Annotated in this window: 54 protein-coding genes, 2 tRNA genes and 1 other RNA gene (2 of these 57 cut by a window edge); 37 read left to right on the forward strand and 20 right to left on the reverse strand. The window is 59.0% G+C overall.

Annotation, left to right across the window (positions count from 1 at the left end; all coding sequences use genetic code 11):
• On the reverse strand, positions 1-66 hold the beginning of the coding sequence (locus KQI12_RS07805; RefSeq protein WP_216572414.1) for a carbon starvation protein A. It extends 1407 nt beyond the left edge of the window; the window shows 66 of its 1473 coding nt (coding positions 1-66); its start codon is at positions 64-66; its stop codon lies beyond the left edge, outside the window.
• 614 nt (positions 67-680) lie between these two features.
• Here KQI12_RS07805 and KQI12_RS07810 point away from each other — a divergent pair.
• The 3 genes from KQI12_RS07810 (at position 681) to nrdR (ending at position 3360) form a co-directional block, all read left to right on the forward strand.
• On the forward strand, positions 681-1628 hold the full coding sequence (locus KQI12_RS07810) for an NYN domain-containing protein (protein WP_216572415.1): 948 nt from the start codon (positions 681-683) through the stop codon (positions 1626-1628).
• Positions 1629-1831: 203 nt separating this feature from the next.
• Positions 1832-2728 carry a 3-hydroxyacyl-CoA dehydrogenase family protein gene (locus tag KQI12_RS07815; protein ID WP_216572416.1) on the forward strand — a complete coding sequence of 299 codons (897 nt, stop codon included), beginning with the start codon at positions 1832-1834 and terminating at the stop codon, positions 2726-2728.
• Between the two features lie 161 nt (positions 2729-2889).
• A complete protein-coding gene (gene nrdR / locus KQI12_RS07820; protein WP_216572417.1) occupies positions 2890-3360 on the forward strand; it encodes a transcriptional regulator NrdR in 471 nt (156 codons plus the stop codon).
• A 125-nt stretch (positions 3361-3485) separates the two neighbouring features.
• Here nrdR and KQI12_RS07825 read toward each other — a convergent pair whose 3' ends face one another.
• Together KQI12_RS07825 and KQI12_RS07830 are read right to left on the reverse strand one after the other, a co-directional pair.
• Complete coding sequence (locus KQI12_RS07825) at positions 3486-4457, reverse strand: glycosyltransferase family 2 protein (RefSeq protein ID WP_216572418.1); 972 nt, start codon at positions 4455-4457, stop codon at positions 3486-3488.
• A gap of 80 nt (positions 4458-4537) precedes the next feature.
• Positions 4538-4611, reverse strand: a tRNA-Gln gene (locus KQI12_RS07830).
• Between the two features lie 286 nt (positions 4612-4897).
• Here KQI12_RS07830 and KQI12_RS07835 point away from each other — a divergent pair.
• On the forward strand, positions 4898-6709 hold the full coding sequence (locus KQI12_RS07835) for an LTA synthase family protein (RefSeq protein WP_371817989.1): 1812 nt from the start codon (positions 4898-4900) through the stop codon (positions 6707-6709).
• 21 nt (positions 6710-6730) lie between these two features.
• Positions 6731-7498, forward strand: a complete 768-nt coding sequence (locus KQI12_RS07840) for a glycoside hydrolase family 25 protein (RefSeq protein WP_216572419.1) — start codon at positions 6731-6733, stop codon at positions 7496-7498.
• 116 nt (positions 7499-7614) lie between these two features.
• On the opposite strand, the gene KQI12_RS07845 is transcribed toward KQI12_RS07840, so the two are convergent.
• Positions 7615-8556 carry a hypothetical protein gene (locus KQI12_RS07845; RefSeq protein ID WP_216572420.1) on the reverse strand — a complete coding sequence of 314 codons (942 nt, stop codon included), beginning with the start codon at positions 8554-8556 and terminating at the stop codon, positions 7615-7617.
• Between the two features lie 311 nt (positions 8557-8867).
• Here KQI12_RS07845 and KQI12_RS07850 point away from each other — a divergent pair, with 311 nt between their 5' ends.
• Entirely contained in the window at positions 8868-11819 is a 2952-nt protein-coding gene (locus tag KQI12_RS07850) for an acyl-CoA dehydratase activase (protein ID WP_216572421.1), read from the forward strand.
• An 18-nt stretch (positions 11820-11837) separates the two neighbouring features.
• Positions 11838-13187 (forward strand): 2-hydroxyacyl-CoA dehydratase, encoded by a 1350-nt coding sequence (locus KQI12_RS07855; protein WP_216572422.1) that lies wholly within the window; start codon positions 11838-11840, stop codon positions 13185-13187.
• 63 nt (positions 13188-13250) lie between these two features.
• Here the strand turns inward: KQI12_RS07855 and KQI12_RS07860 are convergent, their stop codons facing one another.
• The 4 genes from KQI12_RS07860 to KQI12_RS07875 form a co-directional block, all read right to left on the reverse strand.
• A complete protein-coding gene (locus KQI12_RS07860; protein WP_216572423.1) occupies positions 13251-14108 on the reverse strand; it encodes a GNAT family N-acetyltransferase in 858 nt (285 codons plus the stop codon).
• Positions 14109-14121: 13 nt separating this feature from the next.
• Positions 14122-14346, reverse strand: coding sequence for a hypothetical protein (locus KQI12_RS07865; RefSeq protein ID WP_216572424.1), 225 nt, complete (start codon positions 14344-14346; stop codon positions 14122-14124).
• Positions 14336-16162, reverse strand: a complete 1827-nt coding sequence (locus KQI12_RS07870) for a hypothetical protein (protein WP_216572425.1) — start codon at positions 16160-16162, stop codon at positions 14336-14338. The genes KQI12_RS07865 and KQI12_RS07870 overlap by 11 nt, the downstream gene beginning before the upstream one ends.
• 414 nt (positions 16163-16576) lie before the next feature.
• Positions 16577-17470, reverse strand: coding sequence for a LysR family transcriptional regulator (locus KQI12_RS07875; protein WP_216572426.1), 894 nt, complete (start codon positions 17468-17470; stop codon positions 16577-16579).
• Positions 17471-17605: 135 nt separating this feature from the next.
• Here KQI12_RS07875 and KQI12_RS07880 point away from each other — a divergent pair, with 135 nt between their 5' ends.
• Positions 17606-18940, forward strand: a complete 1335-nt coding sequence (locus tag KQI12_RS07880) for a sodium-dependent transporter (protein ID WP_216572427.1) — start codon at positions 17606-17608, stop codon at positions 18938-18940.
• Positions 18941-19074: 134 nt separating this feature from the next.
• Here KQI12_RS07880 and KQI12_RS07885 read toward each other — a convergent pair.
• Positions 19075-19151, reverse strand: a tRNA-Pro gene (locus KQI12_RS07885).
• 234 nt (positions 19152-19385) lie between these two features.
• Here KQI12_RS07885 and KQI12_RS07890 point away from each other — a divergent pair.
• Both KQI12_RS07890 and KQI12_RS07895 read left to right on the forward strand, forming a co-directional pair.
• Positions 19386-20201 carry a protein-ADP-ribose hydrolase gene (locus KQI12_RS07890; protein ID WP_216572428.1) on the forward strand — a complete coding sequence of 272 codons (816 nt, stop codon included), beginning with the start codon at positions 19386-19388 and terminating at the stop codon, positions 20199-20201.
• A 53-nt stretch (positions 20202-20254) separates the two neighbouring features.
• Positions 20255-20635, forward strand: a complete 381-nt coding sequence (locus KQI12_RS07895; RefSeq protein WP_216572429.1) for a hypothetical protein — start codon at positions 20255-20257, stop codon at positions 20633-20635.
• 2 nt (positions 20636-20637) lie between these two features.
• Here the strand turns inward: KQI12_RS07895 and KQI12_RS07900 are convergent, their stop codons facing one another.
• The 5 genes from KQI12_RS07900 to KQI12_RS07920 form a co-directional block, all read right to left on the reverse strand.
• Complete coding sequence (locus KQI12_RS07900; protein WP_216572430.1) at positions 20638-21408, reverse strand: polysaccharide deacetylase family protein; 771 nt, start codon at positions 21406-21408, stop codon at positions 20638-20640.
• A 139-nt stretch (positions 21409-21547) separates the two neighbouring features.
• Positions 21548-21949 carry a DUF1284 domain-containing protein gene (locus KQI12_RS07905; protein WP_371817991.1) on the reverse strand — a complete coding sequence of 134 codons (402 nt, stop codon included), beginning with the start codon at positions 21947-21949 and terminating at the stop codon, positions 21548-21550.
• On the reverse strand, positions 21946-22515 hold the full coding sequence (locus tag KQI12_RS07910; RefSeq protein WP_216572431.1) for a biotin transporter BioY: 570 nt from the start codon (positions 22513-22515) through the stop codon (positions 21946-21948). The genes KQI12_RS07905 and KQI12_RS07910 overlap by 4 nt, the downstream gene beginning before the upstream one ends.
• Before the next feature lie 131 nt (positions 22516-22646).
• Positions 22647-23933, reverse strand: coding sequence for a sensor histidine kinase (locus KQI12_RS07915; protein ID WP_216572432.1), 1287 nt, complete (start codon positions 23931-23933; stop codon positions 22647-22649).
• Positions 23930-24658, reverse strand: a complete 729-nt coding sequence (locus KQI12_RS07920; RefSeq protein ID WP_216572433.1) for a LytTR family DNA-binding domain-containing protein — start codon at positions 24656-24658, stop codon at positions 23930-23932. Before KQI12_RS07920 ends, KQI12_RS07915 begins: the two co-directional genes overlap by 4 nt.
• Positions 24659-24877: 219 nt before the next feature.
• Here KQI12_RS07920 and KQI12_RS07925 point away from each other — a divergent pair, with 219 nt between their 5' ends.
• The 6 genes from KQI12_RS07925 to KQI12_RS07950 all read left to right on the forward strand — a co-directional run bounded on the left by KQI12_RS07925 (position 24878) and on the right by KQI12_RS07950 (position 35198).
• Positions 24878-25189 (forward strand): hypothetical protein, encoded by a 312-nt coding sequence (locus KQI12_RS07925; protein ID WP_216572434.1) that lies wholly within the window; start codon positions 24878-24880, stop codon positions 25187-25189.
• Entirely contained in the window at positions 25186-29613 is a 4428-nt protein-coding gene (locus KQI12_RS07930) for an S-layer homology domain-containing protein (RefSeq protein WP_216572435.1), read from the forward strand. Before KQI12_RS07925 ends, KQI12_RS07930 begins: the two co-directional genes overlap by 4 nt.
• A gap of 440 nt (positions 29614-30053) precedes the next feature.
• Complete coding sequence (locus tag KQI12_RS12485) at positions 30054-31112, forward strand: SHOCT domain-containing protein (protein WP_253290908.1); 1059 nt, start codon at positions 30054-30056, stop codon at positions 31110-31112.
• Between the two features lie 16 nt (positions 31113-31128).
• Positions 31129-33078 (forward strand): clostripain-related cysteine peptidase, encoded by a 1950-nt coding sequence (locus tag KQI12_RS07940; protein ID WP_216572436.1) that lies wholly within the window; start codon positions 31129-31131, stop codon positions 33076-33078.
• 44 nt (positions 33079-33122) lie between these two features.
• Positions 33123-33698: an isomerase gene (locus tag KQI12_RS07945; RefSeq protein ID WP_216572437.1), complete on the forward strand. Its 576-nt coding sequence runs from the start codon at positions 33123-33125 to the stop codon at positions 33696-33698.
• A 159-nt stretch (positions 33699-33857) separates the two neighbouring features.
• Positions 33858-35198, forward strand: coding sequence for a diguanylate cyclase (locus KQI12_RS07950; protein ID WP_216572438.1), 1341 nt, complete (start codon positions 33858-33860; stop codon positions 35196-35198).
• Positions 35199-35297: 99 nt separating this feature from the next.
• On the opposite strand, the gene KQI12_RS07955 is transcribed toward KQI12_RS07950, so the two are convergent.
• Together KQI12_RS07955 and KQI12_RS07960 are read right to left on the reverse strand one after the other, a co-directional pair.
• Complete coding sequence (locus KQI12_RS07955; protein WP_216572439.1) at positions 35298-36098, reverse strand: SDR family NAD(P)-dependent oxidoreductase; 801 nt, start codon at positions 36096-36098, stop codon at positions 35298-35300.
• Positions 36099-36650: 552 nt separating this feature from the next.
• On the reverse strand, positions 36651-36899 hold the full coding sequence (locus tag KQI12_RS07960) for a helix-turn-helix domain-containing protein (RefSeq protein WP_216572440.1): 249 nt from the start codon (positions 36897-36899) through the stop codon (positions 36651-36653).
• Between the two features lie 141 nt (positions 36900-37040).
• Here KQI12_RS07960 and KQI12_RS07965 point away from each other — a divergent pair, with 141 nt between their 5' ends.
• The gene (locus KQI12_RS07965; RefSeq protein WP_216572441.1) at positions 37041-37274 is read left to right on the forward strand and encodes a hypothetical protein; all 234 of its coding nucleotides are present in this window, start codon (positions 37041-37043) and stop codon (positions 37272-37274) included.
• A 42-nt stretch (positions 37275-37316) separates the two neighbouring features.
• Here the strand turns inward: KQI12_RS07965 and KQI12_RS07970 are convergent, their stop codons facing one another.
• Positions 37317-38720, reverse strand: coding sequence for a GGDEF domain-containing protein (locus tag KQI12_RS07970; RefSeq protein WP_253290909.1), 1404 nt, complete (start codon positions 38718-38720; stop codon positions 37317-37319).
• Positions 38721-39067: 347 nt separating this feature from the next.
• On the opposite strand from KQI12_RS07970, the gene KQI12_RS07975 reads away from it, so the two are divergent.
• On the forward strand, positions 39068-43231 hold the full coding sequence (locus KQI12_RS07975; protein WP_216572442.1) for a hemoblobin-interacting domain-containing protein: 4164 nt from the start codon (positions 39068-39070) through the stop codon (positions 43229-43231).
• A gap of 220 nt (positions 43232-43451) precedes the next feature.
• Here KQI12_RS07975 and KQI12_RS07980 read toward each other — a convergent pair whose 3' ends face one another.
• The 3 genes from KQI12_RS07980 to KQI12_RS07990 form a co-directional block, all read right to left on the reverse strand.
• Positions 43452-44399 (reverse strand): tyrosine-type recombinase/integrase, encoded by a 948-nt coding sequence (locus KQI12_RS07980; protein ID WP_371817992.1) that lies wholly within the window; start codon positions 44397-44399, stop codon positions 43452-43454.
• A gap of 382 nt (positions 44400-44781) precedes the next feature.
• Positions 44782-45363 carry a hypothetical protein gene (locus tag KQI12_RS07985; RefSeq protein ID WP_216572444.1) on the reverse strand — a complete coding sequence of 194 codons (582 nt, stop codon included), beginning with the start codon at positions 45361-45363 and terminating at the stop codon, positions 44782-44784.
• 11 nt (positions 45364-45374) lie between these two features.
• Positions 45375-46004 carry a S24 family peptidase gene (locus KQI12_RS07990; RefSeq protein ID WP_216572445.1) on the reverse strand — a complete coding sequence of 210 codons (630 nt, stop codon included), beginning with the start codon at positions 46002-46004 and terminating at the stop codon, positions 45375-45377.
• Positions 46005-46198: 194 nt separating this feature from the next.
• On the opposite strand from KQI12_RS07990, the gene KQI12_RS07995 reads away from it, so the two are divergent.
• The 19 genes from KQI12_RS07995 to KQI12_RS08085 all read left to right on the forward strand — a co-directional run.
• Entirely contained in the window at positions 46199-46525 is a 327-nt protein-coding gene (locus KQI12_RS07995; protein WP_216572446.1) for a hypothetical protein, read from the forward strand.
• Positions 46526-46592: hammerhead ribozyme type II (locus KQI12_RS08000), an RNA gene on the forward strand.
• A 130-nt stretch (positions 46593-46722) separates the two neighbouring features.
• The gene (locus KQI12_RS08005) at positions 46723-46929 is read left to right on the forward strand and encodes a helix-turn-helix domain-containing protein (protein ID WP_097791491.1); all 207 of its coding nucleotides are present in this window, start codon (positions 46723-46725) and stop codon (positions 46927-46929) included.
• A 24-nt stretch (positions 46930-46953) separates the two neighbouring features.
• On the forward strand, positions 46954-47670 hold the full coding sequence (locus KQI12_RS08010; RefSeq protein WP_253290910.1) for a SprT-like domain-containing protein: 717 nt from the start codon (positions 46954-46956) through the stop codon (positions 47668-47670).
• Between the two features lie 7 nt (positions 47671-47677).
• Complete coding sequence (locus KQI12_RS08015; protein ID WP_253290911.1) at positions 47678-47890, forward strand: hypothetical protein; 213 nt, start codon at positions 47678-47680, stop codon at positions 47888-47890.
• 21 nt (positions 47891-47911) lie between these two features.
• Positions 47912-48343: a helix-turn-helix domain-containing protein gene (locus tag KQI12_RS08020; RefSeq protein ID WP_216572448.1), complete on the forward strand. Its 432-nt coding sequence runs from the start codon at positions 47912-47914 to the stop codon at positions 48341-48343.
• Between the two features lie 22 nt (positions 48344-48365).
• On the forward strand, positions 48366-48734 hold the full coding sequence (locus KQI12_RS08025; protein ID WP_216572449.1) for a hypothetical protein: 369 nt from the start codon (positions 48366-48368) through the stop codon (positions 48732-48734).
• On the forward strand, positions 48731-50089 hold the full coding sequence (locus tag KQI12_RS08030; RefSeq protein ID WP_216572450.1) for a DEAD/DEAH box helicase: 1359 nt from the start codon (positions 48731-48733) through the stop codon (positions 50087-50089). The genes KQI12_RS08025 and KQI12_RS08030 overlap by 4 nt, the downstream gene beginning before the upstream one ends.
• Positions 50055-50618 carry a 3D domain-containing protein gene (locus tag KQI12_RS08035; RefSeq protein ID WP_216572451.1) on the forward strand — a complete coding sequence of 188 codons (564 nt, stop codon included), beginning with the start codon at positions 50055-50057 and terminating at the stop codon, positions 50616-50618. The genes KQI12_RS08030 and KQI12_RS08035 overlap by 35 nt, the downstream gene beginning before the upstream one ends.
• Positions 50615-51061: a siphovirus Gp157 family protein gene (locus KQI12_RS08040; RefSeq protein ID WP_216572452.1), complete on the forward strand. Its 447-nt coding sequence runs from the start codon at positions 50615-50617 to the stop codon at positions 51059-51061. The genes KQI12_RS08035 and KQI12_RS08040 overlap by 4 nt, the downstream gene beginning before the upstream one ends.
• Complete coding sequence (locus tag KQI12_RS08045) at positions 51061-51279, forward strand: hypothetical protein (protein WP_216572453.1); 219 nt, start codon at positions 51061-51063, stop codon at positions 51277-51279. Before KQI12_RS08040 ends, KQI12_RS08045 begins: the two co-directional genes overlap by 1 nt.
• A gap of 23 nt (positions 51280-51302) precedes the next feature.
• Positions 51303-51698 (forward strand): hypothetical protein, encoded by a 396-nt coding sequence (locus tag KQI12_RS08050; RefSeq protein WP_253290912.1) that lies wholly within the window; start codon positions 51303-51305, stop codon positions 51696-51698.
• Positions 51699-51701: 3 nt separating this feature from the next.
• On the forward strand, positions 51702-52118 hold the full coding sequence (locus KQI12_RS08055; protein WP_253290913.1) for a VRR-NUC domain-containing protein: 417 nt from the start codon (positions 51702-51704) through the stop codon (positions 52116-52118).
• A complete protein-coding gene (locus tag KQI12_RS08060) occupies positions 52097-54016 on the forward strand; it encodes an AAA family ATPase (RefSeq protein ID WP_253290914.1) in 1920 nt (639 codons plus the stop codon). The genes KQI12_RS08055 and KQI12_RS08060 overlap by 22 nt, the downstream gene beginning before the upstream one ends.
• Positions 54016-54351 (forward strand): hypothetical protein, encoded by a 336-nt coding sequence (locus KQI12_RS08065; protein ID WP_216572454.1) that lies wholly within the window; start codon positions 54016-54018, stop codon positions 54349-54351. Before KQI12_RS08060 ends, KQI12_RS08065 begins: the two co-directional genes overlap by 1 nt.
• Before the next feature lie 208 nt (positions 54352-54559).
• On the forward strand, positions 54560-54739 hold the full coding sequence (locus KQI12_RS08070; protein WP_216572455.1) for a hypothetical protein: 180 nt from the start codon (positions 54560-54562) through the stop codon (positions 54737-54739).
• Positions 54740-54767: 28 nt separating this feature from the next.
• On the forward strand, positions 54768-55238 hold the full coding sequence (locus KQI12_RS08075) for a DUF669 domain-containing protein (RefSeq protein ID WP_216572456.1): 471 nt from the start codon (positions 54768-54770) through the stop codon (positions 55236-55238).
• 183 nt (positions 55239-55421) lie between these two features.
• Positions 55422-57224, forward strand: coding sequence for a hypothetical protein (locus tag KQI12_RS08080; protein WP_216572457.1), 1803 nt, complete (start codon positions 55422-55424; stop codon positions 57222-57224).
• Positions 57225-57259: 35 nt separating this feature from the next.
• Positions 57260-57671, forward strand: the start of a protein-coding gene (locus KQI12_RS08085; RefSeq protein WP_216572458.1) for a phage/plasmid primase, P4 family. Its footprint extends 1481 nt past the window's final position; the window shows 412 of its 1893 coding nt (coding positions 1-412); its start codon is at positions 57260-57262; its stop codon lies beyond the right edge, outside the window.

A 57671-nucleotide genomic window follows, 5' to 3' on the forward strand; every position in this document is an offset into this window, starting at 1 on the left:
GATCAGTTTGCTGTAGGTGAAGAAGCCTATGATCAGGATGAGCAGTGCCACAAAGAATGTGACCATATACGATCCCTCCTTTGAATCGTAGGCGGGGGAGATGACACACGAAAATTTCTCCCGGCCTGGACTTCAGGGCGGCGGGCCGGAGGCTCCTCTTCCCCGGCTCCATCCCTTTGGACGCCCCTATGATAGCACAGAAAGAACGGGATCGAAAGGAATGAAATACACATAAATATAGGAAAAAGTTCGACGAAACGACGAGACGGAAGAGTTCAAAAAGAAGGCGGAGAGGCCAGAAACAGACTGAGACGATAGGAAAATAGAAAATAGGACAAAAGTTCCGTGTAGTCTTATAATGATGGCGGATCGATCAGATATGAGGATAAAAAGATGCCTGCGATGGGATGGGGAGGATGAACTGCGTCATGGCAGGAGCGGATGGACGGATCCGTCCGGATATAGTCGATGTCTGGGTGAATGAAATATCCATATTTTCGATCAAAATGACAGGAGAGCGGAAGACCGTTCGGATCATAGTGGAAATATGCCACGAGTTGGGGTAAAATAAACCTGTAATAAAACGCAACAGATAAAGGAGCGGTCACGATGAGAGACATCGTTCGATATGAGATCATGGGACGGCCGGAGCGGACCGTGCTGGAAGGGGGGCGGCGCTGATGGAGCAGACAGAACTGCGCCTGGCCGTCCTCATCGACGCGGACAACGCCCCCCGCACGGCCATCAAGGACGTGATGGCCGAGGTAGCGGTCTACGGGACCCCCACCATCAAGCGGATCTACGGGGACTGGACCTCCCCCAATATGTCCACCTGGAAGCCCCTCCTGCTGGAGAACGCCATCGCCCCCGTCCAGCAGTACGCCTATACCACCGGAAAGAACGCCACAGACTCCGCGATGATCATCGACGCGATGGATATCCTCTACTCCGGGCGGGTGGACGGCTTCGTGCTGGTGTCCAGCGACAGTGACTTCACCCGGCTGGCTACCCGGCTCCGGGAGGCGGGGATGAAGGTCTATGGCATGGGGGAGCGCAAGACACCGGGGCCCTTCATCGTGGCCTGCGACAAGTTCGTGTATATCGAGGTCATCCGGGCGGCAGGAGACCGGGCCCGGGCGGCGGCGAAGGCGGAGGCCCGGGCCGCGGAGCAGAAGCGGGCGGAACAGGCCCGACAGGAGAAGGAGCGGAAGGAGAAGGAAGAGCGGGAGCGTGCCGCCAAGGCCGCGGAACAGGCCAAGGCCGAGACCGGCAAGAGCGGCGGTCGCCGGAAGAAGAAGGCGGCCGAGGCCCCCAAGGCCGACCCAGAACCTGCCCGTCCCGCCCCGGCCCAGGAGGAGAACGCCGGATCCGAGCGCCTCATCCCACTGGAAGTAGAGGCCCTGCTGGCTGATTCCGTGGAGGACATCGCCGACGAGGACGGCTACGCCTTCATGGGCGATCTGGGCAACCTGCTTGTGAAGAAGCAGCCCGACTTCGACCCCCGGAACTTCGGCTTCTCCAAGCTGACCAAGCTGGTGAAGGCGCTGGACCGGTTCGAGATCGATGTGCGCTCTACCAACCTGCCCCATGTGAAGCACATCTTCGTCCGGGACAAGGAACGCAAGTGAGGCACGATCCCATCGGGGCGGCCCGCTCTGCTGCAAAAAAACAGCACGGGCCGCCCATTTTCCGGTATCTTTGGACTGGACAGTCGAAATACGGTGTGCTATAATACCGCCAGTCGATAAGGCATTTTTATTTTGCGGCATGGACGGAATCTGGTTCCATATCGCGGAAGAACATATTCTTATGGAGAAATGGGGAGATCACAATGGAGATTAAGAAAATCTTTGTGGTGGGCGCCGGCTTCATGGGCAGCGGCATCGCCCAGGTCGCCATCCAGAGCGGCTTCGACGTCACCATCAATGACCAGCGCGAGGCTGCGCTGGAGGGCGCGAAGGTCAACATCGAGAAGCGTCTGACCCGTCTGGTCACTAAGGGCAAGATCACCGAGGAGGACAAGGCCATCGCCATGAGCCATCTGTCCACCTCCAGCAGCGTCCATTCCGCTACGGACGCCGACCTGGTCATCGAGGCCATCTTCGAGAACCTGGACGCCAAGCGCGCTGTGTTCGAGCAGCTGGACAAGATCTGCGGCCGCAACACCATCTTCGCGTCCAACACCTCTTCCATCTCCCTGACCAGTCTGGCCGCGGCCACCAGCCGTGCGGACCGGGTAGTGGGCATGCACTTCTTCTCCCCGGTGCCCGCTATGCGTCTGGTGGAGGTCGTTTACGGCCTGCGCACCTCTCAGGAGACCATCGATACCATCATGTCCATCGGCGACAAGATGAACAAGAAGATGATCCTGGCCAAGGATAAGCCCGGCTTCATCGTCAACCGTATGCTCCTTCCCATGCTGAATGAGGCCGTCCAGATCCTGGACGAGGACATCGGCAGCGTCGAGGACACCGACGAGGGCATGAAGCTCGGCTGTAACCACCCCATGGGCCCCCTGGAGCTGGCCGACATGGTGGGCCTGGACATCCTGCTGGAGGTCATGGAGACCTTCTACACCGACCTGGGCGACACCAAGTACCGTCCCGCGCACCTGCTGCGCAAGATGGTGGCCGCCGGCTATCTGGGCCAGAAGTCCGGCGCCGGCTTCTACATCTACGACAAGGACCGCAAGAAGGTCGGTGTCAACCCCGTTCTGGACAAGCACTGAGCCATCCTGAGATAACGGAGTCCCTAATAGGACCGAAGCCCACGCCGATTTTGGCGTGGGCTTCATTTTTTCCACGGAAGAGAAGAAAAAGGTTCAAAAGGGCGGCGCGGCGTGCTATAATAAAGTCCAAATAATGACCCACGATGAGGGAGGGGACTCACATGAGATGTCCATACTGCGCCAATCCGGAGAGCAAGGTCGTGGATTCGCGGCCTTCGGACGAGGGGGCCAGCATCCGCCGCCGCCGGGAGTGTCTGGTCTGTCATAAGCGCTTCACCACCTATGAGACCATGGAGAGCCTGCCTCTGGTGGTCATCAAGAAGGACGGGAGCCGCCAGACCTTCGACAAGAGCAAGCTCCTCAACGGGATGCTCCGGGCCTGTGAGAAGCGGCCCGTGCCCTTCGACACGCTGGAGAGCATCGCCAATGAGATCGAGCAGACCCTCCAGACCGCTCTGGACCGGGAGGTCCCCTCGGCCCACATCGGCGAGCTGGTCATGGAACGCCTGCGCAATGTGGACGAGGTGGCCTATGTGCGCTTTGCCTCGGTCTACCGCCAGTTCAAGGATATCAGCACCTTCATGGACGAGCTGAACAAGCTCCTGAAAGAGAGCGGCGAGAAGCGGGGCTGAAGCGGCACTGCCTGACGCATATCCAGCGTACGGATCAGGATCTCTGCCAAAAGCGGGAAAAATAAAAAGGACTGAGGGAGAGATGCTCTGCCCTCAGTCTTCTTTTACCCGAACGGGAAAAGGAACTAGCCGGTCCGGTGCCTCCGACGGGGCTTCTTGGGCGCGGCAGGTCTGGGATGGTTCTGCGGGCTCTTGGAGTCGCCGCGGAACGCCCTTTTGGAGGTGGAGAGGCCGGGCGGATCCGGGACCGTATGCCGCTTGGAGGCGGGTGCGGGCGGGTCCGGGAAGGGAAGCCCATCCACGGCGCTGGAGAGCAGGTAGCGGTATACCTGAAGCTTCTGCTTCTCATACAGGTCCAGCTCCTGATAGAGCCGCTTGTAGTAGGCGAAGGTGATGCGCTTCATCTCGATGACCCGGCGGAGGGAGGTCTGGGTGTTCACTAGGCTGTCCTCGTGCTTCACATAATAGTACACCGGCTTGGGCACCGCCGCCGCCAGACGTACATGGCGCAGATATTCCAGATTGAACAGGAAGTCCTCACACCAGCTCAGGTCGGCGGCACAGCGGAGATGGGCGGCCTCCACGACCGAGCGGCGGTAGAGCTTGTTCCACAGCACGCCGTAGTAGTAATTGGCCGGGGCCTTGCACATCTCCTGGGCATATTCCCCAAGAGTCAGCACCCGGCGGTCCCGGATATGGCCCTTTTGGACGGTCCGCTTCCCGGACACCCGGTAGAAATGAGCGACGGTCAGGTCGGCCCCGGTGGCCTCAGCCTCCCGGACCAGGATCTCGGTGGAGTCCGGCGGCAGGTAGTCATCTCCATCCACGAACTGGAGGTACTGGCCGGAGGCCCGGTCCATGGCGGCATTCCGGGCGGCGGACACCCCTCCATGGGGCAGGTCTAGCACCCGGAAGCGGTCATCCTCTCCAGCGAAGCGGCGGCAGATGGCCAGGCTTCCGTCGGGGCTGGCATCGTTGACCAGCCAGACCTCGATATCCGGCCAGGTCTGGGCGCGGATACTGTCCAGACAGCGCCCCAGATAGGCCTCGGCCTTGTAGACCGGCACGATGATGCTGACTAGGGGACGGCGTTCCATAGGGACCTCCTGTTCCAAAAGCGGCGAAAGCGGCAGGTGATAGAAAAAGGCTCTAAAGGCCGAAGCCTTTAGAGCCTTACTGGCAGCGGGTGAAGGATTCGAACCCTCACATACAGAGTCAGAGTCTGCTGTGCTACCCTTACACAAACCCGCTAAATGCTTGTCTATTATAAGTCGGGTATTCAGAAATGTCAAGAGGAAAGTTGAAAAAGTTTTTGAGAAAAGGGGATTTTTAGCGGATCCGGCTGACTTGACGATCGGGTCCGGACGACATAAAATAAATCGTTACGACATTCTGAGACCCTATATACAAGGAAGGATGGACTCGGCCCGTGAGCATTCTGCACCAGATACGACGTATACGAGTTACGATACAGACATGGCCCTGGCGGCGCTGGCCATGGCTGAGAGCCCTCTTTGCCGCCTTTGCGCCCCTCGCCGTGATCTGGCTCTGTCAGCTCATCATCCTCCAGGACGGGGCGGCGGCCTCCGCCTGGATCGACGGACACATGGAGGCCTTCTTCCTGACCTGGGGCGTGCTCTTCTTCACGGAACTGCTGGCGGCGGTCCTGACGGGCCGTCTCTTCGTAGGGACGGCCCTGATCGGCATCCCCACAGTCCTCTTTTCTGTGGCGGACTATCTGAAAGAGATGCTGAACGGCACGCCGATCATGGCCAGCGATCTGGCCATGACGGGCCAGGCGGGGCAGATCGCCGGGTTCCTCCGGCCAGGCATGGATCTGGGAGCGGCCACGGTCCCGGCCCTGTGGTTGACCATCCTCCTGCTGGTCCTGGCTGCCCTGCTGTCCAAAGGGCCGGAGCGGAGCTGGAGCCTCCGGCGGCGGCTCTGTGCCGGGGGCGCGGCGCTGTCTTTGCTATGCAATGCGGCGTGGATGCCGGCCGCCCAGTCGCTCCTGGCCGATGGACCGGAGAATGAGAGTCAGGGGAGCCGGAACGACCGGCTGGGTCTGCTGGCGGGCATCTGGAGCGCCCTCCGGGCCAGCGCCATGGAGGCTCCGGACGCTTACAGCGAGAACAATATGAACCGCATCCTACGCCAGCTCCAGGCGGATCAGGAGCCCGCGGGCGAGGCGGAAGTACGCCCCAACATCGTGCTGATCCTGTCGGAGAGCTTTTTCGACGTGACCCGCCTGCCGGGAGTGACGTTCCGGGAGGACCCGATCCCCCACTTCCGGGCCTTGCAGGCCCAGTCCGGGGGACGGTTCCTGTCCTCCGCCTATGCCGGCGGGACCGGGAACGTGGAGATGGAGCTCTTCACCGCCATCCCCTCCGCCTTCCCCGGGGCCTCGGAGAGCCTGACGACGCTCAGCGACCGGGGTGCCTACCACCGGATGCCCTCGCTGGTGAAGGCGCTGGAGGGCCAGGGCTATGACACGGAGATGGTCCACTCCTACAACGACAGCCTCTATGACCGGTCCTATGATATGCCGGCCATCGGCTTCGAGACCCGGATCTTCGACCGGGACTTCACTGTGGACAAGCGGTACGCCGGAGGCTATCTCTCCGACGACTGTCTGGCGGATCAGCTGATCGAGCGGTTCGAACAGAAAGGGGACGGGCCTCTCTTCCTCTACGGCCTGACCATGGAAAACCATCAGCCCTATTTCGCCGGGAAGTTCACCGAGCCATCCGGGGTGGACTATGACTGTCCCACCCTGACCGGCTCCGACCTGGGGGCCTTCGATTCCCTGGTCCATGGCCTCCACGATGCCGACGCCATGCTGGGGAAGCTGGTGGACTACTTCGAGGACTGCGATGAGCCGGTGATGCTGGTGTTCCTGGGGGACCATCTGCCGGGGCTCTATCTGGACGGGAAGGACACGGTGTATTCCCGGCTGGGCTATGCCTCCTCTCCGGACACCGAGGACTGGGACGCGGAGGAGCTTCTGAAAATGCACCAGACCGACTATGTGGTGTGGAACAATTACGGCGCGGATCTGACGGCCCCTGAGCGGGTGAGCGTCACTGACATGGCGGCCCAGATGCTGGACTGGGCGGGGCTGTGGAAGCCCCTCTGGTTCGACTGGGTGGAGCGGTCCGAGGCGGACATGACGCTCTACCGGGAGCGGCTTTTCGTAGATGGAGTGGGAGAGCCCTACGATGAGCCTACGGAGGAGAGCGCCGAGACGGTGTCTATCTACCGCAGTCTGGTCTATGATATCCTGTACGGGGAACACTACATCTCCGGGGCCCTCACCGACTACACGCCGGAGGACGACGCCGGGGACTGATCGGAAGGGAGGTGTCCGGCCATGGGGAAGATCCTTTGCAAGCTCATCCGTATGCTCCTGCGGCTGGTGCTAGCCGCGCTGATCCTGGCGGGACTGGCCGCGCTGACGGTCGGGCTCCTCCGCTGGCGGGGACACATCCTCTTCCGGGAGGAGCCGGATCCGAAGCAGTGGGAGGTGTTCGGCGTGGACGTGTCCACCTATCAGGGGGACGTGGACTGGACGGCTCTGGCGGATCAGGGGGTGGACTTCGCCTTCATCAAGGCCACCGAGGGCAGCGGCCTCCGGGACGTGCGCTTTTCGGACAACTGGGTGGAGGCCCAGGCCGCCGGGCTCCGGGTGGGGGCCTATCACTTTTTCAGCTACGACAGCCCCGGAGCGGATCAGGCCGCCAACTTCATCGCCGCGGTGCCGGTGACGGAGGGGACTCTGCCGCCGGTGGTGGACCTTGAGTTTTATGGACCTTACCTAGAACATCCGGCGGATCGGGACAAGACACGGGCCATCCTGGATCCGCTCCTGACGGCTCTGGAGGAGCGGTACAGGACGAAGCCGATCCTCTATGCCACCTACCGCTCCTACCAGCTCTACCTGTCCGGCGGGGCCTACCGGGACTATCCCCTGTGGATCAGCAGTCCCATGGTATCGCCGCTTTTCCACGACTGGGACTTCTGGCAGTACAGCCACGGGGCCCATCTGGAGGGCTATCAGGGCGGTGTGGACCAGATCGACCTGGACGTGTTCCGGGGGAGCAGAGAGGAATTTGAGGCGTTCGGGAGAACAGGGACATAACGGGCCTGTTCCTGTTCCCGCCGCGTCCTGAAAAAGGGCAGGAGAGGGCCTCGTCCCCTCTCCTACGTCTGCGATATGGACGAAAACGTGCCCCGTCTGCGGACGGGGCACGTTCCTCAATATGCGTAATAGATGCTCCCCAGCTCCGCCGCCGCTTCGACTATGCGGGCGCCGGACTGGCCGGCGGTGTGGCCCAGGTCCTCGCCGTCGGAGTAGATCGACCCGCTGGGGGCGGAGAGATCATAGCCGCATTGAAGCAGGTCGTCTCCGTAGAGGAAGATGTCCTGATCGGCGCAGGAGAGGCTGAGCCGCTGGAAGCCTACACGATCCGCTGTCAGGTCTCCGCCGGAGCAGGACAGCTCTACCGTGTCCGCCCCGCCCCGGAAGGCCATGAGATAGCCGCCCTCCACCTGGGCGGAGACGGCCCCGCCGTGGAGGCCCTCCAAATCCAGATACAGATCCCCGTCAGCGCAGACGATGTGGACGGACTCCAGCGCCGTCCCGGCGGGGAGAGTCAGATACAGATCGGACTCGCCGCGGCCGGTGTCGGTGATGGTGAGGGCCCCATCCTCATCCTGCCAGCGGAGCTTAGAGGTGCCGCTCAGGCTGAGCCCGAACCCGCTGCCCTCCTGGAACACCACAGAGCCACCCTGGATCTGGATATCCACAGTGCGGAAGGCGTCGGCGTCATCGGCCCGGGCGGACACGCCGTAAGAGCCGGCCCCGCCGCTGTCCGGCTCCGGAACGGAGATATGGCTCCACGCGACCGCACGGATCACATGGCGGATGCCGAAGGCCAGAAGGAGGCACAGGGCCGCCGCGCCCACCGCCAGAGCGGTCCGGCGGACCTTCCGGCTGGGGGCGCGCCCGGCGCAGGCGCAGAGCCGCCGGGCCAGCTCCTCCGGCGCGCCCCACTGGTCCATGAGCAGGGCCTCTCTATCGGGACCGGCCTCGTCCAGCTCCGCCTCATAATAGGTCAGGAGCCGCTGGGCCTCTGCCCGGTCCACCCGGCGGATGAGTCCCTCCCAGAGGGCCTGCAGGTACGCTTCCTTCGTCATGGATGTCCATCCTCCTCTGTCCTGTCTCGTTCGCTATCATCATACGATGGAACAGGCCGGAACGCAAGAGGGGAATGGCCGGTGCTGACGCTCCCTCCAGTATTTCCGCCCCGTCTGCCGCCGAAATCGGCTATCCTGCACAGCGGCTGGGTATTTCCATCGACGGAACATCCCGGATCTCCGGCGGAAGGGCTTGAAAACTGCGGGTTTTTGTACTATTATGTAAGATACGTTTTGAGAAGATCGATTTGAGGAATACGGCCGCCTGACACGGTCCGGCCGGCCGGGACCACATAAGGAGAACTCTGGATATGAGCCTTCGCATCGGCATCGACATCGGCTCCACCACCGTCAAGGTCGTGGTGCTGGATGAACAGAACAAACTGCTGTTCCGCTCCTATGAGCGGCACTATTCCAAGACCCGCGAGCGGGCCTGTGAGACCCTGCGGTCCATCGAGGACCGCTTCCGCGGCCAGGATGTGAAGCTGGTCATCACCGGCTCCGCCGGACTGGGCGTGGCCAAGGCCAGCGGCATCGACTTCGTGCAGGAGGTCTACGCCACTGCCGCCGCCGTCCGGGAGTACTATCCCGACACCGACGCGGTGATCGAGCTGGGCGGCGAGGACGCCAAGATCATCTTCTTCGGCGGCGCTCTGGAGGAGCGGATGAACGGCTCCTGCGCCGGCGGTACCGGCGCCTTCATCGACCAGATGGCCACCCTCATGAACGTGGATGTGGGCGAGCTGGACAAGCTGTCCCTGAAGCATGAGAAGATCTATCCCATCGCCTCCCGGTGCGGCGTGTTCGCCAAGAGCGATATCCAGCCCATCCTGAACCAGGGCGGCCGGAAGGAGGACGTGGCGGCCTCCATCTTCCAGGCGGTGGTGGACCAGACCGTGGCCGGCCTGACGCAGGGCCGGGAGCTCAAGGGCAAGATCGTGTTCTTGGGCGGCCCCCTGCACTTCCTGTACGGCCTGCGGGAGCGCTTCGTGGAGACCCTCCATCTGGATGGGGAGCACGCTATTTTCCCGGAGGACGGCGACTGCTTCGCCGGCATCGGCGCGGCCCTGTGCGCCGGGGAGTACAAGGTCCGGCCCTTCGAGGAGTTCCTGAAGCTTCTGGAGGAGAGCGTGGACGCCAAGACCACGGTGGACACCATGCCCCCTCTGTTCACCGATAAGGAGGACTACGCCGCGTTCCTGAGCCGGCACAACGCCAAGCATCCCCCCAAGGCAGACATCGCGGCCTACTCCGGCCCTGCCTGGCTGGGCATCGACGCGGGCTCGACCACCACCAAGATGACCCTCATCACAGCGGACGGCGGCCTGTTGTATACCTACTACCACTCCAATCAGGGCAACCCCGTGGCCATCGTGCTGGAGCAGCTCAAGGAGATCTACAAGCTCTGCGGCAGCCGGATCGAGATCAAGGGAGCCGCAGTCACCGGCTACGGCGAGGACCTGATCAAGAACGCCTTCGGGTGCGACCTGGGTCTGGTGGAGACGGTGGCCCACTATAAGGCGGCCGCCCACTACGACCCCGATGTGGATTTCATCATCGACATCGGCGGCCAGGATATGAAGTGCTTCAAGATCCGCAACGGCGCGGTGGATTCCATCATGCTGAACGAGGCCTGCTCCTCCGGATGCGGCTCCTTCATCGAGACCTTCGCCAAGGCGCTGGGCTATGACATCGCCAGCTTCTCCAAGCTGGGCCTGTTCTCCCCCCATCCGGTGAACCTGGGCTCCCGCTGTACCGTGTTCATGAACTCCTCCGTGAAGCAGGCTCAGAAGGACGGCGCCAGCGTGGAGGACATCTCCGCCGGCCTGTCCATCTCCATCGTGAAGAACGCGGTGTACAAGGTCATCCGGGCCGCCTCTGCCGACGACCTGGGCAGGCACATCGTGGTCCAGGGCGGCACCTTCCTGAACGACGCGGTGCTCCGCGCCTTCGAGCAGGAGCTGGGCAGGGACGTGACCCGTCCCACCATCGCCGGGCTCATGGGCGCCTTCGGCGCGGCCCTGTCCGCCCGGGACCTGCATCTGGAGAAGAGCGCCCTGCTGGACGCCGCGGCGCTGGAGCGGTTCACCCACTCCGCCAAGCCTGTCACCTGCAATCTGTGTACCAACCACTGCTCTCTGACCGTCAACCAGTTCGACGGCGGGCGGCGGTTCATCTCCGGCAACCGATGTTCCCGGCCTCTGGGCAAGGAGAAGGTGGAGATGCCCGACCTGATGCACTTCAAGTACAAGAAGCTCCGGGCCATGGAGGGCATGGGCGAGGGCGACGGCTCCCGGGGGAAGATCGGCATCCCCTTCGGCCTGAACATGTATGAGAACCTGCCCTTCTGGTACACCTTCTTCACCAAGCTGAACTTCGAAGTGGTCCTCTCCCCGGAGTCCTCCCGGAAGCTCTATCTCAAGGGTCAGCGGACGATCCCCTCGGATACGGTGTGCTATCCCGCCAAGCTGCTCCATGGCCATGTGGAGGCGCTGGTGGAGGCCGGTGTGGACGCCATCTGGTACCCCTGTATGTCCTACAACAACGACGAGGGGATCGGCGACAACCACTACAACTGCCCGGTGGTGGCCTACTACCCCGAACTGCTGGCCGCCAACGTGCCGGATCTGAAGCAGACCCGCTTCCTGGACCCCTATGTGGGCCTGTGGCGGCATAAAGACTTCATCAAGCGGATCTCTGCGCTCATGGAGCGGGAATTCTCCATCCCTAAGAAGGAGACCCGGGCCGCGGCCCGGGCGGCCTATGAGGCCTATGAGGTCTATGTGGACGTGGTGCGGGAGACCGGGAAGGAGTATATCCAGTACGCCCGGACCCACGACCTGCCCATCATCGTCATGTGCGGCCGCCCCTACCACATCGACCCGGAGATCGATCATGGCATCAACGATCTGGTGACCTCCTTCGGCTTCGTACTGGTGACGGAGGACGCTCTGAGCTATCTGGAGGGCTATGCCCCCCGGAAGGTGCTCAACCAGTGGACTTTCCAGAGCCGGATGTACAACGCCGCCCGGTATGTCTGCACGCAGGACGATATGCAGGTGATCCAGCTGGTCTCCTTCGGATGCGGCACGGACGCCATCACCACCGACGAGATGCGGGACATCCTGGAGGACGGCGGCAAGCTCTATACCCAGCTCAAGATCGACGACATCAGCAACCTGGGCGCCGTCAAGATCCGGGTCCGCTCCCTGATCGCCGCCATCGAGGCCCGCAAGGCCCAGGACAAAGGGCCCACGGCCTGATCGAAAGGACACACCACTATGGCTGAACTCGTATATGACAAGAACGGTCGGCTCCTCTTCACCGAGGAGATGAAGAAAGAATACACCCTCCTCATGCCCCAGATGCTCCCCGTCCACTTCGGCATGATGGCCCGCCTGCTGGAGAACGAGGGCTACAAGGTGGAGACCCTGAACACCTCCGGCAAGAGCATCGTGGACGCGGGCCAGAAGTATGTCCACAATGACACCTGCTATCCCGCCCTGCTGGTCATCGGCCAGCTGATCGACGCGGTGCAAAGCGGGAAGTACGACCCCCATAAGGTGGCCCTGCTGATCACCCAGACCGGCGGCGGATGCCGGGCCTCCAACTATATCCATCTCCTGCGGAAGGCCCTCAAGAAGGCGGGGCTGGAGTTCGTCCCCGTGGTGTCGGTGAACCTGTCCGGCCTGGAGAAGAACCCTGGCTTCAAGCTGACGCTCCCCTTCATCCGAAAGGCGGTGTTCGCCATGATGTACGGCGACATCATCGTCCAGACCTCCAACCAGGTCCGCCCCTATGAGGTGGAGCCCGGCCAGACCGACCGGACCATCCAGCAGGTGGAGGACCGCCTTCTGGACGGCATGAAGCAGGGGAAGGGCCTCTCCTACAAGCAGATGTGTGAGAACTTCAAGTGGATCGTCCAGGCGTTCAAGGACATCCCCGTCCAAGGCGAGCCCAAGGTCCGCGTGGGCGTGGTGGGTGAGATCTACATCAAATATTCCCCGCTGGGCAACAATAACTTGGAGCAGTTCCTCCTCTCCGAGGGAGCGGAGCCGGTGGTGCCCGGACTCACCGACTTCATCATCTTCAAGATCTACAACCGGGATGTGGACGTGGACCTCTACGGCGGACTGTGGCTGAAGCAGAAGCTCTGCCGCATCGGCGAGGACTATGTGAAGAAGTGCCAGCGGGCCATGATCGCGGCCATGGAGGCCGGAGGCTTCCGGGCCCCCGGCACCTTCGACGACCTTCACCGGCTCATCAAGGGCTATCTGGGCGACGGGAACAAGATGGGCGAGGGCTGGCTCCTCACGGCCGAGATGCTGGAGCTGATCCATTCCGGTACGCCGAACATCGTCTGCACCCAGCCCTTCGGCTGTCTGCCCAACCATATCGTGGGCAAGGGCATGATCCGCAAGCTGAAGGATGACTACCCCTGGTCCAATGTGGTGGCCATCGACTACGACCCCGGCGCCACCAAGATCAATCAGGAGAACCGGATCAAGCTCATGCTGGCCAACGCCAGAGCTCTGGCCAAGGATGAGGCCGCCCGTGAGGCCGCCGCCGGGCACACCGGGGAGGGGGAGAAGATCCCGACCTTTGCAGGCCCGTCTCACAGATCGGTATGATAGAGCGCTGAAGATAAGACAACAGCGAGGAGCCCCATTTGGGGCTCCTCGCTGTTTTACTGCTTATTCCGGTTCGATATCCGCCAGCAGATCCCAAGTCCAGCGGGTGGCATAGCGGTATGTCACAGCGTCACCGGCCAGATGGACCAGAAGATCGTTGAGGCGGGGATGGAGGAGGACCGCGGAGAAGCGTGCATCGGGTGGAAGCTGGGTCCGGGCGGTCTGAAGAAGCGCCACGACAGAGAAAATCAGCTGTTTCGTCCTACCGGGCGCGGCATAGATCCACTCGACACTGATGTCCTGTGCCTGCCGCAGGGTACACACACAGCTGTCGATCTCCTGTTGAGCGTTCAGACCGCAGAAGGACAGGTCCGGATCGAAGGTCTCCCAGTCCAGCGGAGCGGCGGTGATGCCGGTATGATGCAAGAGGGACTGACATTCCCGCAGACACAGGAGCGGGACATCCCTCAGTGGAAGGACACTGGGGAACTCCTTCTCCAACAGAGGGGACAGCATGGGGGAGGTCAGCAGGGCAGAGACAGGACAGGAGATCACAGCGGGGCCCTGTTCTGCCTGCGCGCCAAGACTGGCCAGCAAGCGGGCGCCGGGGCTGTCCGGCCCCAGCTCATGGACCAGATCGGTCCACAGTGTGTCGCAGTCCAGCAGGGGCAGTACCGTACGGAGATACGACAGCAGGCCTGTGGCGATCCCTTGGCGCTGGAAGTCCGGAGAGACGGCGATATAGTCCAAGCGGGCATCTGCGCCGATCCGCTGGAAGGCGGCAGCTCCGACGGCCACGCCGTCCTCCACTGCTCCTGCGGCAGTCAGGAGGCCGGAGCGCAGTCCAGCCTGCCATTCGGAAGAAAAGAAGGGCAGGAAGGGCGGCAGACTGGCGGCGTCCAGAAGATGGTATTCCGTCATATAGAGCCTCCGTTCACAGACGGACTTGAGCGTCCGGGTCGCGGAGGAGCTGGGCGATGCGGTCCAGGACCTCCGGCGCGGCCTGATCTACGTCCTCGAAGTAGCCCAGCTTGAGGAACACACCGGGCTCTTTGTCGGCACGGAACTGGCCGGAGATCAGATCGACGTAACAATAGTCCGTATCCCGTTGGATCAGATAGCCGGTGCCGCCGCGGCTGCAAAGTACTTTAAAGTTCATGTTCTCTCCCATCCTTTACGACTGCTGCGCGGATCCCGAGGGACTTCAGCCGCGCGGCCAGCTCGGGCGGCATCTCCTGCTCGGGCTGGAAATTTTGATCGTCAGAAGCGTAGTCGGCGATCAGCGTCACCGACTCGATATCTTCTACCCGGACACCGCCATGGTATTGGAGCTCCAGATAGCCCACATGTCCGGCTTTCAGAGCTCGTTCGATATCTACTGGGTCAGGCTGGCCCGCCTCGATCTTCTGGCTGTGCCGATAGGCGTCCGCGATCAGAAAATAGCGGGCCTTGTGGCTCACCGCATGGAGGTCCGGCTGATCCATGAAGCTGGGGCGGGAGGTCTGGAGTGCGTCCAGACTGTCGCCCATGGACATGGTGGTCCGACCCTTCATGGCGTTTTGCCTCAGCTTGACCACGATCTGTCCATACTGTCTGACCCCCTGGCCTACTTCACTCTGCTCCGAGCTCTCCTTCACCAGATCGCCATGAGAGGCATAGCCGTAGATCTCATACTGGTCCAACGGAAGGGCCTCCGGGGCGATGCCAAAGCATTTTTGGGAGAAGGCCTTCCGGACGCCCTCGTTGTTCACCGCAGTGGTGCAGTGCGTCTCCATCTGAGTCTTGAAGCGTCCGGAGTCCAGGATCTGCGCCATGACTGCGCAGTTGGGGACACGTATTTGACAACTGAGTCCCCGCATGGCCTCGCTCAGATACCCGCGTACCAGATGGTCGGCCCTGTCCCAGTCCAGCTTAGGCGCATCCGAAAACTCCTTCTGGATGTCCTCGTTGGCGAATTGCAGGCTGTGGAAATACTCCGACTCCTGCTCTGCGTGCTCCCGGGAACGCAGGTGGGCCGCCCGTATCTCCTCCAGCTTTCGCAGAGTGATGGGCCGGCGCTGGCGCAGGATATCCTCCGCCCTCTGACGGCGAGCCTCCTCCCGGGTGAGGCCATCGCGCTTCATGAGCCGCTCGACCTCCACCTCGTACTGCTCCTTCTGGGCTCCACTGAGCAAAGAGCGGTCCTCCGCGCGGGTCTGCTGGGTCTGGTCCAGATAGCGGAAGATCTCCCAACGGATCTTCTGGTAAAAGCGCTCGGCCCGGGCGCCATCACCCTGTTCGTAGAAGTCCCGCCGCTCCCGTTCCAGCTGTTTCCGCATGGCCTCCGGCATCTCCTGATGGAGCACGTCCTGGAGGTAGAGGGGGATACAGCGCTGGCGGAACTCGAGTTCGTGGAGCCGCTGGTCGTGGTCCTGAGCGGCCACCCGCTCATAGTTCCGCACTTCGCCCAGCAGATAGCGGCTCAGGGCCTCGTCCTTGATCTGAGTGAGGATCACCCGCTCCAGATAGGCGCCCCGGTCGGCATATTTGTTCAGCGGCCGTGCGGCCTCGTAGTCGGTGGCAGGCTGGCCGGGGATGGGCTGCTCCCGCATGGTCCGGATCATCTGATCCATGCGCAGCTTGGCGGCGGCCATCTGCTTGGCTTCTTCCCGCTGGGCCTTCCGGCGGGCCTCTGCCTGTCGTGCCTGTGCCTTGGCCTCCTGCCGCTGCTGTCGGCGGACCTCCCGCTGGCGGGTCCGCTGTTCCTTCCGGCTGAGCTGACGCTGTTGGACCGGTCCGGCCTGTGCCGGCGCGGGAGCGGCGGCCTGGACCCGCACTGGCTGGGCGAGCTGGGGCGGGAGCGCCCCGTGGGCCTGCCAGTTCCGATGCTCTTCAATCTGCTGTGGCGCGGCGTGGACCTGTACCGGATCCTCCTGCCGATGGATCTCTACCGTTGCCGGCCTCTGCTGGAGCTGTTCGCCCTCTCGCTGACACATGGTCATCGGCCTCCTTTGTATCGGATTCGTCTATTTGCCCTTTTATTGTAGCATACAGGCAGAGAAGATACAACAAAATGCCGGAGAGAAAATGCATCTCGGTCGCGCGATGACATCCGGCCGTGCACCCATGCCCCTACGTCTGGATGGGATGGGATCGTACGATCAGGGACGACGTGGCTCACGCGTTAGGCTCCAGCGGCTGGACCGTATAGGTCAAACGGGCATAAGGTCGGCAGAAGGCGGAGACCAGGTGGTCCGCCACCTGGCTGGGGCGGGATCAGACCGAGAGCTTCCGGTCTGCTTTGGAGCGGGCCTTCCTGATGGACAGCGCCCTTCAGGACCGGGACGGCTGAGTGGCCGAAAGACAGAGAGACGAACGAGGCAGGGACGTCTATCTGTCCCTGCCTCGTTTCATGTCTGTCGCTGTATCACGGCTCCGTAGAAGGCGATGAAGGCGTCCAAAGCGGCGGAGCGCCATTTGTTCCGGTGGATCAGGAGCTGAGTCCAGACCGTCACCGGGCAGTCCGTGACCTCCAGCGTCTGTATCTGACCGGCACGGACATAGTCCTCGGAGATGAAATCCGGGAGGAAGGAGAGGAGCCGGCTGTTTTTGACGATCTCGCAGATCTGGAGGGGAGCGCCGATCTCCAGGACGGGACGGAGCGCGATCGAGCGGGCCGCCAGCTCCCGGTCCAACAGCTTCCGGTAGCTCATGTCGTGTTCCGTCAGGATGAACTCCTCCGAACAGAGGTCCTCCAGCCGAAGGTCCGGCCGCCGGAGGATCGGATGGTCCGCCGCCGCGATGAAGTGGACCGACTCCTCCCGTTCGGCGCAGATGAGGTACTCGGAGTCATAGATGTGGCTGTCCAGAGTGAACACCAGGTCGGTCTCGTTCTTTTGCAGCTTGTCGAACATCCCCTCCGTCCCGCTCTCGGAGATGATCAGGTGGATGGAGGGGTACTGCGCCCGGAAGCGCAGGAGATCATCCCTGAAATACCGGCTGCACACGGAGCTGGACATGGCCAGACGGATCGTGCCCTCCACCCGCTCCGGGCGTTTGAGTTCGGCCATCATCTTCTCCCGGGTCTTCAGGATACTGCGGGCATAGTCGAGGACGACGGCGCCGTCTGAAGTGAGCGCGATCTTATGATAGAGGCGGTCGAAGAGGGTGGTGTCCAGCTCCCGCTCCAGCTGCCGGATCTGGGAGGAGACGGTGGACTGAGTGTAGCCCAGCTTTTCCGCGGCGGCGGAGAAGCCGGAGTATTCACAGACCGCGATGAAGGTCTTGAGCACGTTCGTATCCATGAGGGCCTCCGTAGAAACGATATTTTCGTTAGTATATCATGATATCATCGGTTTTACAAATATTGTTCTCCAACTTATAATGGATACGATAGAGGGGAGGAATATCCCCTCAGCAAACATGGGAGGTCCAGATCTATGGAGCGTGAACAGCTTGGGAGCCGCCTGGGATTCATCATGCTATCCGCCGGCTGTGCCATCGGATGCGGGAACGTGTGGAAATTTCCGTGGATGTGCGGGCAGAACGGCGGAGGCAGCTTCATGCTGGTATATATCCTCTGCCTGATCGTGCTGGGCATCCCGGCGCTGGTCATGGAGTTCTCTGTGGGCCGCGCCGCCCAGACCAGTCCGCTCTATATGTACCGCAAGCTGGAGAAGCCCGGCCAGAAGTGGGGCGGCTTCGGATGGGCGTGTCTGGCGGGCAATCTGGCCCTGATGGCATTCTATACGGTCGTCTGCGGGTGGCTCATCTATTATTTCACTAAATTCCTGATCGGGCAGAACGCGTCTCTGAGCTTCGCGGCCATGATCGCGGCCCCTGAGATCGACGTGGGGTTCCTGCTGATCACGGTGACGGCGGCCTTCCTCATCCTCTCCTTCGACCTCCAGAGCGGGCTGGAGCGGATCACCAAGATCATGATGTCCGCCCTGCTGGTCCTGATGCTGGTCCTGGCGGTCCACAGCCTCTTCCTGGAGGGGGCACGGGAGGGGATGACCTTTTACCTGAAGCCGGACTTCTCTAAGATCGACGGCTCCGTGGTGGTGGGCGCCATGAACCAGGCCTTCTTCACGCTGTCCACCGGCATGGGCGGGATGGCGATCTTCGGGAGCTACATCGGGAAGGAACGCTCCCTGATGGGCGAGGCCATCCATGTGATCCTGCTGGACACGCTGGTGGCGGTCCTGGCAGGCATCATCATCTTCCCGGCCTGCTTCACCTATGATCTTGAGGTCACGGCGGGACCGAGCCTGCTGTTCGACACGATGGCCACGGTGTTCGCCCATATGTCCGGCGGGCATCTGTGGGGGACGCTGTTCTTCCTGTTCATGATCTTCGCGGCCATGTCCACGGTGCTGGGCGTCTGCGAGAACATCCTGGCCATGGTCCGGGAGCTGACCGGCTGGTCCCGGCGGAAGGGGAGCTTGGTCTGCGGCGTCGGCGTGTTCCTTCTGGCCTTGACTACTGCGCTGGGCTTCAGCGTCCTCCGGTTCCAGCCCTTCGCGGCGGGCACCACCTGGCTGGACTTCTGGGATTTCATCGTCTCTACCAATGTGCTCCCGCTGGGCTCGCTGGTGCTGGCGCTCTTCTGCTGCAACAAGTTCGGCTGGGGCTGGGACGCCTTCCTGGAGGAGGTCAACACCGGCACCGGCCTGAAGGTCCGGGGATGGATGAAGCCGTTGTTCCGCTATATCTTCCCCGCCATCATCGCGGCGATCTATCTCTATGGCATCGCCACGTTCCAGTGGAGATGATACGAAAACGATACGCATCGACGAAAAACGCCCTGTGTGGAGGGATCGGTCCGATCCATCTACACAGGGCTCTGTTCTTATCGGTGGGCCGCCATTTTCGGAAAAATAAAAAGGAGCAACATTCGTTGCTCCTTTGGTCCGAGTGACTGGATTCGAACCAGCGGCCTCTTGAACCCCATTCAAGCGCGATACCAAACTTCGCCACACCCGGATATCTTATCCTATTTCAACGTCATCACCAGACGACTTACTAAATATACCACACTCTTCTGGACTTTGCAACCCCTTTTTGCAAAATTCCTGGAAATGATTTTCCGATGCTGGTATAATGGGACCATGGTATCCTTTTAGTGCCTATCTTACAAAAGAGTGCGTACGATCCGGCGGGACCGGATCGTGCGATCTTGATATCGAACGACGACACAGAGAAAAGGAGGAGAGATCCATGGACCGAACGGAACGACAGCGCCGTCTGATCCAGGCCCTGCTGACGGAAATGCCGGAGTACCGGGCCTTCGCCGCGGAGTTCTCCGGGGACCGATACAGCCAGCGGCGGCTCCTGCGGAGCCTGATGAACCTGCGGCCGCCCATGCCGCTGGACCCGGCCTTCCTGGCGGAGCAGGACGCTCTGCTGGAAGCCGAGCGGGAAGAGAAGGGCGTGGTGGAGGCCGATGACCTGACGCCCACCGCCGCCGATCCCCGGCTGGTGCTGTGGCAGGGGGACATCACCCGTCTCCGGGCGGACGCCATCGTCAATGCCGCCAACTCCGCCCTGCTGGGGTGCTTCCAGCCCTGCCACGGGTGCATCGACAACGCCATCCACTCGGCGGCGGGGCTCCAGCTCCGGGACGACTGCGCCAAGCTCATGGCCGCTCAGGGCAGCGAGGAGCCGGAGGGCCGGGCCAAGCTCACGCCGGGCCATGCCCTCCCGGCCCGGTATGTGATCCACACGGTGGGACCCGTGGTCCGGGGGAGAGTGCCCACCGACCGGGACCGGGCCGCGCTGGGGTCCTGCTACCGGTCCTGTTTGGAACTGGCCGGGGAGCGCGGGCTGGAGAGCGTCGCCTTCTGCTGTATCTCCACCGGCGTCTATCATTTCCCCAATGAGGAGGCCGCCGCCATCGCGGTAGACACCGTGAAGGCCGTCCTGGACCAGGGGAGCACGGTCAGGAGAGTGATCTTCAATGTTTTCAAAGATCTGGATGCCGCGGTCTACCGCCGACTCCTTGGCGGAGACCGAGCGGCTGAGAGCTGCCCTTGACCGGGCCGACGCGGTCCTGATCGGCGCGGGAGCGGGCTTTCCACCTCCGCCGGATGGTGGAGGAACAGCGGGACGGGAAGATCCCCTCGGAACGGATCCCCCGCTGCCCCAAGTGCGGCGGGCCCGCTGAGATGGACTTGCGCTCGGATGATACCTTCGTGCAGGACGAGGGCTGGTACCGGGCGGCGGGCCGCTATGAGGACTTCCGCCGGCGGCATCAGGGGTGCCGGATGCTCTATCTGGAGCTGGGCGTGGGACAGAACACCCCCGGCATCATCAAGTATCCCTTCCGGAAGATGACCGCCCGGGACCTGGAGGCCGTCTACGCCTGCGTGAACAAGGGCGCGGCCTATGTTCCTGCCGTCCTGCGGCGGCAGGCCATCTGCATCGACCGGGACATCGGGGAGACGATCCGGGACCTGCTCCGGGGCTGATCTCAGGAGGCACTCTCCCGGAGGGGGAGCTGGCGGCCGGTGTGATCGATCGTATAGTCCCCGTCCAGGAGGAGCTGGGAGATCGGCACGACGCGGTATCCCTGCCGGAGCAGGCCCTCCAGGATGGTGGGCAGGGCCTCCGGCGTGTGGACCGCCGCGTTGTGGAAGAGGACGATGGAGCCGGGCTGGACCTTGGACATGACCCGCTGGACGATCTCATCGGCAGAGATCTCCTTCCAGTCCAGACTGTCCACGTCCCACTGGATGGGCTCCATGCCGAGGGAGCGGATCGTGGCGATCACCGTGTCGTTGTACTCCCCGTAGGGCGGGCGGATCAGGGTGGGGCGCACACCGGTGGCCCCTTCGATCTTGTCATTGCAGGCCTGGACGTCGGCGGCGATCTCCTCAGCGGAGAGTTGGCCCATGTGGGGATGAGTATCGGAGTGGTTCATGACCTCATGGCCCGCGTCATGGAGGGCCTTCACCGACTCCGGATATTTGTCCACCCAACTCCCTACCACGAAGAAGGTGGCCTTCACGTCGTACTTCCCAAGGATGTCGATGAGCGTCTGAGTGTCCTCGTTGCCCCAGGCGGCATCGAAGGAGACGGAGACCAGCTTCTGGTCCCGCTGGACGCAGTAGATGGGGAGCTGGCGGGCGGTGGTGGAGGCTCCCACGATGGCGGGATGGTCCACCACGGTGAACATGAGGGCCGCGGCCAGCAGACAGCCGACGACCGTGAGCGCCTTGCGCCGGACGATCAAAAATCGCATAAACGATCCCTCCCTGATGATGTTCGTTCTCTGGACCATATGCGGATCGGGGGGAGAACATGAGAGGGACAGGAAACGGGAGCCGGCGCGCACACGCGCCGGCTCCCGTTTCGACGATATGGAGATGGATGGGACGGCCTCATCCCGCCCCGCAGATGTTCCTTCGACAGGCGCTGACCGGGAACCAGCTGCACCCCTCGCAGATATGGGCCAGAAGATCCGGCGTCATCCGGGCGTCGATCTGGCGGATCAGGTCCTGATAGACATACTCCTTCTCCTCCAGGCCGAAGGCCTCCACGGTCTTTCGGTCGAAGCCCTTCACCTTTTGCTGGGTGGCGCAGAGGTCCTCGCCCTCTTTGTGGGGGCACTGGGCGCAGAGCGCGTCCGTGGAGAAGGTCAGGCGGATCTTGGTCCCCGGCTGATGGCGGAGCCGGTCCACCACCGCGTCCATGTGGGAGACGAAGCCGGCGCTGTATCCTTTCCCGGAGTAGCCCTGAGTGCAGAGCAGGTGGTGGGGCCGCAGGGGGATCGGGGCGCTCACCGGGCCAGCCCCGGGATGCGCTTCCGCACCGTGAAGCCGATCGCGGAGGCCAGCACCGCCTTGATCACGGCAGTGGGGATAAAGGGGAACACGCAGGCGGTCAGGCCCACCATCACCGTGCTCTTGGTGAGCAGGCAGAACATCACCACGCCCACCACATAGTTGACCACCGTGCCCGCGATCAGGGCCAGCACGAACAGGGCCTTGGAGCGCTCATACCGCTCCGCCCCCAGACCGATCAGGAGGGCCATCAGGGGGAAGGAGATCAGGAAGCCACCGGTGGGGCCCACGAACTTGTCCAGTCCGCCGGACAGGTTGGCCAGCACCGGCACGCCCACCGCACCCAGCGCCAGATAGATCACCGTGGAGAGGGTGGAAAGCCGGGCGCCCAGGACCACCGCGGCCAGCGTGATCGCGAAGGTCTGCATGGTCATGGGCACGCCCAGAGGCATGGGGATCGAGATCTGGGCCATCACCGCGATCACGGCGGCGAACAGTCCGGCATAGCACAGCTCCCGCACCTTGGCGGAGGAGCGGGGAGTGGGGGTGGCGGCAGTATCGTTCATGACAAAAGACCTCCTTGGCCCCGGTCGGGGCGCTTTGACTTGCCCCTATTACACCACGGCGGAGGTCGATCGTCAACTAAAATTTGAAAATGGTTTACGATCTCGGAGGATCGCACGATCGGCGGGCGGGCTCAGGCCGGCTTTACCGGCAGCATGAACTGGAGCTGGAACACCCCGCCGGAGGCGCTGAACTCGCACAGGCCGCCCCGGCGCCGGGCGATCGCCTGGATGCTCTGACAGCCGTAGCCGTGCCCCTCCCGGCCGGAGACCGGCAGGCCGTCCCGCAGGACCAGCTCCCCGGAGTAGGGGTTGCGGATCTGGATCCTCAGCTTGTTCAGCCGCACATCGCAGGTCAGCGCCACCCAGCGCTCGCCCTCCGGCAGCTCGGAGACCGCCCGGAGGGCGTTCTCCAGCCCGTTGGACAGCACGGAGCACAGCTCCGTGTCCGAGATCGGCAGATCCCGGGGGACCTTGGCCTTCACCGTCAGCAGGACCCCCATGCGCTGGGCCTTGTCCGTGAAGGAGGAGCACAGCAGTCCCACCGTCTCGTTCTCACAGAAGTGCCGGGGCGTGATGGCCTCGATGTCCGCCCGGACCGAGTGGATGTAGGCGGCGGCCTGCTCCGGCTTCCCGGCGGCCAGGAGGCCGTCGATCATGTTCAGGTGGTGCCGCATATCGTGCTGGTACACCGCCGTCTGGGTCTCGGACCGGCGGAGGGCGTCCATCTCCAGCTGGGACTGCTTGAGCTGGGACTCCAGCATGGAGGTCTGCATCTCCACGCGGCTCATCCGCTGGGTCTGGACGTGGTAGGCCGTCAGGAAGAGCACATAGAACAGGATCAGCACCGTGGGCAGGAACTCGTTCACCGCGTAGAGCCCCGAATAGAGCAGATCGGAGTAGATCGTGGTGGCGTAGTCGAACACATAGTACGTCACCGGAAGGCTGCCGAACAGCAGGAGCGCCGTCCGGGAGCAGGTCATGGCCTCCCGGGCCGAGCGGACGAACCACCGCAGGAGGCACCACAGGATCGGCCCGATGCAGAGGGTATAGCTGATCTCGCCCAGAAGGGCCGAGCGGGACAGCCCCGTCACCGCCATGTCCACCCACCGGGGGAGCTGACAGCACAGATAGGCCGTGCAGGTGCAGACCACCGCCTCCAGCACCGGCTTGCGCAGGACCAAGATCAGGGCCAGCGTCAGGGGCAGATGCACGATCAGGGGATAGAGCTGCTTCACCGTGGACACCCCAAGGATCAGCCAGCAGGGGCTCTGGATCAGCAGGAACAGGGGGGCCAGCGCCGTCATGATCCGCCTCTGCCGGGCCGTTTGGCACCCGCCGGCGATCGCCACGCTGAGTTGTAGGCCGAACAGGAGCACCAGCGCGTAGTTGAACACCCCCAGAGCCCTTGCCAGCGTCATCCGTCCACCTCCTCCCGGTCGGAGAAGAGCAGGGCCATATAGTCCTTCTGGAGCTGGGGGAACAGCAGGCGGGACACCGGCAGATCTTTGCCGGAGAAGGTCCGCACCCCCGCCGGGGACAGCTCCTCGATCTGGAGCATATTGACGATGTAGGACCGGTGGATCCGGGTGAACTCCGCCCGGGAGAGGAGCTGGTCCTCGTATTCGTTCAGCGAGCCGGCCACCTCCCGCACCTGGCCGTCCGTCAGGTTGAAGTAGAGCCGCTTCCGGTTCACCTCCACATAGGCGAGCTGGGAGAAGGGCACCCGCACCAGCGTGTTCCCCGCCTTGAGGGTCAGGCCGTCCTGAGGCCGCTGTTCCCGCAGATAGAGCCGGTCCAGGATCGGCCAGAGGAGCTTCGCCCCGATCGGCTTGAGCAGGTACTCCAGCGCGTCCACCCCGTAGCTCTCGTAGGCGAAGCCGGGGGAGGAGGTCAGGAACACCAGCTCCGCCGTCCGGTCGAAGCTCCGGATCTCCCGGGCGGCCTCCATGCCGTCGATGCCGGGCATCATCACGTCCAGCAGATAGAGGGTGAACGTCTCCCGCTGGGCCGCGTCCAGCAGGTCCGCCGCGCTCTGGAACGTCCGCGTCCGCACGGGATGGCCCCGCTCCGCCTGCCAGCGCTCCAGCAGGCCCGCCAGAGCCGCCAGCTCCTCCGCCTGATCGTCACACACCGCAATGTACATTCCGACGCCTCCCTCCGGCCGCGCCCACGGATCCGGATCCGGTCGAAGGGCACGACGCTTCGAGCTTATTCTACCACAGGATCGTGGGATCTTCCAGAAAAAAGACGCATTTCGGGGCCTGTGGGGCGCATTTCGGGCGGACGGCCCGCCGGGGACGGAAAAAGCTGTTATGCTGTCCTCGATGGATGGCGCCTCTGCGCGGAAAGGAGATGAGACGAGATGCCGGCATGGATACCGTGGCTGTTGGCCATCATCAGCAGCGGGGCCTTCGTGGTCCTGTGGTTTTGGGAAGCGCGCCGGGTCCTGAACGCCCGGAGGAGCACCGTAGAGAGCGCCGCCGCCCAGCTCGCCGCCTGTCAGAGGCGGGCGGGGGAGGCACGGGGCGACCCGGACGCCGCCGCGGTACTGGCCCGGAGCGAGAGCATCTGGCATCAGGCGGTGGACCTCTACAACGAGGCCCTGCGCAAGCCGTGGCTCTACCTGCCCGGGACGATCATGGGATTCGAGATCAAAAAGGAGGAATGGAAATGAGGACGAAGAAGCGGCTCCTGAGCCTGTTCACCGCGCTCTGCCTGACGCTGGGCCTTCTGCCCACCGCGGCGATGGCGGCGACGAGTCCGGCGACGAGCGTGAGAGTTGGCGGTGTTAATCTGACGAGCGGAAAGTATCTTGTTGAGGGCGCAAGCACGGCAACGGATTCCGCGCCTTCCAGCGGCGGGTATGCCTATTTTCACGAAGGTACGCTGGAACTGCATGATTTCGCTGTCACTACTGATGCTCAGGCGATAAAATGGTCGTATTCTGAATCAAATAAGACCCCACACTTGACGATCCAACTCGCAGGTACGAACGATATCACCAGCACTAATAATAGCGCAATCAATGGCGAAGCAGGATTTACCGACGGACCCTGCCTGACGATCACAGGCAACGGTACGTTGAATGCCACGGGAAAGAATCATGCGATCTGGGTCTGGAAGAACATCACGATCACCGGCGGCGCGACGGTCAATGCCAAGAGTACGAGCGATACCGAGGGCAGCATCTGTATCGCAAATAACTCGTCTGCTGGTAAGATCACGATCGACAACGCCACCGTCAAAGCGGAAGGCGCCAAGTATGGCATCGGATATAGCAATGGCAGTTCGAAGCGAAATATCCCTGCCATCAAGAGCGGCACTGTGACGGTGAGCGGTACCGCCGCCGCGTTCATGGAGACGCCTGATTTGAGTAACTATACGGATGCCCATACGATCAAGGCGGGCGCTGACGCATCCAGTACGGCTGATGTTACAAGCATCGGGAGCGAGAAGTATGTGAGCATCACCCCCGGTACCGTTGACACATACACCGTCTCCGGCACGGTCAAGGGTCAGAGCGGTAGCGGCATCTCCGGCGCGACCGTCCAGCTTTGCAAAGCTGGCACTTCCGGATCTTCGGAAGTGAAGAACACTATTACTGGCGGTGATGGCGGATATAGCTTTACCGATGTTGCGGCTGGTACTTATACTGTCAAGGCCACCAAGGATGGCTATAATGCCAGTTCCGACCAGAACGTCACAGTGACGGATAGTAACGCTTCTGTTGCGGACATCACGCTCACAGTTGCGGATACTTACAACGTCAAAGTCAAAGGCACGACGATCGACAGCGTCAACAAGAGCGACGTGCTGAACGACGGCGGTACAGTCTCCTATGATCCCACTACCGGGACTCTGACGCTGAAGGATGCGAAGATCGAGTCGACTACCGAAAGAGGCATCGAGGCATCAGAGGACCTGACTATCGAGCTGTCGGGGACGAATAAGATCGATGTCTCCAGCAACGCGGTCTATATTTCCTCTAGTAGTGGGACCCCTAAACTTACGATCACCGGAACGGGCAGTTTGACGGCTGAAAGCGATGGTGCGATGACTACGCTTTACGTGAAGTCTGACATCACCATCCAAGGCGGCGCTACTGTCATGGCGACCCAGACCGGCACCGCTCAGGCAATGCACGCTACAAACGGTACGATCACGATCACGGGCGAAGGCACGAATGTGACGGCCACGAACAGCGGTTCCGATCGAGCGATCCTGAGTAATGTCGAGGTCAAGGATAAAGCGACTCTGACCGCCACGGCGGCAACAGGGAAGAAGGCCATCGATGGTACGCTCACGGTCAGCGCAGACCACGAGGTCAAAGCTGGCGCGAGTGCGGCAGAGGCAACTGTGAAAACAGATTTGTCGAATTTGACAGAGTGTTATGTGAATGTTGCGCCTAAGGGCACGACCCCGACCACTTACACTGTGTCCATCACCGCTGGCGGGCATATGACCAAGACGACGGGATCCGGCGAGACGACGCAGAACGTCAGCGGCGCGATCGTGGATGTAGTCTACACGGCAGACGGGGGGTACTATTTCCCGGAGGGTTACTCCGTTTCTGCGGTGAACGGGATCTCCGTCACCCGCAACAGCTACACTCAGATCACCGTGTCCGGCACTCCGACCGCGAATGCCGCGATCACGCTGATGGCCCCGACTCAGAAGATCGCTCCGGCCGCTCCGACGGGCCTTGCGGGCGTGGGCTGCACGACCGACTCCAACAACAACGGCAAGATCACCGGCGTGGATACTGCGATGGAATACCGGAAGTCCGACGATTCTGATTGGACTGCCGTGAGCGGCGATACGATCACCGGTCTGGTGCCCGGTACCTATCACATCCGCGTAAAGGCGACGGATACGGCGCTGGCTTCTAACGCAGTGGACGTGACCATCGACGCTTATGTGCTCGCCTACGGCGTCTGGGTGGGCGCTACTCAAATCACCAGCGCCAACAAGGACGCCGTGCTGGGCGACAGCAAGATCTCCTATGATCCCAGCACCAAGACCCTGACGCTGAACGGCGCGAACATCACCGGCGCGGGCAATCGTGTGTACACCAACACCATCAAAGACGCCTGCGGCATCTACTCCAAGCACGACCTGACCATCATGGTGCGGGGCGAGAACACCATCACCGGCGCGGCAGGTCAGGCCTACGGAAGCTACGGCATCTTCGTGAGCGGCCGGCTGACGTTCACCAACGACAACACCGACAACAAGCTTACAATCACCGGCGGCACTTCCACCAACCGCGGCAATGCGTGGGTGCCCGGCATCTATGCCAGCAGTATCACGGTGAACGACTGCCACCTTATCGTGAGCGGCGGCACGGCCACGAATGACCGATCCCCTGTGAGCTACGCCATGTCCACCGTGCCCACTCTGTACAAGGCCAAGGTGGTCAAGGCCAGCAAGAATACCGACGGCAGCGCTCCTGTGGTCCCCGAGGACGGCAAGATCAGCAGCAGTTACAGCTACAAGTATCTGGAGATCGTGCGGGACAGTACGGACACGACGGTCGCGGCCCCGGTCATCGAGCCTGACGGCGGCTATTTCACCGACAATGTGACGGTGAAGATCTCCGGACTGACCCCGAACTCCACGATTAAATACAGCTTTGGTGATACCGCTCAGCTGGAGATCACTCCGGCCAGCAATACTGCGGCTCCCTGCAAGGACGATATCGAGTTGAACGATACTACCGTGATCAAGGCGACCGCCTATGTGGGTGATCAGCCGAGCGCGACCGTCACAGCGACCTTCACCAAGCGCGGCACAGATGATAAGCCCGTCACCGGTGTGACGCTGGACCAGTACGAGCTGACGAAGAAGGTCCACGACACTGCGACCCTGATGGCCACGGTCCAGCCGGATAACGCCACGATCAAAGACGTGACCTGGGCCTCTGACAACGAGTCCGTGGTCAAGGTGGACCAGAACGGCAAGGTCACCGCCGTGGCCCCCGGCAAGGCCCGGATCTCCGTCACCACCAAGGACGGCGGCTTCACGGCCTGCTGCGACGTGATCGTGGAGGCCACGCATCTCGTCTCCTTCAAGCCCAACGGCGGCACGGTGACGCCCACCAGCATGTATACCAAGGACGGCAAGCTGACCGACCTGCCCACGCCCACCCGGAGCGGCTACCGCTTCGACGGCTGGTTCACGGCTCTCACCGGCGGCACGAAAGTGACCACCAGCACCGAGTTCAGCGCCGACGTGACGGAGGTCTACGCCCACTGGACCCAGAACAGCTCCGGCGGGAACACTTCCGGCGGCTCCAGCCGGGACGATGACGATCCCACCTATCCCGTGAGCGCCCCCGCCAAGACCGAGGGCGGCTCCGTCACCGTGACCCCCAAGAACGCCTCCAAGGGCTCCAACGTGACCATCACGGTCGATCCCAAGGACGGCTACGCGCTGGACCAGATCCGCGTGACCGACAAGAACGGCGACACCGTGAAGCTCACTGACAAGGGCAATGGCAAGTACAGCTTCACCATGCCCGGCGGCAAGGTGGACGTGCGCGTCTCCTTCGTCAAGGAGTCCCGGCCCGCCAAGGGCTTCACCGATGTGCCCGCGGGAAGCTGGTGCTATGACGCGGTCATGTGGGCCGTGGACGAGGGCGTCACTGAGGGCGTGGGCAAGGGCCTCTTCGCCCCCGATATGGTCTGCACCCGGGCCCAGATCGTCACCTTCCTGTGGCGGTCCGCCGGTTCCCCGGAGCCCAAGACCACCAGCCTCAAGTTCACCGACGTGAGCCCCGACGCCTACTACTATAAGGCGGTCCTGTGGGCCACGGAGAACGGCTATGTCTCCGGCGTCAGCAAGGACGAGTTCGCCCCCGACCTGCCCTGCACCCGGGCCCAGGCCGTGGCGATCCTGCACCGGATCGCGGGCTCTCCCGCGGTCTCCGGCGGCTCCTTCGCCGACGTGGACGCCGGCGCGTATTACGCCGGCGCGGTGTCCTGGGCCGTGCGGGAGGGCATCACCTCCGGCGTCGGCAAGGACAAGTTCGGCCCCGGCGCGCCCTGCACCCGTGCCCAGATCGTGACCTTCCTCTATCGGATGGATCAGGGCAGGTAAACTGTCTCAGATACGAGAGCCCCCCGCCCAAAACGGGCGGGGGGCTCAGACTGTCAAAAAAGTCATTTCTCCCGTTGAGCGATGCGGGAGCCTCGCAGAGTTCCGTCACCCGCAGGTGGCGGAATAAAATGTAAGGCGTTTTTTCTGAGGACATGTGCCTCAGAAAAAACTCTTCTCAGGCCGCAAGTGTGCGAGCGCAGCGAGTGCGCGCGGCGGCCTGTATCCTATCGAAGAAATGGCAAAGCCATTTCTGAGAAGCGTGTCGAACTTGTTCGACACGCTGAGCCCCCCGCCCAAAACGGGCGGGGGGCTTTCGCGGTATCCTGCATTTCAGGCCATCAGGACGACATTTCGGGCCGGGAGGAGGAGGCTGGGTCGGAAAAACTGTTATGATGGGATCGAATCGAAGGACCTTTTGACGGTCCGGAGGAGGAGACACGATGGGACTGTTCAGCAACAAGAAGAAGCTCTGTCCGCTCTGCGGAGGGCCCACGCCCCGGCTCCTGCCCACCAAGGTGGAGGGCATGCCGATCTGCAAGGAGTGCGACCAGAAGGTGGACCTCCCCGCCGGCGCGATCGACCACATGACGGTGGAGGACCTGAAAAAATACATGGAGTTCTACGACGCCAACGCCCCGCTCCGGGCGCGGTTCACGGAGACCTACCGCTACGGCTTCGGCCTGTTCAGCGGCGACCTGATCCTGGACGGCACCCACCGGCTCCTGCGGGTCCGGGGGAGCGACGACGCCATCGTGCTGGAGGCCAGGGACATCGTGTCCTTCCGGATCACCGAGAACGGCCAGCCGCTGTATGAGGGCAAGTCCACCGGCCTCTTCTGCCGGGACAGCGACGTGCCCGCTCAGGTGGACGCCCTCCGGGGGCGCATCGACCAGTTCAACCTCCAGCGCCAGCAGTTCGAACAGATGGAGCGTCTGGCCGAGATGATGGACCGCCGGGACCGGGACCGCGATCGGGACCACGGAGCCCCGCCCCCGCCGCCCCGGCCGTACCGTCCCCGTCCCAGCTTCGACGCGGACCCCGTGCGGGAGTTGGCCGTGGAGGTGACGTTCCGCCATCCCTACTGGAAGTCCTTCCGGGAGACGGTGTCGTGCCCCAGCTTCAACAGCGACTATCCCAGCGCGGACAGCTTTTTGGATGAGTACACCAGCACCACCAGGAAGCTCTACGATCTGGCGGTGGCGCTGATCCAGCTCATGGACCCCAACGCCAAGGAGTACTGGAACGGCGACAAGCCCGCTCCCGCGCCCGCCCCGAAGGCGGCTCCGGCGGCGAAGTCCGTGCCCAAGCCGCAGGCGCAGCCCTCCGCCGCCCCCAAGACGGTGAAGAAGGTGGTCCTGCCGGGGCAGAAAAAGACGACCTCCGCGGCCTCCGCCGACGATGTGGCGGCGGAGCTGAAGAAGTACAAGGACCTGCTGGACGCGGGCATCCTGACGGAAGAGGAGTTCACGGCGAAGAAGCGCCAGCTATTGGGCATCTGACCGAGAGGAGGCGACCATGGAGAAGCGGAAAACAGCGGCTCTGGCTCTGGCGGCGGCTCAGCTCCTGAGCCTGACGGCCTGCGGCGGCGACGACGCCGGTACGCCGTCCGCCTCCGAGGGCGAGGCGGGGAGCTGGGCGGTCTACTGGTATCTCTGCGGCAGCGATCTGGAGTCCAACGGCGGCTTCGCCACCAGCGATCTGAGCGAGCTGCTGGAGGTGGAGCTGCCCGAGAACGTGAAGGTAGTCATCGAGACCGGCGGCGCCCAGACGTGGAACAATGACGTGGTGGACGCCTCCAAGCTCCAGCGCTATGTGTACGACAGCGAGGGCCTCACGCTGGTGGACGAACAGCCCTCCGCCAGCATGGGCGAGGCCGACACTCTGGCCGACTTCCTGAGCTACGCGAAGGAGAACTATCCGGCGGAAAAGACGGCGGTGGTGTTCTGGGACCACGGCGGAGGCTCGGTCTCCGGCGCGGCCTTCGACGAGATCTACGGCTACGACGCCCTGACGCTGGACGAGATGCGGGACGCCTTCACGCGCGTGTGGGACGCGGACGAGGCGGACCCGCCGCTGGAGCTGGTGGGCTTCGACACCTGCCTGATGGCCACGGTGGACGTGGCGGGGACCTTCGCGGACCTGTCCCGCTGGCTGGTGGCCTCCGAGGAGACAGAGCCGGCCAACGGCTGGTATTACTCCCAGTGGGTGGGGGCCCTGGCCGATGACCCGTCCATGGACGGGCAGGCTCTGGGCAAGATCATCTGCGACGCCTATTACGCGGGCTGTGAGGCCGTCGGCACGCAGGACGGCGCGACCCTGTCCCTGACGGATCTCTCCAAGGTGGGGGATCTGCTGGACGCCTACGAGGCCTTCGGCGCGGAGGCTCTGTCCGCCGCCTGTGAGGATCCGGGCTTCCTGTCCCGGATGGCCCGGGCCGCCGCCCAGAGCGAGAACTACGGCGGCAACACGAAGGAGCAGGGCTACACCAACATGGTGGACCTGGGCCATCTGGCCCGTCAGAGCATGGACCTGCTGGGCACGGCCCAGAGCGTGCAGGACGCCCTGGACGCCTGCGTGGCCTACCGGGTGAACGGACCCTACCGGACAGAGGCCACGGGCCTGTCCTGCTACTGGTCCTATAACGGCGACATCGACGACCTGAACGGCTATATCGATCAGGGCACCGGCACAGCGTTCAAGTATTTCTACACCTACGAGCTCACTGGCGAGCTGGACGAGGGCGGCATGGAGTACCTCTCCGGCCTGGACGTGCAGGAACTGCCCAAGGTCCCCAGCCTGCTGGATACCGGCTGGGACGGCGCTCCGCTGGACGTGGACGATCAGGGCACGTCCTTCCTGACTCTGGGCCCGGAGGCCGACTCGATCCTGGCGGGCATCGGCTTCTCCCTCTACTATGTGGACGAGGAGAGCGACTCCATGCTCCTGCTGGGCACGGACAACGATATGCAGGCCGACTGGGAGAACGGCGTGTTCTCCGACAACTTCCGGGGCGTGTGGGGGAGCATCGACGGCCATCTGGCCTATATGGAGCTGAGCTATGAGAGCGAGGACTACAACCTCTACTCGGTGCCGGTGCTCCTGAACGACGAGCCCTACGCCCTCCAGGTGGCTTACGACTTCGGTGCGGAGGAGTGGAGCATCCTGGGCGCCCGGCGGGGCATCGACGACAACGGCATGGCCGACAAGGAGCTGCGGCTCCTGGAGCCGGGGGACGAGCTGACCACGATCTGGTATCTGTCCAGCTTCTCCGGCGACGATGACTTCGAGCCCTACACAGCGGAGACCTTCTCGGTGACGGCGGACACCGCCTTCGGAGAGATGGCCCTCCCGGACGGACAGTACGCCATGGTGTACGAGATGCGGGACGCCATGGACCACTACGCCCTGTCCGACGCGGTATTGTTCGACTGCTCTGACGGTGAGATCTACACCACCGTCGTATGAACAGGATATCAGAAACTGGAATGAAATGGATGGAGGAAACGATCATGGACAAGAAGAAACTGTTTGCCTGCGGCCTGGCGGCCGTGATGAGCCTGGGCCTGGCGGCCTGCGGCGGCGATGACTCCGGCGCCGGCGCGGATCAGCCCGCCGAGACTCCCGCTCCTGTGGAGACCGCGGCCCCCGAGGAGACCGCTCCCGCCGAGACCACCGCTCCGGACGGCCTGGCTGAGGACAGCCTGTTCAGCATCCTGAACGACGAGGACGTGGTGATGGTGCCCGATTGGCTGGCCGGCTCCTCCTGGGAGTTCATGGGCGGCTATCTGGACGGCGAGAACATGGAGCAGGCGGACTACGACGCCGCGCTGGAGCAGTACGGCGGCACCCTCCAGCTGGACTTCACCTCCGACTCTGAGGTCGATATGGTCCAGGGCGGCGGTACGCTGAACGGCACCTACTATGTCACCGATGATTCCCTGAACCTGGGCATCGACTTCCCGGACAACGACCTGAAGTATGCCGCCATGTTCTTCACGCAGGACGGCGGCGAGAGCTGTGTCCTGGCCCTGCTCTCTGACGAGACCGGCCGGAACGCGATCTTCTTCACTCCTGTGGCGGAGTAACACCGCATCGCGTGATACGCCTGGGGACAGCCTCCGTACCGGAGGTTGTCCCCTTTTATTTTTTTTTTTTTTTTTTTTTTTTTTTGCTGTTGTTGTATTTGGATGGAGACAGGTGTATCATGAGAGGAAAGAGGGGAGGAAGCGCGTATGAGGAGGCGCATGAGACAGAGGGGGACCAGTGTGGCCCGCTACGGCTTCGGCCTGCTGGTCTGTCTGGAGGTCCTGATGTCCTTCACGTTCCTGGGGTACATCCATATCCCGCCGATCTCGATCACGACGGCCTATCTGCCGATCCTGGCGGCGGGCTGTCTGCTCGGGACGGCGCAGGCCGCGGCGATGGGTCTGCTCTTCGGTCTGGCCAGTCTGTTCAAGGCATCCGCCAGCTATGTCATGCCGGCGGATGGGATCTTCTCGCCCTTCCACAGCGGCGCGCCGGTGCCCAGTCTGATCCTGAGCGTGGGCACGCGGGTCCTGTTCGGCCTACTGGTGGGCCTGGCCTTCCGGGCGGCGCGGGGGAGACGGCATGAGCGGCTGTGGGTCGGCCTGATCGGCGGCGCCGCCACTCATGTCCACGCGTTCCTGGTCTATCTGGCCATGGGGGCTTTTTTCCCGGAGTATGGCTATGACTATGCGCGGGCGTTCCATCTGGGAGCGGGCGAGCTCGCGCTGGACGTGGCCTGCGTGGTCCTGACAGAGCTCCTGCTGACCGTCCGGGACAGCGGGAGGGCGGCGCGTTTGCAGCGCTACATCGACCAGACGGAGACGGTGATACCGATGGAACGGAAGATCGTCTGGTGGTTCGCCGTATTCGAGGGGACTGGCCTGCTGATCTCGGCGGCCGCGGCACTCTATTTCGCTCAGCGGAGATCCTATATGCTGAACCAACATGGGGTCACAGTCACAAGAGAGATCGGCGGGGATCTGCTCCACCTCCAGATTCAGTTCATGCTGGCCGCGCTGGCGCTGAACTTCATCGCCCTGCTCCTGCTGTTGGCGATGTACCGCTATATGGCCTATCGGGAGTATCTGGGGGAGTTGGACAGCCTCACCGGCGTGATGGGGCGGCGGATGTTCCTGCGCCGGTGCGACCAGCTTTTGGCGGACGGCCTGGATGGCTGGTATCTGTCCATCGACGTGGACCTGTTCAAATCCATCAACGACACCTTCGGCCACCCAGCGGGCGACCGGGTGCTGGCGGGCATCGGAGAAGCCCTCCGGACAGCTTTCGCCACGGACGGCGCGGTGGGCCGGGTGGGCGGCGACGAGTTCGCGGTGATCGTCACGAGGCCCCTCACCCGGGCGGAGCTGGCCCGGCGGCTGGACGGATTTTTAGCGGATATCGCCGGGCTCCTGCCCGAGTGGAAGGTGACGTGCAGCATCGGCGCCCGGTGCTCCGACTTCCAGCAGGACATAACGGAGCTTTTGACCGAGACGGACGACGCCCTCTATCGGGCCAAGGCGCGGGGCCGTGCCTGCTATGTGATCGACGGCGGCCAGTGAAATAGAATAGTGGAAAAAGAGATGGAGCGCCCCCGGCAGTTGGATCAGGACTGCCAGGGGCGCTCCATTCATAGGAAGGAAGAAAGGAAAACTGTGAGATCAGGGACGTAGGCCCATGCCGCCCTCCAGCGTGAGGGTCTCGCCGGACATATACTTGAAGTCGGGCATCGCAAGCTGGACGCACACCCGGCCGATCTCCGTCTCCGGGTCGCCGTAGTGGCCCAGAGGAGGCATCTTCACATTGGCCTTGAAGGCCTCAGGGTAGGCCTTCTCGAACTGCTCCAGCTGAGCAGTCCAGGCCAGGGGACAGACGATGTTCACGTTGATGCCGTCCTTGCCCCACTCGTTGGCGGCCACCCGGGACAGGCCCCGGATGCCCTCCTTGGCGGCGGCGTAGGCACACTGGCCGAAGTTGCCGAACAGGCCCGCGCCGGAGGCGAAGTTGATGACGCTGCCCTTGGACTGCGCCAGATAGGGGTAGCAGGCCTTCATATAATAGAATGCGGCATACAGGCCGGAGTAGAGGGCCAGATCGAACTGGGCGGTGGTGTGCTCCGCCAAAGGCACGCCGGAAGCGGAGGCCTGGGCGTTGTTGATCAGGACCTGGATCCCGCCGAAGGTGTCTACAGCCTGCTGGACCACGGCGGCGGCGGTGGCCTCATTGTCCGCGCCGGCGTTGATGTCGGCCTGGATGGGGAGGACCCGGATGCCATACTTGGACTCCAGCTCGTTCTTGGCGTCCTCCAGCTTTTTGACGTTGCGCCCGGTGATGACCAGATTCGCGCCCTCCTTCGCGTAGGCGGTGGCGATGCCGTAGCCGATGGAGCCGCAGCGGCCGTCGCTCAGCACGGCCCGGCCAGCGCCGGTGATGATCGCGGTCTTGCCAGTCAGAAATCCCATCTTGATACACGCTCCTCGTGTTCCAATTTTGTTGTTTCTATTTTAGCATGGCTCACGCGAAAGTCAATATATAAATTACAAAAAGCAGACTTGATAGTTTGAAATTTTTGTGAACACGGAGGTATAGCTGGATACAGAGACCGGGGGCCGGAGCGAAAGGACCACCCCTCCGGTCATGAGGGGGCTGCAAGTCTGTCTGTGATACGATATGATCATTCTGTATCCAGCACCTTTGAGTCGTCTGGTACCCAGACCTAACGCTCCCTGTTATCCCCAGGCCTGACACCGGCGATTCCTCCAGCTCCGGCAAGGATGACGATGACAGCGGCGGTCGGCTCAAGGACCTGACCATCACCGACAAGGGCCTGATGGCGGGCATCGGCGACTGGAAGTTCGATCCCGAGGACACCATCACCCTGGAACAGTTCATGTCTATGCTCTACCGTTGCGCCCGGTACAAGGGCTATGATGTGAGCGCAAGCGCGGATCTGGCTATACGGACGCCTCCAGCGCCAGCCGACAGGGCGTATGTTTCCGTTTTTTGGGGGGATCTCACACCGATGGCTCCAGCCCGAGGAAGAACTCCTCGTAGGAACAGCCGTAGATCTGCTTCAGCTCGATGAGCACGCTGACCCGGATGTTGAGTTCTCCAGACTCGTATTTGGCATAAGTCGTGCGGCCGATATCACAGCCGCGGAGCTGGAGCGCCGCGCACAGCTTTTCCTGGGAAAGACCATGCTCGCCCCTCAAACGCCGCAGATTCGCTCCCATGTTCCGGTCTACTCTGATTTTTTGTTCCATGACACACCGCCGTATGGCCTGTATCAGACCAGTATTGTTTGCAACTGGTCTCATTTTGTGCTACACTAGCGGTAAAGATCGACCGTTATACTGGTCAAAATTTGTCGAAAGAGAGAGAACACGACCCAGGAGGAGTCATAAGTGGCGAACTATGAGAAGATGTATGCGGTGCTCTGCGGCGCGGTGGACGATGTGATCGACGATCTGGAGCGGATCCCGCTGGCCTATGCCTCGGCCCGGAAGCTCCGGATGGCGCTCCAGACCACGGAGGACCTGTACATCGACACCTCGGCTTACAGCGAGGAGACCGGAGACCGCCGGATCATCCGGATGCACTTCGACCGCCCGGCAGGGGACGAGGGGCCGAAGGAATGAAAAAACAGGCCAGCCCGGTCAAAAACGGGCTGGCCTGTGTCATCATTTGGTCTCCGCGGGATCCTCCGTGTCCGGCTCGAGGTGGTGGAGCATATCGGGACCATAGAAATGGCACCCATGCTTGCCGTGCTTCTTGGTGTGATAGAGGGCCAGATCCGCGTCGTTGAAGAGGCTCTCGCTGGGCTCCTCCCGGTCGGAGAAGGCGATGCCCGCGCTGAGGGAGACCGCCGCCAGACCGTCCGTGTCCCCGGAGAGCACCCCGTTGATATAGTCGATCTTCTCCTGGATCGTGTAGGCCAGGTCGCTGGTCATCTCCACCATGATGACGGCGAACTCGTCGCCGCCGATCCGGCACACATAGTCGTTGCTCCGGAAGGTGGTCATCAGGAGCTTGGCCACCTTTTTCAGGATCTGGTCGCCGGCGGCATGGCCGTAGGTGTCGTTCACCTGCTTGAAGGTGTCCACGTCCATCAGGATGAGGGCGAAGGGGCTGTCCCCATTGAGGTAGATCTGGAGGATCCGGTCGAAGGAGCCCCGATTCAGCAGGTCGGTGAGGGCGTCATGCTCCGCCTCGTGCCGGATCAGCATCTGGGTCTCACGATTCTCCTGATAGACCTTGTTGTAGGTCACGGCCAGCGTCTGGAGTTCCGCCGCGCCGATCACCGGGAAGATCTCGCCCCGCTGGATGCTCTCGTTGTAGCTCATGAGGGGCTTGACGATGGAGTGGCGCACCATCATGCACATGGCCAGCGTCAGGGCGGCCAGAAGACAGACGCCCAGCTCCAGCTTCAGATACATATCGGAAAAGATGGCAGAAGCCCGGCTCTGCTGACTGCGGGTGGAGGCCACCAGCGCTTCCAGACACTGAGATACATCGTTCCGGATGCTGGTCCGGGCCTTCTGATACTGGTCGCTGAAAACGAGCATCTGGGCCTTGGACAGCTTCTCCTCTTTCGTGGAGGCCTGGTCGGCCGAGGTGGGACTCACCGCCGCGACCTCCTTGGGCCAGAAGCTGGGATCGATGCCGTTGGCCTCGGAGACCAGCCGCATGGAGTAGTACTCGGTGTCCATCAGTTGATCGGAGCAGACCAGTGCCTCATGGAGCGCCTGGAACGCCTCCGTGCCGTCGAAGTCGGCCCGCAGGGCTTCTAAAGCGTTCTCCCGGCGGCGGGTGACGTTGGCCTCCTCGAAGTAGTGATCCATGTACTGCCACTCTCCGGTCATGGCGTAGAGCCGCACCTGCTCGGTCAGATAGTCGGACCCGGCCTGGAGCTGGTTGGCGGCGTCCTCGCAGAGGAAGTACTGCTCTGTGGTCGCGTGAAGCACATGGAACTCGTGGTTCCCCAAGGCGAAAAGGACCGCGAACAGTGCCGCCGCCACGATCGTGATCCGGATGCTCCAGACGCTGAGGCGCTGGATCCGGATCTTTCCATCGATATGTACCATTGCTGCCATCTCCCTCGGAGACATACCACCCAGGAGACGGCAGATCTCACGTTACGATGTACCATGGATTATATACCCTCCTGTCGTGTTATGCAATCTCAGAACGAAAAATACATGGGGCGGGCTCTGAAAATGGATATTTCATGGACGAGGTATGAGAAAATATGTCCATACGATCTTCTGGAATGGCATTGACAACAGAAGATCGGCTGTGCTATACTACACGCGTCACGAAGTTAGCTTTAGGTAACTTTGAAGAATATCCCTGCCCTTCAGCGGGCAGGGATATTTCCGGAACGATAGTTAGCCATAAGCAACCGGCGAGGACAAGAAGGGAATGATATCATATGCAGAAAAAAGCGACCAGAGCGGCCGCTCTGGCGTTGGCAGGGACGATGCTCCTGCCAACGCCTGCCTTTGCGGCTGTACCGTCTGATTTTTCCGACTTCCCGTCGGATTGGTCTGCGTCCGCCATGCGGAAAGCGGTGGAGGACGGCCTGCTCAGCGGCTCCAACGGCCTGATCCGGGCCAAGGGCCTGCTGACCCGCGCCGAGGTGGCATCCATCGCCGCCCGGGCCTTCGGCGGCACCAAGACCACCTCGCTCTCCGGCGTCAGCGACGTGGAGCCGGGGGATTGGCACTATGACGCCATGGGCAAGGCCGTGGCCATGGGCATCCTCCAGGGCTCCAACGGAAAGCTCCGTCCCAACGACCCCGTGACCCGGGAGGAGGCCTTCGCGGTCCTCGCCCGGGCCTATGAGCTGGAGGCCGCCTCCGACAGCGCCCTCTCTAAATTCTCCGACGCGGCCAGCGTCTCCGGCTGGGCCAAGTCCAACGTGGCCGCGCTGGTGGAGGCCGGATATGTGAACGGCTCCAATGGCCGGATCGACGGCAAGGGGCAGATCACCCGGGCCGAGTTCGCCCAGGTGCTCAGCGGCCTGTCCAGCGGCTATATGGACGGCGGGACCCGCTCCGACGAGACCGTGGAGGGCAATCTGGTGGTCCGGGGCTCCGGCGCGGTCCTGTCCAACGTGACCGTGAAGGGCGACCTGATCCTGGCCGACGGCGCGGCGCAGACCTCGCTCCAGAACGTGACCGTCACCGGCCGGATCTTGATCCGGAACGGCGGCTCCGTCACCGCCTCTGGCACCACGGCCGGGGAGGGCACCGTGGTATCCAGCCCCAGCGGCACCACTTCTCTGAACGTGACCGGCGGCGACCTGGGCACCGTGTCCATCCGGTCCGACGTCAGGCTGTCCGGCGATCTGCCCCGCGTGTCCGTGGATGAGGCGGCCGGCATCACCGTGGACAAGGGCGCCAAGATCGGCACCATCACCGTCAACGCCGATGGGAGCAAGATCTCCGGCTCCGGCAAGGTGGAGCGGGTCAACGCCGACGCCGATGACGTGACCGTCACGGTCCCCGGCGCGAAGGTCACGGCCGGCGCCGGTACCTCCGGTGTCACGGCCGGATCCACCTCCGTGACGGCGGGCAGGACAGAGACGGTCCGCAGCGCTTCTTCCGGCGGCTCCAGCGGCGGCAGTTCGTCCGGCGGCTCCAGCGGCGGGTCCTCTTCCGGCGGCGGTTCCAGCTCCGGCGGGAACAACAGCGGCGGGAGCACGGCCACGGAGGCCAAATTGGTCCACAAGGCCGAGATCCAGACGCTGGATCTGGGAAGCTGGCTGGTGCTGGAGTTCGCGGACGGCTATACGCAGTCCAACTGCACCGTCAGCGTGGACGGTCAGGCGGTGGCCTCCGGCGTCATCACTCCGGTCACGACCGAGGGCACGATCGCCAAGATCCCTCTGGTGGGCGCCCCCGGCAAGGTGACGATCGTCTCCGGGGACAAGAGCCAGACGGTCTCTCTGGGCAATGGCTCCAATGGGGACGCTGTGTATACCGGCGGGGGGTATCTGCCGGAGAAGGTGGTGGGCCACGGCCCTGTGGCGATGTGGGACTACTATCTCACCAACTACGATGATGAGGGCAGCGTCCGGGTCCACCCGAAAAAGACCACCTTCGACCAGAACGCTGTGGTCAACGAGCATCCCAGCTATTCTCCCGATACCGTTTTGAACGCGGATGGCAGTGGCAATGTGGTCATCATGTTCAACTACAACACCGATGAGGAGAAGGCGTGGTTCGACGCGATCGCCGAGACGGGCGCGCTGGCGCTGGTGGAGTACGGCCAGTACAAGAACACGATCAACGACCACCTGGCTTATCGCATCGAAAAAGATGTGGACCATTACGGCAGTAAGGTGGGTGAGCTGATCATCTCCTTTGGTCAGTCGAATTTCACCAACAATGGCCGCTACTATGTGCGGGTGAAGTCCGGGGAGAACTCCTATGCCATGGCCTCCATCCATGTCCAGCGGCATGAGGAGCCGGAATTCGAGCTGACGGAGACGCCCAGGTCCGGCGTGAACCTCCACTTCAACGTGAAGAACATGGCCTACGGCGTCACCCAGCCCATCGAGAGCGTGACCCTCACCGACCCCACCGGCGAGACCCGGGAGCTGGAGAAGATCCGGGACTGGTATCTGATCGGCGACCTGTTTGTCCTCTACAACGATGAGGCGGCCACGGACGGCCGGAACAACATCCCGTACAACGGCAACTACACCATGACCATCCGGGCCAACGGCTTCCAGACTGTGACCAAGACGTTCAACGTCACCGGCGGCATGGAAGCGCCTAAAAAGGAGAGCGGCGCGGCGGTGCTGGCGCTGGGCTTCGACGCGGTGACCATGGCCACCAGCTCTGCGGGCGGCGGCGGCTCCTCGGAGGACGGCGGTTCCGCCATCTCCGCAGATCTGATGTTCGACAGCGACCTGCTGGCCAACGCCCTGATCTTGGAGGAACTGGACGATGAGGCGACTGCGGCCACCGCCGGTCAGGTGGTCGAGTGGTGGTCCGCTCTGGCCGGGAAGGACTATCTGGTCGAGACCGGTTCCGCCACCTATTACACCTGGACCTCCTATCTGAACGCCGTGAACGACGCCAAGGTGGCCGGGAAGAGCTGGCTCCCCTATGCCGACTATAAGACGAGCGGCGCGAAACAGGAGAGCTCGGACCGCCCCCACGCGGTGAAGGAGGTCCTGGAGGACGGCCTGCTGGGCGACATCCAGGACAGCGGCGAGTACGGCCGTTTCGAGGTCCCCGCTTATACGGTCACGGAAAACAGGCAGGGCAGGGATCTGGTCCTGACCTTCTCCGGCGACGGCGCGGCGGACTATCTGAGCAAGATCAGCGCCATCTACAAGGGCGGCGATTGGCTCCATGCGCTGGAAGAAGAGGACAAGTATACGATCGATGCCGATGCGCGGACCCTGACGATCGATAAGAGCGTCCTCAAGGTGGGTGAGAACCGTATCACCGTGGAGGCCGTCGGCTACAAGAGCCTGGACGCGAGGATCCAGTATGCCAAGGTCAACGAGGAGGATCTGTCTCTGGAGGTCGCTGGCGAGATCACGATCCCCGAGGGGAGCGACAAGACTTCTGTCACCGTCAAGGTGAAGAACTCCAAGGGCGATCTCCTGAGCAATTTGAAGTCGGTCACGCTGGATGACAGCCCTGTCTGGACCAAGGGTGCGAGCAGTTCTGATGCAGTCTACTATTCTTTGAATGAGGACAAGACGGAGCTGATCCTGCACAATGTCGGCGTTGGTGAACATACGCTGACGCTCACGGCAGAGTATTATGAGGATGCGCTGACGGCCACCATCAAGGTCAAGGACAGTAAGGGCAATACCGAAGAGGAAAAGAAGGACGTGCCCAACGACAAGCCGACTGGAGGCAAGTCTGGGAATGTCTACACGCTCAACTTCGGCGCGGATATGCCTTTGGATTGGACATATAGCATTTATAGTGAGAACTGGTCTGTCAAGGTCAATGGACAGGAGTATAGCTTCAACTCTAATCTCCTTATGCTTTCTCGACTTGGAGAAAATGAGTATGCTTGGTATGATCCGGCCTACAACGATAAGATTTTGGATCTTGGGAGCGGGGCCTTCGAGGATGGAGAGAATACCGTTGTGATCGAAGTGAAGGGGTATAAGGCTCTGACGCTCAAGGTGAACGGTGCGGACGGCACGGTCATCACCGACAGCACCGGCGGCGGTTCTGGCAGCACGACGCCTACTGAGCCCGCCCCGGGCGAGAACGAGGAAGGCACGGATGCGCCGGCGTATTCGAGTACGTCTAAAGACTATTATAGCGGGAACTATCAAATCAGTTTTGGCGAATCCGGCGATAGCATGATTGCTACTTATCTCAGTAAAATGACTGAGGTGAAAGTTGGAGATACTACCTATACCAAGACTGATTCGAGTGGGGCGTTTTCTGCCCTGCCAAATGGCACTTACTATATCAACAATGCGACGAGCCAGTTCATCAGGCTTTCTCCCAGTGCGTTCAACAAAGATGGGACCACCACTATCACGATCAAAGCTGAGGGTTACAAGGACCTCATTGTGGTGGTCGACTTTTCCGGCAAGGAAGTCAAGTAAATAGCTCCCCTGCGGCGGCGATGGATCTCCATCGCCGTCGCTTTTTACATTCCTTATATATGTCCCTACATTCCTCTGACTTGCCCAAGTCTCCCGAATGTGCTACAATAAAAACAGACGAACCCCGAACCCTTGATTTTTCAGGGGTTCGGGGTTTTCTTGTTACTAATATGTGTATAGTTCAGCGTTCAACGGCCTAAAATGTTCACAGGCTTGAACCCTATGGAATCAGGTTCACGGTGGCCTTCAGTTCGTCCAAAGTCTTGTGATTATACACCCGGTTTCCCGTGTCCTTGGACACATGGCCCATGAGCAAATCAATACATTTTCGGTTTCCCCCGGCGCTGTCCAGTTGGGTTTCAAAGGTGTGGCGGCACTCATGCGGGGTGTGGTTCATGTTCAGGGCCTTCATAATGTCTGCCCAAAATATCCGGTATTGGGTTTGGTTGCAGACCTTCCCATTATAGCAAATCAGCCGTGGGCCACCTTCGGCAAGCCGCTGTTCAATCAATGGCCTGATCTTCGGGTGGATGGGAACGATGCGGTTTTTACCGGCCTTCGTTTTGGTGCCGCCCTTCATCGTGCCTTCCTTCAGGTCAATATCTTCCGGTTTCAAGTTCAGAAATTCAGAGATACGCCACCCGGAATATAGCAGGATCAGGACGGTATCAACCCAAGGATCAGACTGATGTTCCCACACCGTTTTGATTTCATCCTTGGTGAACGGAAGGCGGCTTGTTTCTGGAACAGGATCAGAGGTCAACAGATCGGAGAATGTACGGGTTATAATATCCATTTCAAGGGCAAACCGGTCAAGGTGGCCCCACAGGTTCTTGATTGCCGCTTGGGTTGAATATCCTTTCCCGCAGTTGTCAATGGTTTCTTGCATTTGATATGACCGGATTTGTTTGTAAGGCTTGTTCATATACGCTGAACAATGCTTGAACGCTGAACAGAGGGAAGCCCGGTTGGATTCACCCAGCTTCGGGGCTTTCTTTTCTTTCCAGAGGTCAAAAAGCTGTTGAAGGGTGATTTTGGCCCGGTCAACATCCCACGGATCACGGTTGTATTCAGCAAGCATGATATTTCCGGCTTCACGGGTTTCAGCATAACCGATAATGTCATAAATCGGGTGGCCTTTGTCATTCCAACCTATGGTTTTCTTCACGATGTACGGGCGGCGGCGCTGGCCTGATAGCTTCGCAACTGTTCCGTACCCATTTGGGTTCCGCATTATATCACCTGAACTTTCTGAAAATGGGTATGGCAAAGCCAAACCCCGTGTGATATAATGGTCAATGGTGGTTGAAACATTAACTTCAATTTGGGGTTTGTTTCGCCTGACCGCTTCGGTGTTCCAGCACCGGAGCGGTCATTTTTTTTGATTTTGAATGATGTTGAATGAGCCTGAAGCCTTGCGGCACAAGGTTTTTTCGGAAATCCTTCAACATTCAAGATGAAACATATTTTTCTAATATTTCAAGAAAAAAAGTATATAAGAAGTATGAAAAATATAACCAGAAGGGATTTGATCTTGAATGTTGAAGGATTCATTTCCGCAACACGGGTGGTGATAGATAAAGTTTGAAGGTGTTCTTGTACGGTTCCTGAAACAGAACTTTTTCCCGCTTCATAGCACTAACGATGGAAATGATAGCTTCTCTATATGACGGATCAAATCTTGAATAAATATCCTTTTGAAGAATACCGGGTTCAGATTTAACAATTTCCGAAACCTTACGCCGTATATATGGGCCATTTTCAATTAAGAAATTTGTGGATTCTTGTTTTGCTTTGAATTTCCGTTCATAAATAGTCCAGTTATCAATTAAATCCTGATACCCTTCTTCGATTTTAGCTTCCAAACTGAAATCACGGCAACGGCTGTTGGAGCAATGACAATAATAGCCTTCAAACCATTGTTTTCCTTCAGGCGTGGCATAGCAAAATTCTTTTAGGGTGTGTAAAGAACTCAAACATATTTCATAGGCCAATCTATAAGAATCAGCGTCACCATAATCTTCAATTTTGGGGGCAAGTGCTTGATGTTCCATTTTCTGAAGATAATCCGCATTGTCAATAGCAAATTGATCTGATGGCGAAAGCCCATATCTGAAAGAAGATTTTTTCATTATGGCACCGCCTATCTAATATCACTTTGGAAGGCAACAGCCTTTCCAAGAATCCTGATCCGGTTCAATTCTTCCCCGGTGTATCGCATAGTTTTATATTTGGGGTTTTCAGCGAACAGCAACAGTTCATTTTCATCCGGGTTATATTGAACCCGCTTCAGGGTGGCTTCATCACCGATCAGAACGGCGGCAATTTCACCATCATCAACCATTTCCTGTTGACGAATGAACACTATATCACCGTCATAGATTCTGGCCCCAATCATGGAATCACCTTTGGCCCGTAAGCAGAAATCAGCATCAATGTTGGCCCCGGCTTCCACATACAATTCCTTTTCTTCGTTGGCAAAGATCGGGGTTCCACAGGCAATGTTCCCAAGCAACGGGAATTTGCGGGTTTCTATTCTAAATAGGTTATCAACTTGGATTTCCTCTTTCCACCCCATCAAATAGGCCGGTGTGGTATGTAGGACTTTCGCCAAGTCTGCAATTTTGTCACGGCGCATATTGGCAATGATCCCGTTTTCCCATTTCCGAACGGTACTTTTACCAACGCCAACAGCGTTGCCCACCTGTTCAAGCGTGAGATTATTTTCTTCACGCAAAGCCTTGATCTTTTGGCCCATAGTCAATTCAGCCACATGAACACCCCTTTCGGTTAGTAACAATAGTATAACCGCAATGTGTCTTTTTTGCAACCCCTAAAGCGAAAAAACAAAAAAAGTTTCTTTTAGTCCACAAATGGGGTTGACAAGCAACGGGCGGTGTGGTACTATGATGGTGTCCTAAAGGACACGACAAAAGCGAATAAGACACCGAAAGGGGTACATGAGATATGAAGAACCTGAACACGATGAAGTTCGTTTCCAATGCTATTGAAGAACTGGTTGAGTACAAAGCCGCCATTGCTGGTTCCAAAACTTTTGATGAAGCCAAAAACACCGGAAGAATGATGGCAGGGTACATTAACGGGCTTATCACTTTTCTGAATACGATGATCTGTGAAGAAAACAATGATTTCACGGCGGAATTTGATGAAGTTCTGGATGGCTGGATGTTCAAAATGTATGATGCTGTGGCCGACAAAGCGATTGAAACCAATCAGGATAAGGACACTATTTGGAAACTGTTGGTCAAGCGTGATGAATATACGATGATGTGAAGCCGAAACGGGCCTGAAGGCCCGTCCACCGGAACCGCCCCACCGGTGCTGATGATGGCAGGGCAACAGCGACAATATGAGCGTTCCCGTTTATGGTTTCGGGTGTTGGGTATCAATCCCCATGTAAAAGATATGACCGCCCGGAAATTGCTTGTTCGGAACTTGGCTGTTTGATTTTTTAGAAAGGATGTGAGCGAATGAACAAGGCCCGCTTGGAATATGAAATGTCCGTTCGGGGTGTTACCCGTGCCAAGCTGTGTGAAGTCCTTGGAATTTCCCGATCCGCCTTTTACCGAAAGTGTAATGGGGGTTCGGAGTTCACCCAAGGCGAGATTCAGAAGATCGTGGATTTTCTGAACCTTGAAACCCCGGTGGGAATTTTTTTTGATGCGAAAGTGTCCTAAATGACACTTCGAGGAGTAAGCACCATGAATGAAGTCAGTTTGAAACCGGTCATTGATGAACTTGAAACCTTGTTTTCAAAGTTCAACAAAGCCTTCTTTGAAGGCAAGCTGGAAAAGCCTGTTATCACCGTTTCCCCGGATCATACCCGTGGGGCTTATGGCTGGTGTACCGCTTGGAAGGCTTGGCAAGACGGCACCAAGGAAGGCGGCTATTACGAAATCAACCTGTGTGCCGAATACCTGAACCGCCCCTTTGAAGAAACCTGTGGAACCTTGCTTCACGAAATGGTTCACCTTCTCAATCTTCAGGACAATGTTCAGGACACTTCCCGTTCTGGTTCCTACCACAACCGGAAGTTCAAAGAAACCGCTGAAGCCCACGGCCTGACCGTGGAGAAAGGCGAAAAGTACGGGTGGCGCAAAACCACCTTGAACCCGCAAGCTGAAGCCTTCGTGAAATCCCTTGGCAAATCCGGGTTCTGTCTGGTTCGGCCCCGTACCAATCCGCTGAAGGGTTCCCGGAAGGGGGGGGGGGATCGAGTTCCCGCAAATATGTATGCCCCTGTTGCGGAACCATCATCCGGGCCACCAAGGAAGTTCATGTTCTTTGCGGGGAATGTGAAGTGGCCTTTGAAGAACAGGAGTGATTTCAACGGAAAAACATCTTCATGCCGTTCAGTTCGATGGAATGACTTTTGGAATGGCAATAGACACTTCCACAGAAGCGTACAAGTCATTTAAGAAAGCCTTGAAATACGAAAGCTGTATCAGCATTTTTGGGGATGAAATTCTTGTTCGGGTAATTCCATTCAAAAATTTGGGTGGGATTATGCGTGAAGCCCATTGGCTGGTAACTGAAGGTCATTACTTTGACTACATCAAAATTGATGGGCTTCAGGATGATATTTATGTGAAGTATTCGGATAAACAAATTGATTTTCGCCACAGAAAAAGTTGGTAGAAATCGAAAGGAGTAAGCGCAATGACCACCACTTTTGCAGAGCGTTTGAAGAACGCCATGGAACAGGCCAATGTGAGCCAATCCGACCTGTCAAGGCGGACGGGGGCTTCCAAGGCCGCAATCAGTCAGTATCTTTCCGGGAAGAACACCCCCAACATGGAGCGGATCGCCGCCCTTGCCAATGCCACCGGCGTAACCCTTGATTACCTGATCGGCTATGGGGCCGCCCCGGACACGGAGCCGCCTATCAAGAAGATCAGCGTGAAGGAAGCCGCCCGGTGTATGGGTAAATCTGATCAGTTCGTCAGGATCGGCCTTCAGCGTGGCCTTCTTCCCTTCGGTAGAGCCGTTCCCGGAACCGGCACTTGCTGGAACTACTACATTAACCCGGCCAAGTTCAAGGAATTTGTTGGGGCCGAACAGTTCAACGCCTTCTTTGGCCTTACGGCCTGATTTCTGAAAAGGAGTAAATGAGATGAAAACCAGATTTGATGGAACCCTGTGGATCGGGGCCGGTGGACAGGCTTTCCACCCCGCCGAAATGGAAACCGATCACCTGTTGAACACGGTGAAGATGCTGAAGAACCGCCCCGCTGTGGTGGTGTCCATGGTGGTTCGTGATATTGAAGCCACCCCCGATTGTTGCCCCTTTGATCCCTTCAACGGCGGTCATTCCGGGATGGTGAAGCAGTCCTTGTTCAATATCACTTCCCTTTCCCCGGAACAGGTGAGTGATTACGCCTTGAACAGCACCTTGGGAATGACTATGAAGGCCGAACTTCTTTCCCGTGGCGTGAATGTGGAAAACTACCTTTCCATGATTGAAGCGCCTGAAACCTTATGATCAGCCTATTCCAGCACCAGCAACAGGCCCTTGACGAAACCGAGGGGAAGAACCGGGTTGCCTATTACCTTGATATGGGCCTTGGAAAGACCTTCGTTGGTTCCGAAAAAATGATGAAGCTGAACCGCCGTGTGAATCTGGTGGTGTGCCAATGTTCAAAGGTTCAGGATTGGATTGAACATTTTCAAACCTACTACACCCGGAATTGTGTGTTTGACCTGACCAACCCGAAAACCTTCAAATGGTTCTTTGAACAGGTTCAATGTGAAGTTCCAACCCTGATGATAGGCGTTATCAACTATGAACTGACCTTCAGGCGGAAGGTTCTGAAAACTCTGACCGGCTTCACGCTGATGTTGGACGAAAGTTCCCTGATTCAGAATGAGAACGCCAAACGGTCAAAATTCATTCTTGACCTGAAGCCTGATAATGTGATCCTTCTTTCCGGTACACCCACAGGCGGCAAATATGAAAAGCTGTGGAGCCAATGCCAACTGTTGGGGTGGAAGATTTCAAAACCCCTGTTCTGGAAGCAGTACATTGAAACGGAATGGGTTGAAGAAGATGGCTTTTGGCGGCAGAAGATTACCGGCTATAAGAATGTTGACCGGCTGAAGATGAAGCTGGCCGAACATGGGGCCGTTTTTATGACTACCGATCAGGCCGGAATCAGCCTTCCCGAAAAGACTTGGATCAAGGTGAAAACCAAACCTTCCCCGCTTTACTGGAAGTTCTGGAAAGAACGGTTCGTGTCGATTGACACGGCGAACCTTGGGGAATTTGAACTGGATTCTGATTTCTACGGTTCCAATGCCCATTGTGAGCGGGAATTGATTGGTGATACCAGCTTAACCCGCCGCCTTTATGCCCGTCAGCTTTGCGGCCTATATAACAAGGCCCGGTATGAAGCCTTCCGGGATTTGGCGGACAGCACAGAAGATCGGCTGATTGTGTTCTATAACTTCACGGAAGAAATGGAGCGCCTGAAGGGGATTGCCAAGAGCCTGAACCGGCCCGTTTCGGTTCTGTGCGGTGAAGAAAAAAATCTGGATGCCTACCACTACCAGCACAACAGCATTACCTTCATCCAGTATCAGGCCGGGGCTATGGGCGGCAACTTTCAACTTGCCAACAAAATCATTTATTTCAGCCTTCCGCAAGGTTCCGAACTGTGGGAGCAATCCCAGAAGCGTATTCACCGCCTTGGGCAAGAAAGGCCGTGCTTCTACTACCTTATGATTTGCCCCGGAACGGTGGAAGAAGATATTCTTTCCACTTTGGAAATGAGAAAGGATTATACCGATGAACTATTCAGAAAGTATGAGCAAGCGGGAACAGCGCCGCAGAGCGATTAACCAGCGGTTCAGGCGGATGTTCCTTGTGGCCCTGTTGATGGGCCTTGCCATGGGGTTTGTGTTTGGCCGGTGTTCCGCTTCCAGCAAGGACAGACCGGAACCCATCGTTGAACAGGATCAGCTTACCAGCGTCATTCCTGATGTGACTTTGGAGCCGATGGAAACCCCGCTGGTGGAAGAACCCGCAGAGCCGGAACGGATTCTGTTAGGCAGTTTCAGAATCACGGCCTATTGTTCCTGTGAAAAGTGCTGTGGTGAGTGGGCAAAGAACCGGCCCAACGGGATTGTGTATGGTGCCGCTGGTGTGGAACTGAAGGCCGGTGTTTCCTGTGCTTCCCCGCTTCCCTTGGGAACGGTGGTGGAAGTGGAAGGCTTGGGCGAATACATAGTTCAGGATCGCCCCGCCCAATGGGTGATTGACAAATACGGTGAAAACCAGATTGACATTTACTTTGACAGCCATGAAGCCGCTTCCGCCTTTGGCCTGAAGCAGTTGAATGTTTATGAGAAAGGAGAACCCACAGAATGATCAAATGTGAAAACGCTTGCCCCCGTGGAAAGTTTGATGGGTGTTGCCACAAATGCCCTGACTTCCACACTTGCCCGGATTCCTGTGAGGAAAACCCGAACGAATGTGGACAGGCCACCTTCGATGAAGAAACGGCCCTTCAGGAGTTCAAGAGTTCCCAGCTTGCCACCCTGAACGCCATTGCTTCCCTGACGGCCCACAAGAAGGCCATTGAGGATCAGGAAAAGCAGATGAAAACGGCCCTGTATGACGCTATGGTGAAGTTCGGTGTGGATAAGTTTGAATCCGATGTGCTGAACCTTACCCTTGTGAAGCCCACCACGGCCACCAGCATTGATTCCACAAAGCTGAAGAAGAAATACCCGGATATTGCTTCCGAGTGTTCTAAGACCACCGCCAAGGCCGGTTATGTGAAAATCACCCTGAAAGGCGGTGGGAAGTAATGATAGAAGGTTTGACACCTAAAGAAGCCGATGCGTGGGGAAGCGAAATGGCCCGTATTATTACCGGCACTATCCATGAACTGCTTTTGGCGGCGGATCGCCACAATATTGATCGGGATTCAGCAGTTCAGCATTTTTCAGCCCTGTTTTCAACAATAGCGGATGTGGCAACCTTTGAACACTTTGAATTAGGTGAAGCCGATGAAGAAACAGATTGATATTTGCGCCACCTGTGTTCACGATGAACCCGGTTATTGTTCCGTCATTGGCACCATACCCCATTGCTGTTCCCGCCATTGGCATTGTGAGCCGGGAAAAGCCGCAAAGGACTATGTTCCCAAGCAGGAAGAAGGTGAAACCGATGGCGAGGGATGAACTTTGGGATGCCCTGAAGAAACACGCCCACCGCAATCACCAAGAACGGGTTTCCAAGAATCCTGACCGGATTGCCTATGCTATTCAGCAGTTTGAACGGCACGGCATTGAATACCAACTGAAGAATGAGCAGACCGGCCATTTTCATTGTTGGCGAAAGTCTGATGATAAACTGTTCCAATTCTACGCCGGAACGGGAAAAATTCAGGGTTTCACCCAAATCAGGGGGATTCACAGCCTGATTCAGATGTTGGAGGGGTGAGCCTTGGCCGGTGAAAAGAACTTTGAAAACCGCCTGAAGAAGTGGCTGGAATCTGAAGGGATATATCCCTTGGGTGAACCGGTTGACCGGATGAAGGCCCCGCCCTGTGGCTATTGGGAAAAGCGTTGGGGTGGTGGGCGATATACCAAAGCCGGGTTACCTGATATGCGGATCACCGTGAATGGGATTGCCTTTGAAGTGGAATTGAAAGCCACCAACGGAACCCCTTCAGAACTTCAGAAACGGAACCTGAAACAAATCAACGGTTCCAACGGGTTTGGGTTCATCCTTTACCCGGAAGGCTTTGAAGCCTTCAAAACCATAGTGAAAGGGGTGAAACAATGCGAGTTTCCCACAGCCGGGTTGAAGTCTTTAATAGATGCCCATACAAGTACGGCTTGCGATATGTGGAAGGGATAGACACGATCCCGAACACGGACGCAGATAACGCCCTGATCCTTGGCACAGCACTTCACACCGGCATTGAAGAAGGGGTTGAACAGGCCCTTGACTTCTACCAGAACAGTTTCCCGGTGCTGACAGATGATCATATCAACGAAATGATCAAGCTGGAAGCCATGATTCCAAAGGCCAAGGCCATGTTGCCGCCCGGTGGAGCCTTTGAACTTCCCATTGGGAACGCTGATTTCATCGGCTTCATGGATTATCTGGTTCCCGTGGGGAAGGGGCTGAAGCTGGATGGCCTGATCACCGGTGAAGATTTGGATGAATTTGAAGCGTTTGATTTGTACGATTTCAAGTATTCCAACAACGCCAAAAGCTACGCCGTTTCCGGGCAGTTGCATGAATACAAGTATTGGTATGAACTGACACACCCCGGCCACCGGATCAGGGATATGTATTTCCTGATTGTTCCCAAGGTGAAGATCAGACAGAAAAGCACCGAAACGCTTTCACAGTTCCGTGATCGTTTGCAGGATGCTTTGAAGGACGCTGAACCAACGCTGTTGCCGGTTCAGTACGATCCTATGAAGGTTGTGGATTTTCTGACCAGCGTGAAACACATGGTTGAAGCCACAGAGTTTCCCAAGAACCCAAACCACTTTTGCGGGTGGTGTGAGTATGAAGAATTTTGTCAGAAAGGATGGGATTATATGTTACTTCCCAAAAATGAACGGCGTGACCTGAACGCCACCAAGAAAAAGGTTGTGTGGCTTTACGGCGCACCCTTCAGCGGCAAGACCTTCTTTGCCAATCAGTTCCCCGATCCCCTGATGTTGAACACGGATGGCAACATCAAGTTTGTGGATGCCCCCTATATCGCCATTCGTGACACCGTAACGGTGGAAGGCCGCATTACCAAACGCAAGCTGGCCTATGAAGTTTTCATGGAAACCGTGGCCGAACTGGAAAAGAAGCAGAACGATTTCCGAACCATCGTGGTTGACCTTCTGGAAGATGTTTATGAATCGTGCCGGGTTTACATTTGTGACCGTCAGGGCTGGAAGCATGAATCCGATGATTCCTTCCGTGCGTGGGATATGGTCAGAAGCGAGTTCCTGAACACCCTGAAGCGGCTTGTGAATCTGGACTATGAAAACATCATCCTGATCAGCCATGAGGACAGAAGCCGTGACCTGACACGCAAGGGCGGGGATAAGATCAGTTCCATCAAGCCGAACCTTCAGGATAAAGTGGCAAACAAGGTGGCCGGTATGGTTGATCTGGTGGCCCGTATCGTGGCGGACGATGATGAACGGGTGATGTCCTTTAAGACTTCGGAAGTCATTTTCGGCGGTGGCCGTCTGACCGTCCACGAAAAGGAAATTCCGCTGACCTATGACGCATTTTGTGAAGTCTATGAGGAAGCCAACCAGAGGGCCGCAGGAGCCGTTAAGCGTGGCGGCAATACCCCGGCTACCCCCGCACCCGAAACCACCGGCACGGCTACCACAGCGCCCAGCAGAAGGGGAAGAAAGGCCAAGGCTGAAACCACGGCCCCGGTTGATACTTATGATCCGGTTGAGGATGCGGCAAAGGCGGCGTGTGGTGATCCTGATGGAACTTGGGAGCCGGGCGGCGGTGAAGCCGTTGAGGAACCCGAACCGGCCACCGGTGACACCCCGCCTTGGAATGACCTTCCCAAATGCCCGGACGGTGAGCGCATTTTCAAACAGCATGACGATAACCCGGAAATCCCCCTTTGCCCGTCCATTGACGCTGGGCACCGTTGCCATAAGGAAGGTGGCCCTGATGGTTGCCCCCTGTGGGATCGCCCCAAGGCCCCGGCAGAGGAACCCGCACCCAAGATGGATGTGAACCCGCCCCGCCGCACCCGGAAGAAGCGTGAAGAATAATGGCTGATGTGCTGATGATCGCCGGGAAGCCTGAAACCATCTTCAATGCCCGTGATTTTGAATATCTGGTTGAAAAGCACATGGGTTATGAAGCGGCCAAGTATTTCCGGGAATACGCTGAAAAGGCTGATGAAGAAGTGAGATCGGCTAAGGCCAGGGAAAACACCGACCTTGCTTCCTATGAAGCAAGCCTTGAAAGCAATTCCAGAGCCTTTCAGGATATTCAGGCAGAAGCCGCCGCAATTACGGGAGTTCTTCAGCAAAAGCGGATCAGCCGTGAGAAGATCGCCCATTCAATCCGTGAGATTGGAAAAATCATTTCCAACCAAATATAAGGAGGAAACAACATGAAAAACGATGCCCTGAACAGGTTCAAAGATGAATTGAACCGCCGTGGCCTGATTCGCAAGATTCAGGTGTGTGCAAACCTGATCCCCCCCCCCGCCTGATGCTGACACGGAATCCCTGATTCAGTATCACCGGAGCGCCGCAAAGATTGCGATTGCCAACTATGCCGCCAATCACGATGATTTCTATGAAGTTATGTTTGATGCGGCGCTGGATCACCTGTTGGATGGGGTTCTGACCGATGATCTGTTTATCCCCGACAAGGAATTTGCCCCTACGAAAGAAGAAGTTGACACTATGAACCGGGCCAAGGAAACCGCAGAGGTTGTGAAGGGCCTGTTCCATGGGTTGGCTGATATTCTCAAAACTATCTGAACACAACATTTTATGGAGGTAAAACACTATGGCTATTGATTTTGACAAGATTGATCGTTCCGTTGATCTGAAGGGCCTTCAGGCCGATGTGGAGGATGCCAAGAAGAACGGCGGCGGAGATTTCCCCACCATTCCCGCTGGCAAGTATGAAGTGAAGCTGGAAACCATGGAGATCAAAGGCACCAAGGCCGATCCCAACCGCCCCATGCTGGCCGTGTCCTTCAAAATCCTGTCCGGTGACTACAAGAACCAGCGTTTGTTTATGAACCGTGTTCTTTACGGCACCAAAAATGACAAGAACATGATCGCTTCGGCCATGGGCTTCCTTGAAAAGCTGGATTCCGGTGTGCCTATCAGCTTCACCAGCTACAAGCAGTTTTCCCAGCTTGTCATGGATGTGGCGGAAGCCATTGATGGAACCTTGGAATATGCGGTGGATTATGATGATTCCCGTTTCAATTCCATCACCGTTGATGAAGTCTTTGAGGTTGAAAACTGAAGCAAAATTTTTTACTTCAAAAGTGTCCTAAATGACACCGAACAGGTTTTGAACCTTAACTTTTAAGCACAACTTGTGGGGCTTCGGCCCCACAGTGGCCCCAAGTGAAAGCCTTCCCGTGGCGGGGCTGATAAGGCGGAAACGCTGACCGATTTCACAAAAAGCTAAAAGGATGGTGAGTTGATGATCTTCTATGATTTTGAGGTATTCCGGTATGACTGGCTGGTTGTGCTGATCGACCTGAACGCCCGACAAGAAACCGTGATTATCAATGATCCCGACAAGCTGAAGCGCTTCTATGAGCAACACAACGGCGTGATTTGGGCCGGGTACAATTCCCGAAACTATGATCAGTACATTTTGAAAGCCATTCTGTGTGGGTTTGATCCCAAGCGTGTGAATGACTGGATCATTGCAGAGGACAAACCCGGTTATAGGTTTTCGGCCCTGTTCCGGGAATACCCGCTGATCAACTATGATGTGATGCCGAACCCGCCAATCAGCCTGAAGGCGCTGGAAGCGTTCATGGGCCATTCCATCAAAGAAACTTCTGTTCCCTTTGATATTGACCGGCCTTTGACTGAAGCGGAACTGGCCGAAACAGTCAAATATTGCCGCCATGATGTGGAACAGACGGTGGAAGTGTGGTTAAGGCGGAAGGAAGATGAATTTGATGCCCAAATGTCACTTGTGAAGGCGTTCCACCTTCCCATTTCTGACATTGGCCGCACAAAGGCCCAGCTTTCCGCCAAAATCCTTGGAGCCGTTCAGCGGGAACACAATGACGAATTTGATATTGAGTTCCCACCCAGCTTGCGGATTGAAAAATACACGGAAGTTCTGAATTGGTACAAAAACCCGCTGAACCGGGATTATTCCAAAACCCTTGAACTGGATGTGGCCGGGGTTCCCCATGTTTTCGCTTGGGGTGGTTTGCATGGTGCAAGGGTTCAATATCATGGGGAAGGCTGGTTCGTGAATGTGGATGTGGCTTCCTATTATCCTTCCCTAATGCTGGTTTATAAGTGGCTTTCCCGCAATGTTCACGATCCTTCCAAGTATGCAGAAATCTACCACACCCGCCTGAAGCTGAAGGCAGAGAAGAACCCCATGCAACAGCCTTATAAGATTGTTCTGAACAGCACCTATGGAGCCATGAAGGACAAGCACAATGCCATGTATGATCCCCGTCAGGCCAACAATGTTTGTGTGGGCGGTCAACTTCTTCTTTTGGATTTGATTGAACGGTTGGAAGATCACTGTGAAATCATCCAGAGCAACACAGATGGTATTCTGGTAAAACTTCGCCGGTATGAAGATTTTGAACTGCTGGATGATCTGTGTTGGGAGTGGGAGAAAAGAACCGGGATGCGGCTTGAATTTGACGAGTTCCAGAAGGTTTATCAGAAGGATGTGAACAACTATATTATCGTTCCTTCCGGGCCGCTGAAGGACGAAAAAGGGAAACCCCGCTGGAAGTGCAAGGGTGCCTATGTCAAAAAGCTGTCCGATCTGGATTATGACCTTCCCATTGTCAACAGGGCCATTGTGAATTACTTCCTTCAGGGTATTGCCCCGGAAGAAACCATTCTGGCCTGTGACAGCTTGCGGGATTTCCAGAAGGTTGTGAAGGTTTCCAGCAAGTACAAATATGCACTTTATTCCCCGGTGATTACGGAAGCCAAAATCAGGGATGAAAAGGGCCGTTCCAAGAAAATCACCCGTTTCAGCGGCGGTGAGATTCAGACGGATAAGACCTTCCGGGTATTTGCTTCCAAGGATCATAGCAAGGGTGGAATCTTCAAGGTTTCCGGGAAAATCATCAAGGGCCGGGAAAAGAACCCTGAAAAATTCGGCAACACACCGGATCATTGTTTCTTCATCAATGATGATGTGACCAACCTTCCTATCCCGGATGAACTGGACAAGCAGTATTACATTGATGTTGCTTGGGATCGCCTGAAAGATTTTGGGGTGGAACGATGAACAATATGACCTTTCGGGGGGGGGAGCGTTGAAGCATGGAATTATTTAGGGGCTATGTGCCAACCAGAAACAAACAATGCCTTGAAAAGTTCAAAGGCGTTGAAAAACTGAAAACCCGTTCACAGGTTCAAGACCTTGATGAATACGCCGGTATTCTTGGGGAAGAAACGATCCTGATTGATGTGGACGATGCGGAAACATCTGAACTTCTGTTCAGAATGGTTCAAGATTTAGAACTGAAATGCCGAGTGTACGCCACCACACGGGGAAAGCATTTTCTGTTCAAAAACTGTGGCGTTGAAAAAAGCTGGACAAAACAGACCTTGGCCGTTGGTATCACCACAGATGGCAAGGTTGGAGCCAACAACAGCTATGAAATTCTGAAGTTAGGCGGTGTGGAACGGCCCATTCTGTATGACTACCCGGAAGGCGAAATTCAGGAACTTC

The sequence above is a fragment of the Pseudoflavonifractor sp. MSJ-37 genome (genome assembly GCF_018917965.1).
GTDB lineage: Bacteria > Bacillota > Clostridia > Oscillospirales > Oscillospiraceae > Pseudoflavonifractor_A.

What these genes read in the sequence shown, in the direction of transcription:
- KQI12_RS07810 (WP_216572415.1), top strand. Translation starts at nt 681, where the DNA reads ATGGAGCAGACAGAACTGCGCCTGGCCGTCCTCATCGACGCGGACAAC.
- KQI12_RS07815 (WP_216572416.1), top strand. Translation starts at nt 1,832, where the DNA reads ATGGAGATTAAGAAAATCTTTGTGGTGGGCGCCGGCTTCATGGGCAGC.
- nrdR (WP_216572417.1), top strand. Translation starts at nt 2,890, where the DNA reads ATGAGATGTCCATACTGCGCCAATCCGGAGAGCAAGGTCGTGGATTCG.
- KQI12_RS07825 (WP_216572418.1), bottom strand. Translation starts at nt 4,457, where the DNA reads ATGGAACGCCGTCCCCTAGTCAGCATCATCGTGCCGGTCTACAAGGCC.
- KQI12_RS07840 (WP_216572419.1), top strand. Translation starts at nt 6,731, where the DNA reads ATGGGGAAGATCCTTTGCAAGCTCATCCGTATGCTCCTGCGGCTGGTG.
- KQI12_RS07845 (WP_216572420.1), bottom strand. Translation starts at nt 8,556, where the DNA reads ATGACGAAGGAAGCGTACCTGCAGGCCCTCTGGGAGGGACTCATCCGC.
- KQI12_RS07850 (WP_216572421.1), top strand. Translation starts at nt 8,868, where the DNA reads ATGAGCCTTCGCATCGGCATCGACATCGGCTCCACCACCGTCAAGGTC.
- KQI12_RS07855 (WP_216572422.1), top strand. Translation starts at nt 11,838, where the DNA reads ATGGCTGAACTCGTATATGACAAGAACGGTCGGCTCCTCTTCACCGAG.
- KQI12_RS07860 (WP_216572423.1), bottom strand. Translation starts at nt 14,108, where the DNA reads ATGACGGAATACCATCTTCTGGACGCCGCCAGTCTGCCGCCCTTCCTG.
- KQI12_RS07865 (WP_216572424.1), bottom strand. Translation starts at nt 14,346, where the DNA reads ATGAACTTTAAAGTACTTTGCAGCCGCGGCGGCACCGGCTATCTGATC.
- KQI12_RS07870 (WP_216572425.1), bottom strand. Translation starts at nt 16,162, where the DNA reads ATGTGTCAGCGAGAGGGCGAACAGCTCCAGCAGAGGCCGGCAACGGTA.
- KQI12_RS07875 (WP_216572426.1), bottom strand. Translation starts at nt 17,470, where the DNA reads ATGGATACGAACGTGCTCAAGACCTTCATCGCGGTCTGTGAATACTCC.
- KQI12_RS07880 (WP_216572427.1), top strand. Translation starts at nt 17,606, where the DNA reads ATGGAGCGTGAACAGCTTGGGAGCCGCCTGGGATTCATCATGCTATCC.
- KQI12_RS07890 (WP_216572428.1), top strand. Translation starts at nt 19,386, where the DNA reads ATGGACCGAACGGAACGACAGCGCCGTCTGATCCAGGCCCTGCTGACG.
- KQI12_RS07895 (WP_216572429.1), top strand. Translation starts at nt 20,255, where the DNA reads ATGGTGGAGGAACAGCGGGACGGGAAGATCCCCTCGGAACGGATCCCC.
- KQI12_RS07900 (WP_216572430.1), bottom strand. Translation starts at nt 21,408, where the DNA reads ATGCGATTTTTGATCGTCCGGCGCAAGGCGCTCACGGTCGTCGGCTGT.
- KQI12_RS07910 (WP_216572431.1), bottom strand. Translation starts at nt 22,515, where the DNA reads ATGAACGATACTGCCGCCACCCCCACTCCCCGCTCCTCCGCCAAGGTG.
- KQI12_RS07915 (WP_216572432.1), bottom strand. Translation starts at nt 23,933, where the DNA reads ATGACGCTGGCAAGGGCTCTGGGGGTGTTCAACTACGCGCTGGTGCTC.
- KQI12_RS07920 (WP_216572433.1), bottom strand. Translation starts at nt 24,658, where the DNA reads ATGTACATTGCGGTGTGTGACGATCAGGCGGAGGAGCTGGCGGCTCTG.
- KQI12_RS07925 (WP_216572434.1), top strand. Translation starts at nt 24,878, where the DNA reads ATGCCGGCATGGATACCGTGGCTGTTGGCCATCATCAGCAGCGGGGCC.
- KQI12_RS07930 (WP_216572435.1), top strand. Translation starts at nt 25,186, where the DNA reads ATGAGGACGAAGAAGCGGCTCCTGAGCCTGTTCACCGCGCTCTGCCTG.
- KQI12_RS12485 (WP_253290908.1), top strand. Translation starts at nt 30,054, where the DNA reads ATGGGACTGTTCAGCAACAAGAAGAAGCTCTGTCCGCTCTGCGGAGGG.
- KQI12_RS07940 (WP_216572436.1), top strand. Translation starts at nt 31,129, where the DNA reads ATGGAGAAGCGGAAAACAGCGGCTCTGGCTCTGGCGGCGGCTCAGCTC.
- KQI12_RS07945 (WP_216572437.1), top strand. Translation starts at nt 33,123, where the DNA reads ATGGACAAGAAGAAACTGTTTGCCTGCGGCCTGGCGGCCGTGATGAGC.
- KQI12_RS07950 (WP_216572438.1), top strand. Translation starts at nt 33,858, where the DNA reads ATGAGACAGAGGGGGACCAGTGTGGCCCGCTACGGCTTCGGCCTGCTG.
- KQI12_RS07955 (WP_216572439.1), bottom strand. Translation starts at nt 36,098, where the DNA reads ATGGGATTTCTGACTGGCAAGACCGCGATCATCACCGGCGCTGGCCGG.
- KQI12_RS07960 (WP_216572440.1), bottom strand. Translation starts at nt 36,899, where the DNA reads ATGGAACAAAAAATCAGAGTAGACCGGAACATGGGAGCGAATCTGCGG.
- KQI12_RS07970 (WP_253290909.1), bottom strand. Translation starts at nt 38,720, where the DNA reads ATGGTACATATCGATGGAAAGATCCGGATCCAGCGCCTCAGCGTCTGG.
- KQI12_RS07975 (WP_216572442.1), top strand. Translation starts at nt 39,068, where the DNA reads ATGCAGAAAAAAGCGACCAGAGCGGCCGCTCTGGCGTTGGCAGGGACG.
- KQI12_RS07985 (WP_216572444.1), bottom strand. Translation starts at nt 45,363, where the DNA reads ATGAAAAAATCTTCTTTCAGATATGGGCTTTCGCCATCAGATCAATTT.
- KQI12_RS07995 (WP_216572446.1), top strand. Translation starts at nt 46,199, where the DNA reads ATGAAGAACCTGAACACGATGAAGTTCGTTTCCAATGCTATTGAAGAA.
- KQI12_RS08005 (WP_097791491.1), top strand. Translation starts at nt 46,723, where the DNA reads ATGAACAAGGCCCGCTTGGAATATGAAATGTCCGTTCGGGGTGTTACC.
- KQI12_RS08010 (WP_253290910.1), top strand. Translation starts at nt 46,954, where the DNA reads ATGAATGAAGTCAGTTTGAAACCGGTCATTGATGAACTTGAAACCTTG.
- KQI12_RS08020 (WP_216572448.1), top strand. Translation starts at nt 47,912, where the DNA reads ATGACCACCACTTTTGCAGAGCGTTTGAAGAACGCCATGGAACAGGCC.
- KQI12_RS08025 (WP_216572449.1), top strand. Translation starts at nt 48,366, where the DNA reads ATGAAAACCAGATTTGATGGAACCCTGTGGATCGGGGCCGGTGGACAG.
- KQI12_RS08030 (WP_216572450.1), top strand. Translation starts at nt 48,731, where the DNA reads ATGATCAGCCTATTCCAGCACCAGCAACAGGCCCTTGACGAAACCGAG.
- KQI12_RS08035 (WP_216572451.1), top strand. Translation starts at nt 50,055, where the DNA reads ATGAGCAAGCGGGAACAGCGCCGCAGAGCGATTAACCAGCGGTTCAGG.
- KQI12_RS08040 (WP_216572452.1), top strand. Translation starts at nt 50,615, where the DNA reads ATGATCAAATGTGAAAACGCTTGCCCCCGTGGAAAGTTTGATGGGTGT.
- KQI12_RS08045 (WP_216572453.1), top strand. Translation starts at nt 51,061, where the DNA reads ATGATAGAAGGTTTGACACCTAAAGAAGCCGATGCGTGGGGAAGCGAA.
- KQI12_RS08050 (WP_253290912.1), top strand. Translation starts at nt 51,303, where the DNA reads ATGAACCCGGTTATTGTTCCGTCATTGGCACCATACCCCATTGCTGTT.
- KQI12_RS08065 (WP_216572454.1), top strand. Translation starts at nt 54,016, where the DNA reads ATGGCTGATGTGCTGATGATCGCCGGGAAGCCTGAAACCATCTTCAAT.
- KQI12_RS08070 (WP_216572455.1), top strand. Translation starts at nt 54,560, where the DNA reads ATGTTTGATGCGGCGCTGGATCACCTGTTGGATGGGGTTCTGACCGAT.
- KQI12_RS08075 (WP_216572456.1), top strand. Translation starts at nt 54,768, where the DNA reads ATGGCTATTGATTTTGACAAGATTGATCGTTCCGTTGATCTGAAGGGC.
- KQI12_RS08080 (WP_216572457.1), top strand. Translation starts at nt 55,422, where the DNA reads ATGATCTTCTATGATTTTGAGGTATTCCGGTATGACTGGCTGGTTGTG.